Annotated in this window: 46 protein-coding genes and 1 pseudogene (2 of these 47 running past the window's edge); 17 read left to right on the forward strand and 30 right to left on the reverse strand. The window is 72.8% G+C overall.

Annotated elements, in window-relative coordinates; translation table 11 throughout:
• Positions 1 to 750, reverse strand: the 5' portion of a protein-coding gene (locus HEP81_RS15560; RefSeq protein ID WP_051850173.1) for a LysR family transcriptional regulator. Its footprint begins 219 nt before the window's first position; the window shows 750 of its 969 coding nt (coding positions 1–750); its start codon is at positions 748 to 750; the stop codon falls past the left edge of the window.
• Positions 751 to 845: 95 nt separating this feature from the next.
• Here HEP81_RS15560 and HEP81_RS15565 point away from each other — a divergent pair, with 95 nt between their 5' ends.
• Positions 846 to 2228, forward strand: a complete 1383-nt coding sequence (locus tag HEP81_RS15565) for an MFS transporter (RefSeq protein WP_037655994.1) — start codon at positions 846 to 848, stop codon at positions 2226 to 2228.
• Positions 2229 to 2324: 96 nt separating this feature from the next.
• Here the strand turns inward: HEP81_RS15565 and HEP81_RS15570 are convergent, their stop codons facing one another.
• The 4 genes from HEP81_RS15570 to HEP81_RS15585 form a co-directional block, all read right to left on the reverse strand.
• Positions 2325 to 3314 carry a malate dehydrogenase gene (locus tag HEP81_RS15570; RefSeq protein WP_037655990.1) on the reverse strand — a complete coding sequence of 330 codons (990 nt, stop codon included), beginning with the start codon at positions 3312 to 3314 and terminating at the stop codon, positions 2325 to 2327.
• A gap of 306 nt (positions 3315 to 3620) precedes the next feature.
• The gene (locus HEP81_RS15575; RefSeq protein ID WP_037655988.1) at positions 3621 to 4820 is read right to left on the reverse strand and encodes a DUF2690 domain-containing protein; all 1200 of its coding nucleotides are present in this window, start codon (positions 4818 to 4820) and stop codon (positions 3621 to 3623) included.
• 175 nt (positions 4821 to 4995) lie between these two features.
• Positions 4996 to 5466, reverse strand: a complete 471-nt coding sequence (locus HEP81_RS15580) for a DUF3017 domain-containing protein (RefSeq protein ID WP_037655987.1) — start codon at positions 5464 to 5466, stop codon at positions 4996 to 4998.
• Entirely contained in the window at positions 5456 to 6310 is an 855-nt protein-coding gene (locus HEP81_RS15585; protein ID WP_037655986.1) for a bifunctional methylenetetrahydrofolate dehydrogenase/methenyltetrahydrofolate cyclohydrolase, read from the reverse strand. Before HEP81_RS15585 ends, HEP81_RS15580 begins: the two co-directional genes overlap by 11 nt.
• 277 nt (positions 6311 to 6587) lie before the next feature.
• Here HEP81_RS15585 and HEP81_RS15590 point away from each other — a divergent pair, with 277 nt between their 5' ends.
• The 4 genes and pseudogenes from HEP81_RS15590 (at position 6588) to HEP81_RS15610 (ending at position 10123) form a co-directional block, all read left to right on the forward strand.
• Positions 6588 to 7112, forward strand: coding sequence for a membrane protein (locus tag HEP81_RS15590; RefSeq protein WP_037655984.1), 525 nt, complete (start codon positions 6588 to 6590; stop codon positions 7110 to 7112).
• Positions 7113 to 7259: 147 nt separating this feature from the next.
• A complete protein-coding gene (locus HEP81_RS15595; RefSeq protein ID WP_051850171.1) occupies positions 7260 to 8045 on the forward strand; it encodes an FHA domain-containing protein in 786 nt (261 codons plus the stop codon).
• A pseudogene (locus tag HEP81_RS15605) lies at positions 8042 to 9558 on the forward strand (protein kinase domain-containing protein). Before HEP81_RS15595 ends, HEP81_RS15605 begins: the two are co-directional and overlap by 4 nt.
• A gap of 94 nt (positions 9559 to 9652) precedes the next feature.
• Positions 9653 to 10123 (forward strand): hypothetical protein, encoded by a 471-nt coding sequence (locus HEP81_RS15610; protein ID WP_037655977.1) that lies wholly within the window; start codon positions 9653 to 9655, stop codon positions 10121 to 10123.
• Positions 10124 to 10240: 117 nt separating this feature from the next.
• Here the strand turns inward: HEP81_RS15610 and purH are convergent, their stop codons facing one another.
• On the reverse strand, positions 10241 to 11803 hold the full coding sequence (purH, locus tag HEP81_RS15615; protein ID WP_037655975.1) for a bifunctional phosphoribosylaminoimidazolecarboxamide formyltransferase/IMP cyclohydrolase: 1563 nt from the start codon (positions 11801 to 11803) through the stop codon (positions 10241 to 10243).
• A complete protein-coding gene (gene purN / locus HEP81_RS15620; protein ID WP_037655972.1) occupies positions 11800 to 12429 on the reverse strand; it encodes a phosphoribosylglycinamide formyltransferase in 630 nt (209 codons plus the stop codon). The genes purH and purN overlap by 4 nt, the downstream gene beginning before the upstream one ends.
• A gap of 281 nt (positions 12430 to 12710) precedes the next feature.
• Between purN and HEP81_RS15625 the strand changes: the two genes are divergently transcribed.
• On the forward strand, positions 12711 to 13583 hold the full coding sequence (locus tag HEP81_RS15625) for a hypothetical protein (RefSeq protein WP_037655971.1): 873 nt from the start codon (positions 12711 to 12713) through the stop codon (positions 13581 to 13583).
• Positions 13584 to 13596: 13 nt separating this feature from the next.
• Here the strand turns inward: HEP81_RS15625 and HEP81_RS15630 are convergent, their stop codons facing one another.
• A complete protein-coding gene (locus HEP81_RS15630) occupies positions 13597 to 15246 on the reverse strand; it encodes a cell division protein PerM (protein ID WP_220512198.1) in 1650 nt (549 codons plus the stop codon).
• 113 nt (positions 15247 to 15359) lie between these two features.
• Between HEP81_RS15630 and HEP81_RS15635 the strand changes: the two genes are divergently transcribed.
• The gene (locus HEP81_RS15635) at positions 15360 to 16412 is read left to right on the forward strand and encodes a helix-turn-helix domain-containing protein (RefSeq protein ID WP_037655970.1); all 1053 of its coding nucleotides are present in this window, start codon (positions 15360 to 15362) and stop codon (positions 16410 to 16412) included.
• A gap of 124 nt (positions 16413 to 16536) precedes the next feature.
• Here the strand turns inward: HEP81_RS15635 and sucD are convergent, their stop codons facing one another.
• From sucD to HEP81_RS15665, 5 genes are all read right to left on the reverse strand, one after another.
• Positions 16537 to 17421 (reverse strand): succinate--CoA ligase subunit alpha, encoded by an 885-nt coding sequence (gene sucD / locus HEP81_RS15640; RefSeq protein ID WP_037655968.1) that lies wholly within the window; start codon positions 17419 to 17421, stop codon positions 16537 to 16539.
• 27 nt (positions 17422 to 17448) lie between these two features.
• Positions 17449 to 18627 carry an ADP-forming succinate--CoA ligase subunit beta gene (sucC, locus tag HEP81_RS15645; RefSeq protein ID WP_037655967.1) on the reverse strand — a complete coding sequence of 393 codons (1179 nt, stop codon included), beginning with the start codon at positions 18625 to 18627 and terminating at the stop codon, positions 17449 to 17451.
• A gap of 512 nt (positions 18628 to 19139) precedes the next feature.
• Positions 19140 to 20297: a VWA domain-containing protein gene (locus tag HEP81_RS15650; RefSeq protein WP_037655965.1), complete on the reverse strand. Its 1158-nt coding sequence runs from the start codon at positions 20295 to 20297 to the stop codon at positions 19140 to 19142.
• On the reverse strand, positions 20294 to 23125 hold the full coding sequence (locus tag HEP81_RS41505) for a DUF5682 family protein (RefSeq protein WP_037655963.1): 2832 nt from the start codon (positions 23123 to 23125) through the stop codon (positions 20294 to 20296). The genes HEP81_RS15650 and HEP81_RS41505 overlap by 4 nt, the downstream gene beginning before the upstream one ends.
• Positions 23122 to 24261 (reverse strand): ATP-binding protein, encoded by a 1140-nt coding sequence (locus HEP81_RS15665; RefSeq protein ID WP_037655961.1) that lies wholly within the window; start codon positions 24259 to 24261, stop codon positions 23122 to 23124. Before HEP81_RS15665 ends, HEP81_RS41505 begins: the two co-directional genes overlap by 4 nt.
• Before the next feature lie 132 nt (positions 24262 to 24393).
• Here HEP81_RS15665 and HEP81_RS15670 point away from each other — a divergent pair, with 132 nt between their 5' ends.
• Both HEP81_RS15670 and HEP81_RS15675 read left to right on the forward strand, forming a co-directional pair.
• Entirely contained in the window at positions 24394 to 25728 is a 1335-nt protein-coding gene (locus HEP81_RS15670) for an SWIM zinc finger family protein (protein ID WP_037655959.1), read from the forward strand.
• 61 nt (positions 25729 to 25789) lie between these two features.
• Positions 25790 to 27424: a DUF5691 domain-containing protein gene (locus HEP81_RS15675; protein ID WP_037655957.1), complete on the forward strand. Its 1635-nt coding sequence runs from the start codon at positions 25790 to 25792 to the stop codon at positions 27422 to 27424.
• Between the two features lie 712 nt (positions 27425 to 28136).
• Here HEP81_RS15675 and HEP81_RS15680 read toward each other — a convergent pair.
• The gene (locus HEP81_RS15680) at positions 28137 to 28559 is read right to left on the reverse strand and encodes a coenzyme B12-dependent isobutyryl CoA mutase small subunit (RefSeq protein ID WP_037655955.1); all 423 of its coding nucleotides are present in this window, start codon (positions 28557 to 28559) and stop codon (positions 28137 to 28139) included.
• 275 nt (positions 28560 to 28834) lie between these two features.
• On the opposite strand from HEP81_RS15680, the gene HEP81_RS15685 reads away from it, so the two are divergent.
• Together HEP81_RS15685 and HEP81_RS15690 are read left to right on the forward strand one after the other, a co-directional pair.
• Positions 28835 to 29692: an esterase/lipase family protein gene (locus tag HEP81_RS15685; RefSeq protein WP_037655953.1), complete on the forward strand. Its 858-nt coding sequence runs from the start codon at positions 28835 to 28837 to the stop codon at positions 29690 to 29692.
• Between the two features lie 228 nt (positions 29693 to 29920).
• Positions 29921 to 31435 carry a M23 family metallopeptidase gene (locus HEP81_RS15690; RefSeq protein ID WP_037655951.1) on the forward strand — a complete coding sequence of 505 codons (1515 nt, stop codon included), beginning with the start codon at positions 29921 to 29923 and terminating at the stop codon, positions 31433 to 31435.
• 60 nt (positions 31436 to 31495) lie between these two features.
• Here HEP81_RS15690 and pcrA read toward each other — a convergent pair whose 3' ends face one another.
• A complete protein-coding gene (gene pcrA, locus HEP81_RS15695) occupies positions 31496 to 34000 on the reverse strand; it encodes a DNA helicase PcrA (RefSeq protein ID WP_037655950.1) in 2505 nt (834 codons plus the stop codon).
• Positions 34001 to 34286: 286 nt separating this feature from the next.
• On the opposite strand from pcrA, the gene HEP81_RS15700 reads away from it, so the two are divergent.
• Positions 34287 to 35276, forward strand: coding sequence for a tellurite resistance/C4-dicarboxylate transporter family protein (locus tag HEP81_RS15700; RefSeq protein ID WP_037655948.1), 990 nt, complete (start codon positions 34287 to 34289; stop codon positions 35274 to 35276).
• Here HEP81_RS15700 and HEP81_RS15705 read toward each other — a convergent pair.
• A complete protein-coding gene (locus HEP81_RS15705) occupies positions 35254 to 35607 on the reverse strand; it encodes a hypothetical protein (protein ID WP_037655947.1) in 354 nt (117 codons plus the stop codon). The two genes, HEP81_RS15700 and HEP81_RS15705, sit on opposite strands and share 23 nt — an antisense overlap.
• A gap of 343 nt (positions 35608 to 35950) precedes the next feature.
• On the opposite strand from HEP81_RS15705, the gene HEP81_RS15710 reads away from it, so the two are divergent.
• The gene (locus tag HEP81_RS15710) at positions 35951 to 37027 is read left to right on the forward strand and encodes a C40 family peptidase (RefSeq protein WP_037656152.1); all 1077 of its coding nucleotides are present in this window, start codon (positions 35951 to 35953) and stop codon (positions 37025 to 37027) included.
• A 48-nt stretch (positions 37028 to 37075) separates the two neighbouring features.
• Here HEP81_RS15710 and HEP81_RS15715 read toward each other — a convergent pair whose 3' ends face one another.
• The gene (locus HEP81_RS15715; RefSeq protein WP_037655946.1) at positions 37076 to 37822 is read right to left on the reverse strand and encodes a LuxR C-terminal-related transcriptional regulator; all 747 of its coding nucleotides are present in this window, start codon (positions 37820 to 37822) and stop codon (positions 37076 to 37078) included.
• On the reverse strand, positions 37819 to 39108 hold the full coding sequence (locus tag HEP81_RS15720) for an ATP-binding protein (protein WP_037656151.1): 1290 nt from the start codon (positions 39106 to 39108) through the stop codon (positions 37819 to 37821). The genes HEP81_RS15715 and HEP81_RS15720 overlap by 4 nt, the downstream gene beginning before the upstream one ends.
• Before the next feature lie 222 nt (positions 39109 to 39330).
• Here HEP81_RS15720 and HEP81_RS15725 point away from each other — a divergent pair, with 222 nt between their 5' ends.
• Both HEP81_RS15725 and HEP81_RS15730 read left to right on the forward strand, forming a co-directional pair.
• Entirely contained in the window at positions 39331 to 40875 is a 1545-nt protein-coding gene (locus HEP81_RS15725; RefSeq protein WP_037655944.1) for a PspC domain-containing protein, read from the forward strand.
• A complete protein-coding gene (locus HEP81_RS15730) occupies positions 40862 to 41071 on the forward strand; it encodes a hypothetical protein (protein ID WP_037655943.1) in 210 nt (69 codons plus the stop codon). The genes HEP81_RS15725 and HEP81_RS15730 overlap by 14 nt, the downstream gene beginning before the upstream one ends.
• Positions 41072 to 41092: 21 nt before the next feature.
• Here the strand turns inward: HEP81_RS15730 and HEP81_RS15735 are convergent.
• The 4 genes from HEP81_RS15735 to HEP81_RS15750 form a co-directional block, all read right to left on the reverse strand.
• Positions 41093 to 41967 (reverse strand): IS5 family transposase gene (locus HEP81_RS15735; protein ID WP_207748323.1). Its coding sequence is split into 2 segments (ribosomal slippage): positions 41093 to 41574 and positions 41574 to 41967, totalling 876 coding nucleotides; the frame shifts between segments, so codons are not numbered across the junction.
• A gap of 409 nt (positions 41968 to 42376) precedes the next feature.
• Positions 42377 to 42895: a DoxX family membrane protein gene (locus tag HEP81_RS15740; RefSeq protein WP_375139847.1), complete on the reverse strand. Its 519-nt coding sequence runs from the start codon at positions 42893 to 42895 to the stop codon at positions 42377 to 42379.
• A gap of 159 nt (positions 42896 to 43054) precedes the next feature.
• Positions 43055 to 44335: a hypothetical protein gene (locus tag HEP81_RS15745; RefSeq protein ID WP_037657668.1), complete on the reverse strand. Its 1281-nt coding sequence runs from the start codon at positions 44333 to 44335 to the stop codon at positions 43055 to 43057.
• Between the two features lie 192 nt (positions 44336 to 44527).
• Complete coding sequence (locus HEP81_RS15750; RefSeq protein ID WP_037657664.1) at positions 44528 to 45322, reverse strand: class II aldolase/adducin family protein; 795 nt, start codon at positions 45320 to 45322, stop codon at positions 44528 to 44530.
• Between the two features lie 151 nt (positions 45323 to 45473).
• Between HEP81_RS15750 and HEP81_RS15755 the strand changes: the two genes are divergently transcribed.
• Entirely contained in the window at positions 45474 to 45941 is a 468-nt protein-coding gene (locus HEP81_RS15755; RefSeq protein ID WP_037657662.1) for a pyridoxamine 5'-phosphate oxidase family protein, read from the forward strand.
• A gap of 20 nt (positions 45942 to 45961) precedes the next feature.
• On the opposite strand, the gene guaA is transcribed toward HEP81_RS15755, so the two are convergent.
• Positions 45962 to 47536: a glutamine-hydrolyzing GMP synthase gene (guaA, locus tag HEP81_RS15760; RefSeq protein ID WP_037657661.1), complete on the reverse strand. Its 1575-nt coding sequence runs from the start codon at positions 47534 to 47536 to the stop codon at positions 45962 to 45964.
• A 398-nt stretch (positions 47537 to 47934) separates the two neighbouring features.
• Here guaA and HEP81_RS15765 point away from each other — a divergent pair, with 398 nt between their 5' ends.
• A complete protein-coding gene (locus HEP81_RS15765; protein WP_037657660.1) occupies positions 47935 to 48213 on the forward strand; it encodes a chorismate mutase in 279 nt (92 codons plus the stop codon).
• 461 nt (positions 48214 to 48674) lie between these two features.
• Here HEP81_RS15765 and HEP81_RS15770 read toward each other — a convergent pair whose 3' ends face one another.
• From HEP81_RS15770 to HEP81_RS15800, 7 genes are all read right to left on the reverse strand, one after another.
• Positions 48675 to 50456, reverse strand: coding sequence for a GMC family oxidoreductase (locus tag HEP81_RS15770; RefSeq protein WP_037657683.1), 1782 nt, complete (start codon positions 50454 to 50456; stop codon positions 48675 to 48677).
• 89 nt (positions 50457 to 50545) lie between these two features.
• The gene (locus HEP81_RS15775) at positions 50546 to 52174 is read right to left on the reverse strand and encodes a succinic semialdehyde dehydrogenase (protein ID WP_037657659.1); all 1629 of its coding nucleotides are present in this window, start codon (positions 52172 to 52174) and stop codon (positions 50546 to 50548) included.
• 136 nt (positions 52175 to 52310) lie between these two features.
• Positions 52311 to 53378 carry a serine/threonine-protein kinase gene (locus tag HEP81_RS15780; protein ID WP_037657658.1) on the reverse strand — a complete coding sequence of 356 codons (1068 nt, stop codon included), beginning with the start codon at positions 53376 to 53378 and terminating at the stop codon, positions 52311 to 52313.
• The gene (locus tag HEP81_RS15785; RefSeq protein ID WP_157854469.1) at positions 53371 to 53514 is read right to left on the reverse strand and encodes a hypothetical protein; all 144 of its coding nucleotides are present in this window, start codon (positions 53512 to 53514) and stop codon (positions 53371 to 53373) included. The genes HEP81_RS15780 and HEP81_RS15785 overlap by 8 nt, the downstream gene beginning before the upstream one ends.
• 40 nt (positions 53515 to 53554) lie before the next feature.
• Entirely contained in the window at positions 53555 to 55171 is a 1617-nt protein-coding gene (locus HEP81_RS15790) for a serine/threonine-protein kinase (RefSeq protein ID WP_037657657.1), read from the reverse strand.
• Positions 55172 to 55275: 104 nt separating this feature from the next.
• Entirely contained in the window at positions 55276 to 56946 is a 1671-nt protein-coding gene (locus HEP81_RS15795; RefSeq protein WP_037657655.1) for a serine/threonine-protein kinase, read from the reverse strand.
• A gap of 121 nt (positions 56947 to 57067) precedes the next feature.
• Positions 57068 to 57671, reverse strand: the 3' end of a protein-coding gene (locus tag HEP81_RS15800; protein ID WP_037657654.1) for a serine/threonine-protein kinase. The gene runs 1097 nt beyond the window's last position; only the last 604 of its 1701 coding nucleotides appear in the window; its start codon lies beyond the right edge, outside the window — the gene reads right to left on this strand; the stop codon is at positions 57068 to 57070.

Genomic DNA, 57671 nt, shown 5'->3' on the forward strand with positions numbered 1-57671 from the left:
GGGGCTGATCAGGCCGATGAGATCGGTCTCGCGCAGCACGAACAGCGATGCCGGGTAGGTGCCGACGCTGGCCACCACCCGTCGGCTCAAGCCCAGCTCGGCCAGTGCCTCGTCGACCGGTCCGCGCAGCCGGCCGCGCCGGGACACGATGAGGTGACCGGCCGCAGAAGCGAATCGCTCGGGGGTCAACTCGCCGTCCAGCAGGGGGTGCCCGCAGCGTACGACGCCGAGCATGCGGTCCTCGTAGACCGTCTCCCGGCGCACCTCGGGGGCGGTGGTGTCGATCACCCCGATCTCCAGGTCGGCGGTGCCCTGGCGCAGGAACGGGGCGTCGATGTGGCTCTCGGACAAGAAGCGCAGCCGGATGCCGGGGGCCTCGCGCGCGGCGCGGGCGAGGAGGGCGGCGCCATGGGTGGCGACGATCGCGTCGTGGCCGAGGATCGTGAAGGTACGGCTCACCGTGCGCAGGTCGGTGTCCCGGCCGGGCGCGAACAGGGCGCGGGCCCGCTCCACCACGGCGCTCACCTCGGCGCGCACGGCCAGGGCGTGCGGGGTCGGCACCATCTGCCGGCCGGCCCGCACCAGGACGGGATCGCCGAGCGCCTTGCGGATACGGCCGAGGGTGCGGCTCATGGCCGGCTCGGACAGATGCAGCCGCCGCGCGGCGCCCCGCACGCTCTGCTCCTCCAGGAGGACGTCCAGCGCGACCAGCAGATTCAGGTCGAGGCCCGTGGATTGCGTCATACGCATTTATTCCTTGCATAAGTTGCACTGGAGTGCAGGTCAACGGTGAGCCTACGGTGAGCGGGCATCCCCGAACACCCGTCAAGCTCCCGGGAGGAGCCGTGCCCTCGCACGCCCTGAAACGCCCCGCCCTGCTCGCCCTGTGCGCCTGTGTCCTGGTCGCGCAGAGCATGGTGGCGGCGATCAACCTGCTGATACCGCAGCTGAGTTCGTCCGCGCTGCGTCCCTCGCACGCCGAGATCCTGTGGACGGTCGACGCCTATGTCATCGTCTTCGCCGGACTGCTGATCCCCGCCGGGGCGCTCGGTGACCGGCACGGCCGCAAGGGCGCGCTGCTCGCCGGGCTCACGCTGTTCGCGGCGGGCGCCGCGACCAGCGCGCTGGCGGGGGCGCCGCTGATGCTGATCGTGGGCCGGGGGCTGTCCGGCGCGGGCGCCGCGCTGATCACTCCGGCCACGCTGTCCCTGCTGATGCAGCTGGCGGCGCCCGCGCGGCGGCTCGGCGCGATGGCCGCGTGGACGCTGTCGATCGGTCTCGGCGGGGCCGCGGGCAATCTCGGCGGCGGGCTCGCGGGTCAGTTCCTCGGCTGGCGGGCGCTGTTCTGGGCCATGGTGCCGCTCGCGGCGCTGCTGATCGCGGTGGTGGCACGCGTCGTCCCCCGCACGGAGCGCTCGGCCCAGGGACACACCGATCCGCTCGGCGCGGTGTTGCTGATCGCGGGTCTGGTGGCCGTGCTGTTCGGGATCATCGAGGGGCCGTCATACGGCTGGCTGTCGGCGCGGATCGCCGGCGCGTTCGGGGCGGGGGCGGTGCTGGTGGCGGCGTTCACGGTGCACGCGCTGCGGGCCCAAGGTCCGCTGTTCGATCCGCGGGTCTTCGCCTCGCCCCGGCTGCGGGCGGCGTCCCTCGGCACCGCCACGAGTTTCTTCGGCCTCTTCTCCCTCTTCTACGTCAACTCGCAGTACCTCCAGGAGGTCAAGGGGTACGGTCCCGCCGTCACCGGGATGGCGATCATGCCGCTGGTGGCCGGTATGTCCGCCGCGCAGCTCCTGGCCAAACGCTGGTCCGAGCACCCCCGCACCCTCGTCGGCACCGGGCTCGCGCTCATCGGCCTCGGTCTGCTCGGCGCGTCCACGGCGTCCGGGTCCACCCCGTACGGGCTCTTCGTCTGCTGGCTGCTGGTCATCTCCACCGGCGCGGGCCTGTCCATGCCGCCGCTCACCCTGGGCGTCGTCACCTCGCTCCCGCCGCACCAGGCGGGCCTGGGCTCGGGCCTCGGCACCACGGCCCGCGAGACGGGCGCGGCCCTCGGCGTCGCCGTGACCGGCACGGTGCTCTCGGGACACGCCGACCTGATCCAGGGAATGGGACCGGCGCTGCGGGTGGTGGGGGTGGTGGTGCTGGTGGCCACGGGGTTGGTGGTGAGGGGGTACGGCAGGCGCGCGGCGACGACCGCGCGGCCGATGCCGGCGGCAACCCCCTGAGGGGCGCGGGGAACCGCGCGACAAGCCACGACGCACCCGGACATGCGCCGGCCCCGCTCCCAGGGATCGGAGCGGGGCCGGCGCCAAGGACTACCGTCAGATCAGGCCGAGCGCGCGAACCGCCTCGCGCTCCTCCGAGAGCTCCTTGACGGAGGCGTCGATACGGGCGCGGGAGAACTCGTTGATCTCCAGGCCCTGCACGATCTCGTACTTGCCGTCCTTCGTGGTGACGGGGAAGGAGGAGATCAGACCCTCCGGCACACCGTACGAACCGTCGGACGGGATACCCATGGACGTCCAGTTGCCCTCGGCCGTGCCGTTGACCCAGGTGTGCACGTGGTCGATCGCGGCGTTCGCGGCGGAGGCCGCCGACGACGCGCCACGCGCCTCGATGATCGCCGCACCGCGCTTGGCGACGGTCGGGATGAAGTCCTCGGCCAGCCACTTCTCGTCGGCCACGACCTCCGCCGCGTTCTTGCCGCCGACCGTCGCGTGGAAGATGTCCGGGTACTGCGTGGCGGAGTGGTTGCCCCAGATCGTCAGCCGCTTGATGTCGGCGACGGTCGAGCCCGTCTTCTTCGCCAGCTGCGTCAGCGCCCGGTTGTGGTCCAGGCGGGTCATCGCGGTGAACCGCTCGGCCGGTACGTCCGGCGCCGCCGCCTGCGCGATCAGCGCGTTCGTGTTGGCCGGGTTGCCGACGACCAGGACCTTGATGTCGTCCGCGGCGTGGTCGTTGATGGCCTTGCCCTGCGGCTTGAAGATGCCGCCGTTGGCCTCCAGCAGGTCACCGCGCTCCATGCCCTTGGTGCGCGGGCGAGCGCCGACCAGCAGAGCCACGTTGGCACCGTCGAAGGCGACGTTCGGGTCGTCGGAGATGTCGATGCCCTGGAGCAGCGGGAAGGCGCAGTCGTCCAGCTCCATGGCCGTACCCTCGGCGGCCTTGAGCGCCGGGGTGATCTCCAGGAGGCGCAGGCGGACCGGCACGTCCGCGCCGAGCAGCTGGCCGGAGGCGATGCGGAAGAGCAGGGCGTAACCGATCTGGCCGGCCGCGCCGGTGACGGTGACGTTCACGGGAGTGCGGGTCATGGCGTTCTCCGTATGACAGCTGGCGGTGGGGCGTCCCTGCCCCGGGCGGATGATCGATCTCTTGGCATCAAGAGAGATCCAGCGGTCAGGCTATCGCGCATCCGGCATGCGAGACGTGCGGGGCCCTGTGGCTCACCCCACAGAAGATCACGGGAGACGGAAAAGGCGGCCGTCCGTCCGGAGGGGGTGGACGGAAACGGCCGCCGGTGGGGGTACCGGCGCACCGGTCTCCCGTGGGGGGTAACAGTTCGCGTGCCCAGGATCCGCGCGGGCATGCCTGCCGATCCCGAATTCATTCGTTCGGCTTCACCGCGTGCATCCCGTACGGCCCGACGCGAGCGTGGCGCACGCCGTCGCCCGTGCCGGATCCGGCACGGCGATCATCGGGGTGTAGGCGATGGTGTCGCCCGCCTCGGTGGCCTCCCCGGACTCGCGGACCTTGCCGCGCGCCTCGGTGACCTGGACCTTGTCGCCGGGCACCGCACCGGTGATACGGCCCCACGCGGTGCCGCAGACCTTGCTGTAGCGGACCTCCAGGGTGGTGGTGCCGAGGGTGACGGTCTGGGCCGTGGTCACCTGGTCGCCGCTGCACCCCATCGACTCGGCGTCCTTGCCCACGCAGTCCGCGCCGGAGCATCTCACCCCGGGCGGCAGGCTCGCCCTCGGACTCGCGCTCCGGGCCGGCTTCTCGGGCGCGGCCTCGTGCCTGCCGCCGCCGTGGCCCCCGGTGAGGTAGAAGACGCCGAGGATGATCAGCAGCACCGTGACGAACCCGCCGAGGAACATCAGCACCGGCTGCCGGTATCCGGGCTCGGCGTCCGGGGCGGGCGGGGAGGCGGGGGCGGCCATGGCGGCGGTAGCGGCGGTGGCGGGCGCGGGGGGCCGTACGGCAGCGGAACCCTGAGGACCCTGAAGGGTCTCGGGCCCCTGAAGGCTCCCGGGGCTCTGCGGCTCCGGCTCATCGGGGATCCGCACCGGCTCCGGCCACGCCCCCGGCCGGCCGCTCGCCCGCGAGGGCCCCTGATATCCGGCCAGCCCCCAGGAGTTGCCGCCGGACGAGTCCGCCGTATCCCCGGCGCCCCCGGTGCCCTCCGTGCTTCCGCGCTCCTCCGTGCCCCCGCTTCGCTCCGCCGCCGCGGCCGTCGGCTGCGCGGGGATCCTCGGGACGCCGGGCGCACCGCCCTCGGTCCCGCTCGCGGTACGGCGTCCCGGCGCCGCGTGCTCGTGCCCCAACTCCGCCCGGCTCCAGGCCCGTTCGGCCAGCTCCCACATCGTGATGATCGGCACCGGACTGGTCCCCGCCGCCTCGGCCAGCGCGACGGCCGCGCCCTTGGGGGCGAGCAGCCGGCCGGCGAGGTAGCTCTCCCAGGACGCCCTGCCGTAGCCCGTGCGGTCGGCCAGGGCCGCGCCGCCGAGCCCGCCGAGGTCCACGAGCCACCGCAGCTGGCTGACGAACTCCTTGATCTCCGGGTCGAGTTCGTTCGGCAAGGTCTGCCAACGAGACATCGTCTCCCCCCTCATCCCCATTTTCGTACCGGACGGTCACCGTTCAGCGGAACGGTCACTTCCGTGCCACAGCGCGAAGACAGCCGTTGATCAGGCCCTCGGCCAGACGCCAGGGTGTGTCGGGCGGCGGTTCGTCCCTCATCGGGGGTGGGGACGAACCGCCGTACCACCGGCCCTATTTGGTCATCGTGAAATGCAGCGTGTTGCTCAGGAACGGGATCTCCAGCAGGGGATGCGGCTGGGCCATCAGGGCCAGCAGGACGATCGCCAGGCCGAGGACGCCGTAGGTGCTGATGTCGGTGAAGCGGGAGCGGACCGCGAGCATGCCGACGCCGGGCAGCATCCAGCGCAGCACCGCGCCGGCCAGCAGCGCGGCGCCGATCAGCAGGGTGCCGACCCGGAACGCGTCGAACGCGGTCAGCAGCAGGCCGAGCGCGACCGTGCCGAGCACCACCAGCAGGGGCCACTGCCGGGCGGGCGCGGGCGCGCCGCCGGACGCGGCCCGGCCACCGCCCTCCGGCCGTGCGGTGTCCCGTGTGAACAACGGGAAGCGGCGGGTGACCCGCCGCGGGCGCCCCTCGGCGTCGGGGGCGCTGATCGCGTCGCGGACGGTCTCCTCACCGTCCCGCGTGTCCTCAGCCGGCACTGCGCTCCGCCGCCTCGACCACGTTGACCAGCAGCTGGGCCCGGGTCATCGGGCCGACACCGCCGGGGTTGGGGGAGATGAAGCCGGCCACCTCGGTCACGTCCGGGTGGACGTCGCCGACGATCTTGCCCTCGGCGTTGCGGGAGACGCCCACGTCCAGGACGGCCGCGCCCGGCTTGATGTCCTCGGCGCGGATCAGGTGCGGGGAGCCGGCCGCCGCGATCACGATGTCGGCCCGCTTGAGGTGGGCGGACAGATCACGGGTGCCGGTGTGGCACTGGGTCACGGTGGCGTTCTCGCTGCGCCGGGTGAGCAGCAGCGGCATCGGGCGTCCGATGGTGACGCCCCGGCCGACGACCACGACCTCGGCGCCCTTGATCTCCACGCCGTAGCGGCGCAGCAGGGTGAGGATGCCGTTGGGGGTGCAGGGCAGCGGGGCGGGCTCGTTGAGGACCAGGCGCCCGAGGTTCATCGGGTGCAGGCCGTCCGCGTCCTTGGCCGGGTCCATCAGCTCCAGGATGCGGTTCTCGTCGATGCCCTTGGGCAGCGGCAGCTGGACGATGTAGCCGGTGCAGGCCGGGTCCTCGTTCAGCTCGCGGACGACCGCCTCGATCTCCTCCTGGCCGGCCGTGGCCGGCAGCTCCCGCTGGATCGAGGCGAGGCCCACCTCGGCGCAGTCGCGGTGCTTGCCCGCGACGTACTTGCGGCTGCCGGGGTCCTCCCCGACCAGGATCGTGCCGAGGCCGGGCGTGATGCCCTTCTCCTTCAGCGCCGCCACGCGGGCGGTCAGATCGGACTTGATCGCGGCTGCGGTGGCCTTGCCATCGAGAATCTGGGCGGTCATACCCCCATCCTCCAGGATGACCGCCCCAGGGTTCCAATCCGGGGCCGTATCCGGGTCCCGACCAGGGTCCGGGCAGGTGTCCGGGTGATCACTGATGTTGCACTTGCACAACACCCGGTGATTACGGCTGGACAAGTCAGTATCCGGTCAAGAACCATGAACAGCACAGTGCAGCGGGCAGCTCATCGGGGGGACGGACCGCATCTGTAGAAACTCTCCTCCGTGCAGTGCCGCGCCTCGTCCCCGCACTCGTTCGAACAACGGAGGAACACCAACCATGAGCTACGGCGATCCGAACAACCCCTACGGCGCTCCCCAGGGACAGCCGCAGCAGCCCGGGTACGGCTACCCGGCCGCGCCGCCGGTCCAGCAGTCGTACGGCGCCGCCCCGATGACCACCATGCCGGGCAAGGTCAACGCGGCCCGGGTGATGCTGTGGGTGATCGTCGCCCTCCAGGTCATCGGCGTGGGTCTCTTCGTCTTCTCCGCCGTGGCCATCAACAAGGCGAAGAACGACAACTCCGTGCCGGGCCTCGCCGACTACCCGGTGGGCGTGCTGTGGGCCTTCGTGGTGCTCGCGCTCGCCTGGCTGGTGTGGGCGATCGTGCTGGCCACGAAGTTCTCCTCCGGCGGCAACAACCTGCGGGTCACCACGCTGGTGTTCGGCATCCTGACCGCGGTGCTCGGCGTCTACCCGTTCCTCGTCGTCGTGGGCATCTTCCACATCGTGCTGGGCATCCTGATCGCCTGCTTCGTCGGCGGTGCCGACGGCAAGGCCTGGTTCGGCCGCCCGCGCTACTGAGCCGTCCGCGTCGCCGAGCCGCCCGCGCGGCAAGGAACACTTCGCGCCATTCGGCATCCGGGGCCGTGTCTCACCCTTGAAGGGGGGACACGGCCCCGCTGCGTCGCCCTACTCTGGGAGCAGCCGTCAGGCACGGGGAGACGCACCTTGTACAGCATCATCGTCGTACCTCCGCCGACCGCGGAGGACCGGCAGCAGCACGGGCAGATCCGCCTCGCCCCCGGCGAGCGCCTCCGCTTCGGGCGGGCGCCCGGGAACGATCTGCCGATCCCGCACGAGGGAGTCTCGCGCCGGGCCGGTGAACTCGGCGCCCAGGGCGCGTTCTGGACACTGAGCAATCTGTCCGCGCACCAGACGTACGTCGTGGAGAACCCGGAGGGCGCGGGCGAGCACATCAAGGTCGGGCCGGGCAGACTCGACGCGCCGGTGCCCTTCGAGTTCTCCCGGATCGTGCTGCCCGCGGGCGGCGACCTGCTCGCCGTCGAGGTGTGGGCGCCGCGCCACGACTATCTGCGCGACGGCTGCGGAACCGACGGCGACACCACCGCCCCGGCCTTCTCCGTCGACCGCACCAAGCGCTACTTCGCCGTGCTGGCCGCCCTGTGCGAGCCCCGGCTGCGCGGGGATCCGCACGCCCCGCTGCCCACCGTCGACCAGGTCGTGGCCCGGCTGGCGCCCTGCTGGCCGGCCGCCTCGCGCACCTCGGTGCAGTGGAACATCGACTATCTCGCGGTGAAGCTGCGCCTCAAACCCGGCCCGGACACGGCGGATCCGGGCCCTCGGCTGAACGGCAAGAAGGAGTCCCTGGTCTCGCTGGCGCTCCGCTTCGACCTGGTGCGCGAGGACGATCTGATCGTGCTGTCCGGCACCGGATCGGGGACCGGCACCGAGCCCGGATCCGGATCCGGGTCCGCGCGCCGGACCGGCCGGTGACCGAGCCGTACGCCGTCCCGGTGCCCAGGGGCTACCGGGTCGGCGACTGGGAGGTCCGCGAACCCCTCGCGACCGGCGCCTTCGGGAGCGTGTACGCCGCCCGGCGGGTCGGCGGGCCGGACGGCCGGCTCCCCGCAGCGCCGCCCTGAAGTTCCTGCCCACCGGCACCGGTACCCCCCGTCACCTTGCCCACCTGCGCGAACTGATCGAGCGCGAGGTGGCGTTGTTACGGCGGCTGCGGCAGCCGCGGCTGATCCGGATGTACGAGACCCTCGTGGTCGACGACCCCGGGCGCCCCGCCCTCGACGGCGCCACCGTCCTCGTACTGGAACGCGCGCGGGCCTCCCTGTCCGCGCTGCTCGCCGCCGAGCCCCGGCCGGCCGCCGGACCCGCGCTGCTGGCCCAGATCGCCGAAGGGCTCGGCCAGTTGCACCGGGCGGGCTGGGTGCACGGCGATCTCAAGCCGGCCAATGTGCTGCTGATGGCGGACGGTTCGGCGCGCCTCGCCGACTTCAACATGGCCGCCGAACTGGAGGGCACCCACGGCTACACGACCGCCTTCTCCACCCCCGACTACACCCCGCCCGAGCTGCTGTGGGCGGAGATCGGCGAACGCGGCCGCCCGATCCGCCCGTCGGCCGACATCTGGGCCTTCGGCGTGCTCGCCCACCTCCTGCTCACCGGCTCCTTCCCGCTGCCCGGCGGCACCCCCTCGGCCCGCCGGGACGCCGCCGTCGCCTATGCGCGCGGCACCGAGGAACTGCGTCTTTCGGCCGAACTCCCGGACGTCTGGCGGGAGATCGTGCGGGACTGCCTGGCCCGTACGCACGCCGACCGGATCGGCACCGGGGCACTGCTGCGCCGTGTCACGGCCGCCGCGGGCACCGGCCGCGCACCCCGGCTGCCCCGCCTCGCGCGCCCCGGCCGCCGTCGTCGTCGTACGGCGGTCCTGGCGCTCGCGGCCGCCGCCCTCGCCGCCCTCCTCGGGTACGGCCTCGACCACCGGTACTCCGGCGACGACGGCAAGGCCCTGGCCCGCTACGGCGCCGCCGAACTGCGCACCGACCGGGACGTTCCGGTGCGCTACCGGCGGCTGATCGTGGACGCCGCCCACCGCTGTCCCCGCCCGGATGTCAGCCCGGCGCTGATCGCGGCCATGCTGAAGGCCGAGAGCGGCTTCGACGCGGACCTCGCCGACCCGGGCACCCGTGAGTACGGCATCGCCCGCTGGACCCCGGCCGTGCTGCGCTGGTGGATGCGGGACGACGGCATCCCCGCCGCCGCGACCCCCACGCCCCCGCTGACCCCGGCGGTGTCCATCCCGGCGATGGGCCGCTATCTGTGCTTCATCGACGCCCACTTGAGGGCGGACCTGCCCGGTGACCGGCGGCTGCTGGACGCGGCCGCGTACCGGACGTCGTACAGGAAGGTCGACGCCGCGGGCGGGATCCCGGCGGAGTACCTCGCGTACTGCGCGAAGGTCGCCCGCGGGCTCGCGCAGTACACACCCTGAGACATCCGAGGTACCGGCCCCGGGGACCGGCTGGGACGGTGGAACCACTCCGCCACGGCGGAGCGACCACCTCGCTCGTTCACATGGGGGAACAGTGAATATCGCCAAGCCCGCCGCGCTGCTCGTCGCGGCCACCGCCCTGCTCGCCGGCTCCACGGCCGCGGCCACCGCCGCCGCCCCGGACGGCACCCGGGTCACCGCCATCGAGCGCACCGCCGACCAGGTGCTGCCGGGTCACCCGGCCGCGCTGAAGGTGACGAGGGACCAGGTCCGCTACGACGGCCTCACCCTCACCAAGGCCCCGCGGGGCAAGCTCGCCGCCCAGGACCTGTCCTGCGCGTACGGCCATCTCTGCATGGTCGTCAAGGGCACCAAGTTCGACTTCTACAAGTGCCAGACCTGGACGGTGAACAACTGGACCGGTGACGGCCCGTTCACCAACAACCAGACGCCCGGCACGGTCGCCCGGTTCTTCAACCAGGACGGCAGCGTCCGCTGGACCTCGACCGCGTACCAGGCCGGCACCGCCACCTGGAACCCGATCTTCTCCCTGCGTCCCTGCTGACCTGGCGAACGGCGCGGCGGCCTCCGGCCCCCTCGGGGGAGGGCCGGAGGCCGCCGTACGCGTGCCCGCTCGGTGCGAGGAGGCTCAGACGCGGCTCAGACGCATCGCGGACGCGGCTCAGTGGAAGAAGTGGCGCGTGCCCGTGAAGTACATGGTCACGCCCGCCTTCTGGGCCGCCTCGACGGCCAGCTCGTCACGGACGGAGCCGCCGGGCTGGACGATCGCGCGGACACCGGCGTCGATCAGGATCTGCGGGCCGTCGGGGAAGGGGAAGAAGGCGTCGGAGGCCGCGTAGGAGCCCCGGGCGCGCTCCTCGCCGGCCCGCTCGACCGCGAGCTTGCAGGAGTCGACGCGGTTGACCTGGCCCATGCCGACACCGACCGAGGCGCCGTCCTTGGCGAGCAGGATCGCGTTGGACTTCACCGCGCGGCACGCCTTCCAGGCGAACGCGAGATCCTTCAGCTCCTCGGCGGACAGCGCCTCGCCGCTGGCCAGCGTCCAGTTGGCGGGGTCGTCGCCCTCGGCCTGGAGCCGGTCGGCGACCTGGAGCAGCAGACCGCCGTCGACCGGCTTGGCCTCGACCGCGTTCGCGGGGCCGCCCTGGGCCTTCAGCACACGGATGTTCTTCTTCTTGGTGAGGGCCTCCAGGGCCCCCTCCTCGTAGTCCGGGGCGACGATGACCTCGGTGAAGATCTCCGCGACCTGCTCGGCCATCTCCTTGCTGACCGGCCGGTTCACGGCGATGACACCGCCGAACGCGGACAGCGGGTCGCAGGCGTGCGCCTTGCGGTGCGCCTCGGCCACGTCCGCGCCGACCGCGATACCACAGGGGTTGGCGTGCTTGATGATCGCGACGCAGGGCTCGGCGTGGTCGTACGCGGCACGGCGCGCGGCGTCCGTGTCCGTGTAGTTGTTGTACGACATCTCCTTGCCGTGCAGCTGCTCCGCCTCCGCCAGGCCGCCGGTGCCGTCGACGTACAGCGCGGCGCCCTGGTGCGGGTTCTCGCCGTAGCGCAGGGTGTTCTTGCGCTCGTAGGTGGCGCCGGTGAAGTCCGGGAAGGCCGAGTCGTCCACGGGGGCGTAGTCGGCGGCGAACCAGGAGGCGACGGCCACGTCGTAGGCGGCGGTGTGCTTGAACGCCTCGGCGGCCAGCCGCTTGCGGGCGGCCAGGTCGAAGCCGCCGTCCTTGACGGCCGCGAGGACGTCCGCGTACCGGTCGGGGCTGGTGACCACGGCGACCGAGGGGTGGTTCTTGGCGGCGGCGCGGACCATCGAGGGGCCGCCGATGTCGATCTGCTCCACGCACTCGTCGGCCGAGGCGCCGGAGGCGACGGTCTCGCGGAACGGGTAGAGGTTCACCACGACCAGGTCGAACGGCGCCACGCCCAGCTCGTCGAGCTGCGCGCGGTGGCTGTCCAGGCGCAGGTCGGCGAGGATGCCCGCGTGCACCTTCGGGTGCAGGGTCTTGACCCGGCCGTCCAGGCACTCGGGGAAGCCGGTCAGCTCCTCGACCTTGGTGACCGGGACGCCGGCGGCGGCGATACGGGAGGCGGTGGAACCGGTCGACACCAGCTCGACACCGGCCTCGTGCAGCCCGCGCGCCAGCTCTTCCAGGCCGGTCTTGTCGTAGACGCTGACGAGCGCCCTGCGAAGGGGCCGCTTGTTGCTCTCGGCGGTCACTGGATAACTACCTTTCGTCCCTCAATGCGATAGCCGTTGCGGGCGAGCCGCCCCACGACCTCGACGAGCAGCCTTCGCTCGACTTCCTTGATGCGCTCGTGCAGCGCGCTCTCGTCGTCCTCGTCCCGGATCTCCACCACGCCCTGCGCGATGATCGGCCCGGTGTCGACACCGTCGTCGACGAAGTGGACGGTGCAGCCGGTGACCCGGGCGCCGTACGCGAGCGCGTCGCGGACCCCGTGGGCGCCGGGAAAGCTGGGCAGCAGGGCCGGGTGGGTGTTGACGAACCGCCCGCCGAAGCGCGCGAGGAACTCCTTGCCCACGATCTTCATGAACCCTGCGGAGATCACCAGGTCGGGCTCGTACGCCGCGACCGCCGCGGCGAGGGCCGCGTCCCACTCCTCGCGGCTCGCGTGGTCCTTCACCCGGCACACGAAGGTCGGCAGCCCGGCGCGCTCGGCGCGGGCGAGCCCCTCGATGCCGTCGCGGTCGGCCCCGACGGCGACGATCCGCGCGCCGTACGCCTCGGCTCCGGCGCTCTCGATCCCGTCAAGGAGCGCCTGGAGATTGGTGCCGGATCCGGAGACCAGCACGACGAGGCGCTTGGCCACGGGGTTGGCGGCCACGGTGGGGCCCTTTCTCAAGAAACGGTCTGTACCGTCGGCGGTTTGTACATTCGTACGAATGCTTCGCGCCCCGGGATACGGGGAAGTCTACGAAGCGGCCGACCGCCAGCAACGATACCGGCACCGCGGACGGCCCCCACGGGACGGGTGCGTGGCCGGGAGGTAGCGTTCGCAGGGAATCGACAGGAGCAGCCCCGGGAACGCGGTCGTCGTGCGGCACGTTGACGGGGTGGAAGCTCACGACGACCAGCCGTGTTGATCTAGGGGAAGACGCTCTTTTGATGCCCGTCCGCAGCCTGCGACTCCTCACGTTCCCGCCAGCACCGGCCCGGGGAGGGGAGCGCGACGGAGTGCTGCTGCGCGAGCGGCCTTCGACGCCGCCCGACGCCCCGCGGGGCGGCTCCGGAAGCTCCGGCGAGGGGCAGAACGGCGACCCCGGGCGGGACGGCCGCGGTGACGAGGGCGGACGGCAGCAGGACAATCCGTTCGCGCCGCCGCCGGAGGGCACCCCGGACCGGCCGTGGCAGCCGCGGCACCCGGGCGGTGCCTCGGGTTCTTCCGGTCCTTCCGGTTCCGGTGGTGGCCAGGGCGGTCACGGTGGCCAGGGCGGTCAGGGCGGCGGCTCGTGGGGCAGCCAGTGGAGCGACCGGCAGCCCGGCCGGTCCCCCGGTGGCTTCGGCGAGCGCCCCGGCGCGGGTCCCCAGGGGCCCGGCGGCCAGGGCGGCGGTCAGGGCGGCCCCGGTGCGGGCATGCGCTGGGACCCCACGGACCCGGTCCAGCGCCGGGCGCGCTTCGCGCTGCTGTCCGGGATGTGGGCCATCTTCTTCGCGCTGTTCAGCTGGCCGTACGTGTCGCTGCTGCTGGGCGCGCTGGCGCTGTACTGGGGCGTCAGCGCGCTGCGCGCCGAGCCCCGCGCCGCCGACCCGGACAAGCCGGCCCCGCCCCCCGGCCGCTCCCAGACGACGGCGGCCGTCGCCGGCCTGGTCACGGCGTCCCTGGCCCTGGTACTGGTCGCCTCGACCTTCACCGTCCAGTTCGTCTACCGCGACTACTTCACCTGCGTGGACGACGCGCTCACACACGAGGCGAAGCAGTCGTGCCAGACACTGCTGCCGGAGCAGTTGAGGGGCGTGCTCGGGACGGCGAACGAGTAGCACGGGGGCGGTGTCAGGGGGTTCCGGGGGGCTCGGAGGTCTCGGGGGTTTCCTTGGCCGGGGCGGGGTCCGTGGGGTCGGCGGAGTCCGTGGGTTCCCTGGCCTCCATGGTTTCCGTGGCCTTGCTGGTTTCCGTGCTGGGGGCCTCGGCGGGGAGTTCGATGCGTTCGATGCGGAGTTCCGCCGGAGGCTCGGCCGGGAGGATGTCGTAGGCGTCCTCGTCGGAGAGGTTGTCCTCGCGCTTGGCCTTGCCGTCGGCCTTTCCGGATTCCTTGGCCTTCGCCGAGTCCTTCGCTTTTCCGGAGTCCTTGGGCTTCTGCTCACCCCTCGGCTTCTCCCCATCCGCCGCTGCCCTCAGGGCCCCCGCGCCCCGCAGCCGCCAGGCCCGTACGACCAGGGCGGTCGGCAGGCCGAGCAGCGCGGTCCAGGCGCCGGCCGCCGGGCCGGTCTGCCACCACAGGGGGCCGAAGCGGGAGAGCGCGCCGACACCCAGCGGGCCCCCGGAGAGGGTGGCGAGCAGGGCCAGCAGCAGGGTGCAGACCACGGCCGTCAGCAGGGTCACGCCGGTGGTACGGACCGCCGACCAGCGCACCCGGGGCGGTTCCCGGTGCCCCCGGCGCCGTACCGCCGCGCGGGCCACGAACCATCCGGCCACCACCCCGGCCGCCACCGGCACCAGCGCGGCCGCCCAGTTCAGCCGGGTGCCGGGGCCCGCGTCCGGGACCGCCGCGAGCAGCGGGAACGGCGGCAGCAGCGGGGCCGGGTCGGAGGCCAGCGGGTGCACCGGGTGCCCGGCGCCGAGGACGAAGCCGGGGCCGAGGGCGTAGGAGGCGGCCCACACGGAGGCGTTGGGGACCAGCGCCATGCCGAGCAGCAGCACCGCGAACCGTCCCGTCCACCCCTCCGTCAGCTGGAGGAACGACGCCCGCGCCGCCTCCCCGTGCCACACCGTCGAGGCGGCCACGAGCAGCGCACCGCCGCCGACCAGCACGGCGGTCGACGCCCCGGCGGCCCGTACGGCCGTGTCCACCCGGGCCCGCGCGTCCGCGCCGAACACCAGCCGCCGTAGCGGACCCGGCACCGCCTTCAGCACGATGAGCAGCGGCTCGGGCGGGCAGCCGTGCGCCGACCAGACCCCGGCGCCCGCCCCGGCCACCGCGACCAGGGGCAGGGACACCGTCAACCAGCCCCAGGACGGCCGCAGTTCACCGCCGGAGCAGTACGCCGCGACGGCGGTGCCGACGGTGAGGTAGCCGAGTACCACGCCGAGCCAGGCCGTGCGTACGGGTACCGGGGGCGGTCCGTCGGGCTCGCCGGAGGCGTCCGTGGCGTACCGGCCCGCCCGGTACAGCAGCCAGGCGGGCAGCGCGAGCAGCAGCAACGGGGTGACGCCGACCGGGAGGGGCGCGCCCGAGAGGGTGTCGGTGCGGACCAGTTCGACGCCGTGCGCCAGCAGCCACAGCGCGGCGGCGATGTGCAGAACGCCGCCCGGCCCGCTGTCGGGGTACGGCGAGCTGATCCACAGGGCGAGGACCAGCACGGTGAGCACGCCGAGGCCGAGCCCGGCCGCGACCACGCCGTTCAGCAGGCTCGCGGACAGGCCGGGCGAGCGGTCGCGCAGCCGGGTGGACAGGGGGGTGAGCGACGGTCGGCGCGCGGTCATGTGGGTCACCCGGCCATGGTCCCAACGACACGCGCTTTCCCGGCGTAACAGGTTAAGCACCGTAGTGTCGCTCAATATATGTTTATGTCACTTATCGTACGAAAGGGTGCACGGTGAGCACGCAGATCTCCGCAAGCCCGTTGCCGCCGCCGAAGGAACGCCGACGCCTGCGCCAGTCCCGCTCCCTGACCCGGGCTCAGCTGGCCAGACGCCTCGGAGTGGCCCGCGCCACGGTGCGCGCGTGGGAGTCGGGGCGCCGGGCGCCGACCGGCGCCGAGGGGCGGGCGTACACCGAGTTCCTCGGTGCGTTCGCCCCGCCGACGGGACCTGACGCACCATCCGCGAAGCCGGTCCCGGGAAAGCCCGAGCCGCTGACGCCCGCTCAGGCCTTCGACGCGCTCTACGCCTTCTGCGCCCCGGCCCTCGTACGCCAGACCTATCTGCTGTGCGGGCGCCGCGAGCTGGCCCGGGAGGCGGTGGAGCGCGCCTTCCAGCTGGCCTGGCAGCGCTGGCCCGAGGTGGCCAGGGACCGGGACCCGGCCGGGTGGGTCAGGGCGGTGGCGTACGACTGCGCGCTCTCGCCCTGGCACCGGTTCCGCCCCTGCTACCGGCATCCGGAGCCGCCACCGGCCGACCCGGCGGACCGGGATCTGCTGGGCGCGCTGCTCAAGCTGCCGCCGTCGTACCGGCGCACGCTGGTGCTGTACGACGGGGTCGGCCTCGATCTCCCGGAGACGGCGGCGGAGACGGAGGCGAGCACCCCAGCGGCGGCGAACCGGCTGACGCACGCGCGGGAGGCGATGGCCGCGCGGGTCCCCGAGCTGGCGGACACGGCACTGCTGCACCGCCGGCTGACGGAACTGTCCTCCCGCGAACGCCTGCGCGCGTCCCGCCCCCCGACCGTCCGCACGCTCGGCGAACGCCGCAATGTCTTCTGGACCCGGGCGGCGATCGCCTTCACGGTGACGATCATCGGCGCGACGACGCTCACCCTGCGCACGGCACCGACCCACTACGAACCCCCGATCGCCCCCGCCCAGGCCGTCCAGGGCGTCCCCCGCGCGGTCCCGATGGGCCCCCTGTCCCGCGACGAACTGGCCCTGCGGTCCAAACTCCACGGGGAGGCGTCCTCGGGCAGCGAACGCGTCGAACCGACGCCTCGGTGACCTGCGGAACCCACCTGCGTGGCGAGCGAAAACGCCGGTAGGCCCGCCCCGGGAAACGGGACGGGCCTACCGGCGTTCAGGTCAGAGGCTCAGCTCGTCGAAAAGCCCAGCTCTGCCGTATTGATCACGCGCCCAGGATCTCGCGGGCGAGCTTGGCCGTCTCGGTCGGGGTCTTGCCGACCTTGACGCCCGCGGCCTCCAGGGCCTCCTTCTTCGCCTGCGCGGTGCCGGAGGAACCGGAGACGATCGCGCCGGCGTGACCCATGGTCTTGCCCTCCGGCGCGGTGAAGCCCGCGACGTAACCGACGACCGGCTTCGTCACGTTCTCCTTGATGAACGCGGCGGCACGCTCCTCGGCGTCACCACCGATCTCACCGATCATCACGATGAGCTCGGTCTCGGGGTCCTCCTGGAACGCCGCGAGCGCGTCGATGTGCGTGGTGCCGATGATCGGGTCGCCACCGATGCCGACGGCGGTCGAGAAGCCGATGTCACGCAGCTCGTACATCATCTGGTACGTCAGCGTGCCGGACTTCGAGACCAGGCCGATGCGGCCCGGCTTGGTGATGTCGCCCGGGATGATGCCGACGTTCGACTGACCCGGGGTGATGATGCCGGGGCAGTTCGGGCCGATGATCCGGGTCTTGTTGCCCTTCTTACCGGCGTACGCCCAGAACGACGCCGAGTCGTGCACGGCGATGCCCTCGGTGATCACGACGGCCAGCTCGATCTCGGCGTCGATGGCCTCGACGACCGCGTCCTTCGTGAACTTCTCCGGCACGAAGATGACGGAGACGTTGGCGCCGGTCTTCTCGATGGCCTCCTTGACGGTGCCGAAGACGGGTACCTCGGTGCCGTCGAAGTCCACGGTCTGACCCGCCTTGCGCGGGTTCACGCCGCCCACGACGTTCGTGCCGTCACCGAGCATGAGCTTGGTGTGCTTCATGCCGGTGGCGCCGGTCATGCCCTGGACGATGACCTTGCTGTCCTTGTTGAGCCAGATAGCCATGGTGTGTCGGTGTCCTCGTCCTCGTGCTTACTTGGCGGCGGCCAGCTCGGCGGCCTTGGCGGCCGCGCCGTCCATGGTGTCGACGCGCTGCACCAGCGGGTGGTTGGCGTCCGTGAGGATCTTCCGGCCCAGCTCGGCGTTGTTGCCGTCGAGGCGGACGACGAGCGGCTTCTCGACCTTCTCGCCGCGGTCCTCCAGAAGCTTCAGGGCCTGCACGATGCCGTTGGCGACCTCGTCACAGGCGGTGATGCCACCGAAGACGTTCACGAAGACGGACTTGACGTCCGGGTCGCCCAGGATGATCTCCAGGCCGTTCGCCATCACCTGGGCGGAGGCGCCGCCACCGATGTCCAGGAAGTTGGCGGGCTTCACGCCACCGTGGTTCTCACCGGCGTACGCGACGACGTCCAGGGTGCTCATGACGAGACCCGCGCCGTTGCCGATGATGCCGACCTCACCGTCGAGCTTGACGTAGTTGAGGTTCTTCTCCTTGGCGGCGGCCTCCAGCGGGTTGGCCGCGGCCTTGTCGTGCAGCGCCTCGAAGTCCGGGTGACGGAACTCGGCGTTGTCGTCCAGGGAGACCTTGCCGTCCAGGGCGATGACATCACCCGAGGCGACCTTGGCCAGCGGGTTGACCTCGACCAGGAGGGCGTCCTCCTTGATGAAGGTGTCCCACAGCTTGACCAGGACGTTGGCGACCTGGTCGGCCACCTCGGCCGGGAACTTGGCGGCCGCGACGATCTCGCGGGCCTTCTCCGGGGTCACGCCGTCGATCGCGTCGATCGGCGTCTTGGCGACGGCCTCGGGGCGGGTGGCCGCCACCTCCTCGATCTCCATGCCGCCCTCGACGGAGGCGATGGAGAGGAAGGTGCGGTTCGCACGGTCGAGGAGGAAGGAGACGTAGTACTCCTCGACGATCTCCGGGGCGGTCTCGGCGATCATCACCTTGTGGACCGTGTGGCCCTTGATGTCCATGCCGAGGATGTCCGTCGCACGCGCGACGGCCTCGTCCGCGGAGGCGGCCAGCTTGACGCCGCCGGCCTTGCCACGACCACCGACCTTCACCTGCGCCTTGACGACAGACTTGCCGCCCAGACGCTCGGTGATCTCGCGCGCCGCCTCAGGCGTGTCGATGACTTCACCGGCCAGCACCGGTACATCGTGCTTGGCGAAGAGGTCCCTCGCCTGGTACTCGAACAGGTCCACGCGCTTCCGTCCCTATCAGTGATCTCGCGGTTCGTTGGATGCGTGGGCGTGCCGCGAAGGGCAACGTGACGTCCGCTTGTCACTAGGGGGGCGCACACGGTGTCCGAGCGCGCGGCATGTCCGTCTCGCAGGTTATCGCCGCTTGCGGGGGGTCCCTAAATCGAGGGTCACACGTGAGCGGTGATACCTGTCACATGATGCCGGGTTCCCTGGCACGCCGTGCCGCACCATCCCCACCCTACCGGCGGGTACGAGGCCTCACCGGGCTGGGGTTGACCCGGTGAGGCCCCCGGACGACCCCGATGGCGCCGGGGCCGGAACGGTTGATCCCCACCCCAATGGGGACCACCCGCCCCACCCGCGAGGCTCCGTCCGGTCGGTCCGACGGCATTCGGCCGACCGGGTGCGGCCGCCCCACGGAGCGAGGTGGCCGGGCGACGGGCGGATGTGCCAGCTACCCGATGCCCCCTCCGACGCCCCGTACGCCACACGGGTTCCCGGCCCCTCCTCCGCTACGCCGTCTCCGGTATCGGCAGCGGCCGCTTCTCCAGCGCCGCCGCCATCACCTCGGGGAACAGGTCGGGGGTGCAGGCGAAGGCCGGGGCGCCGAGGGCGGCGAGCGCGGCCGCGTGCTCCCGGTCGTAGGCCGGCGCTCCCTCGTCCGACAGCGCGAGCAGCGTCACGAACTGCACCCCGGACGCCTTCATGGCCGCCACCCGCTTGAGCATCTCGTCGCGGATGCCGCCCTCGTAGAGGTCGCTGATCAGCACGACGACGGTCTCGGCGGGCCGGGTGAGGTGCGCCTGGCAGTGGGCGAGCGCCCGGTTGATGTCCGTGCCGCCGCCGAGCTGGGTGCCGAAGAGGACGTCCACCGGGTCGTCCAGCTGGTCGGTGAGGTCGACCACCGCCGTGTCGAAGACGACCAGGCGGGTGCTGATCGAGCGCATGGAGGCGAGGACGGCGCCGAAGACGGAGGCGTAGACCACGGACGCCGCCATCGAGCCGGACTGGTCGATGCAGAGGATCACCTCCTTCTTCACCGACCGCGCGGCGCGGCCGTAGCCGATGAGCCGCTCCGGTACGACCGTGCGGTGCTCGGGCAGGTAGTGCTTGAGGTTGGCCGCGATGGTGCGGTTCCAGTCGATGTCGTGGTGGCGCGGCCGGGTGACACGCGCGCTGCGGTCCAGGGCGCCGGTCAGGGTGGCACGGGTGCGGGTCGCGAGCCGCTTCTCCAGGTCGTCCACCACCTTGCGCACGACCGCCCGCGCCGTCTCCTTCGTGGTCTCCGGCATCGCCTTGTTGAGCGAGAGCAGCGTGCCGACCAGGTGCACATCGGCCTCCACCGCCTCCAGCATCTCCGGCTCCAGGAGCAGAGCGGAGAGTCCGAGCCGGTCGATGGCGTCGCGCTGCATGATCTGGACGACGGAGGACGGGAAGTACGTGCGGATGTCGCCGAGCCAGCGGGCCACGGACGGCGCCGAGGCGCCGAGCCCGGCGGCGCGCTCCCGGCCGGTCTGCGGTCTGTCCCCCTTGCCGTAGAGCGCGGCGAGCGCCCCGTCCATGCCCGCGTCCCGCCCGGACAGCGCGCATCCGGTGCCGTCCGCCTGCTCCCCGCCGAGCACGAGGCGCCAGCGCCGCAGCCGCTCCGTCGGTTCCGTCCCGGTCGTCATACGCCCACCCCCGTGAGGTTCTTCTCCTCGGTCGCGATCCCGAGCAGCAGCCGCAGCAGGGGACGTACGGCATCGGCGCGCCCGGCATCCGGCTCGACGCCGAAGCCCGGTGCGGTGAGTCCCCGCGCCCCGGGATCGCTCTGCTCCCCCGGTCCGCGCCGCACCAGTTCGCCGAGGGTTCTGCGCACCCCCGGGTCGTACGCCGCGAAGGTGCGCCGCAGCAGCGGCAGTACGTCCGTGAACGCCTCCGCCGGCACCCCGGTCAGCCAGCTGTCGACCAGGCCGAGCAGCCGCTCGTCGTGCACCAGCAGCAGGCCGCCCCCGCCGCCGACGAACCCCTCGATCCACGCGGCGGCCTCCACGGGCGGCGTCCCCCGCGACAACGCGACCCCCATCAACCGCGCCGCCTCACCGGCCCCCAGCTCCCCCTCGTCCATCAACAACCGCACCGCCCGCCCCCGAACCACCCCGGCGACGGCGTCCCGCCCGGCGAGCCCCCGCAACACCCCCCGCCAACGCCGCCGCAGCCCCCGAAGTCTCCGGACGCGGTCGGGACCTTCGGGGCCGGGGGGCATGCTTTCGCCGATACCGGGGGCCGGCCCCTCGGGAACGGAGGGCACCGTTCCGCCGATGCCGGGAGCCGGGGCCGTCGTCACGCTCGCACCGGCGCCGGGGTCCGGGGGCGACACCGTGCCGCCATCGGCCGCTGGGGCCGGGGCCGAAACCGGGCTCCCACTGACACCAGGTACCGACGCTGCCGCGGCGCCCCCACCGGCGTGCGAGGGCGCGGCGGCACTCGCACTCCGATCGGCGCCGACCGCCGGGGACGATGCCACGCCTGCACCGGCGCTCGGGGCCGGGATGGCCGGGGCGCTCTCGCCGGTCGCGGTGGGCGCCGTACCCATGTCGGCGGCGGCACCCACGCCGGCCGCCTCCCCCGAACCGGTCCCCTCGGCGCCGTCCGAGCCCGCCCCATCCGCATCGGTGCCCCCGGCCGCGTGCCCGGCGGCCCCGCCCGCGCCGCCGGTGCCGCTCGCCGCCCCGGGATCCGTGCCGGTCGCACTGCCCAGTGCCTCTCCCAGCAGCCCCACCGACGTATGCACGGCGTCCACATGCCCCCTCATCTGCTCCGCCGCGTCGCTGTCGAGGGCGGTGCAGGCCGGGGGCAGGCCCACGAAGATCCGTTCGGCGAGGGCGGCGGCGACGTCGGACAGGGCGTGGGTGTCGGTGCCGCGGACGTCGCCGTAGCGCAGGGAGCGGACCAGGGCGGGCAGCGCCTGGGCGAGGTGGCCGACGTCGGTGTCCAGGGCCGCGCGGTCGCCGAGCGCCCGCATGACCGCGGGCAGGGCGTCGGGCAGTCCGGCGAGCAGGCACCGCTCGGCGAGCGCCGTGACATCGGCGAGGGTCCCCGCGTCCGCCGCGTCCGCCTCCGCCTTGGCCCGCGCCGCCGCGGCCACGGTCGTCCCCCACACTCCCGCCTCCGCGACCCGCACCGACAGCTCCGGCTCCCAGCGCAGCCGCCAGGTCTCCCGGAACGTGCCCGTGCTCCCCCGCGAGGGGCCCGGCTCCCCCCAGCCGATCCCCAGCAGCCGCAGCCGGTGCAGCAGTCTGCTGCGGCCCGCGTCCGTGTCCCCCCGAAGATCCAGCTCCAGCTCGCGCTCCAGCGCCTCCGGCCTGAGCCGCAGCGAACGCTGCTGCCGCCCCAGGTCGCGCTGCAACGGCACGGCGGGAGCCGACTCCGGCACCTCCCCGAGGACGTCCCCGACCACCAGCCGGTCGTGCACCAGCGCGAGCGGCACGTCCGAGCCGTCGCACATCACCGCGCGCACCGCGTCGGTGGTCTCGCCCAGGCCCGGCAGCGGGCGCCCGCGCATGGCCGCGAGGGTGTCGGCGAGCCGTACGGCCTCGATGACATGCGCGGAGGACACGATCCGGTCCTCCTCCCGCAGCAGCCCGGCCACCTTGGTCAGCCACCGTTCCACCGGCCGGTCGGGGGCGTGGAAGAGATGGCCGTACCAGCCGGGCGAGTCGATGCCCGCGCCGTAGCCGCTCGACCGGGCCAGCCTGCGGTGCGTCCAGGGCACCCAGGTCAGCTCGGTCTTCACCTTGGGCAGCCCCTTCAGCAGCGCCCGGTCGGCGGTGACCGTCGTCCGCTGCCGCAGCGCGGGTACGTGCCAGGCCCCGCACACCACCGCCACCGTGTCCCCGAACTCCCGGCGCGCGGCGCGCAGTCGGAGCCGCATCTGGGCCTCGCGCACCAGGTCCCGGGGGCGCCCGCCCGCGCCGTACCGCTCGCGCAGCGCGCCCATGGCCTCGGCCAGCGCCTCGAACGGGGCGAAGGGGTCGCGCTCCCCCGCCCCCCGGTGTTCCACGGCGTCCTCCCACCAGCGCTCGGGGTCGTCGTACCCGGCGGCCCCGGCGAGCGCGGCGAGCGGGTCGACACGGACCTGCTCACCCTCGGCGACCTCCGACTCCCCTTCCGCAGGCGGGAGTTCGGCACCCCAGGCGAGGGTGTGGGCGGCCGGCAGGTCGATGAAGCGGGCCGGGACGCCGTGCTCCAGCGCCCAGCGCACGGCCACCCACTCCGGACTGAAGGCGGCGAACGGCCAGAACGCGGACCGGCCGGGCTCGTCCACCGCATGGGCGAGCAGGGCGACCGGCGGCCGCAGCTCGGGGTCGGCGGCCAGCGGGATCAGCGCGTCGGCCTCGGGCGGCCCCTCGATCAGGACGGCGGCGGGCCGGGCGGCGTCCAGCGCGGCGCGCACCGCGCGGGCGGAGCCGGGTCCGTGGTGCCGCACCCCGAGCAGGAGCGGGCCGGCGCCGGTCATGCGCTCACCTCCCGGCACGCGCGGTAGAAGTCCGTCCAGCCCTCGCGCTCGCGCACGACCGTCTCCAGGTACTCCTGCCAGACGACCCGGTCGGCCGCCGGATCGCGGACGACGGCACCGAGGATGCCGGCCGCGACATCGGCCGGGCGCAGTACGCCGTCACCGAAGTGGGCGGCCAGCGCGAGGCCGCCCGTGACGACGGAGATCGCCTCGGCCGTGGACAGGGTGCCGCTGGGCGACTTCACCTTCGTACGCCCGTCGTCGGTCAGGCCGTCGCGCAGTTCGCGGAAGACGGTCACGACCCGGCGGATCTCCGCCGTCCCGTCCGGCACGGCCGGCAGGTCGAGGGAGCGGCCGATCTGTTCGACGCGGCGGCTGACGATGTCCACCTCGGCCTCGGCGCTCTCCGGCAGCGGCAGCACGACGGTGTTGAAGCGGCGGCGCAGCGCGCTGGAGAGTTCGTTGACCCCGCGGTCGCGGTCGTTGGCGGTGGCGATCAGGTTGAAGCCGCGGACCGCCTGGACCTCCTCGCCCAGCTCCGGGATGGGCAGGGTCTTCTCGGACAGGATGGTGATCAGGGTGTCCTGCACATCGGCCGGGATCCGGGTCAGCTCCTCGACCCGGGCGGTCATGCCCTCGGCCATGGCCCGCATGACGGGGCTGGGCACGAGGGCGTCGCGGCTGGGGCCGTGGGCGAGCAGCCGCGCGTAGTTCCAGCCGTAGCGGATGGCCTCCTCGGGGGTTCCTGCGGTGCCCTGGACCAGCAGGGTCGAGTCGCCGCTGACGGCGGCGGCCAGATGCTCCGACACCCAGGTCTTGGCGGTGCCGGGCACCCCGAGCAGCAGCAGGGCGCGATCGGTGGCGAGCGTGGTGACGGCGACCTCGACGATCCGGCGCGGGCCCACGTACTTCGGCGAGATCACCGTGCCGTCCGGCAGGGTGCCCCCGAGCAGGTACGTGGCCACCGCCCACGGCGACAGTTTCCAGCGGGCCGGGCGCGGCCGGTCGTCCTGCGCGGCCAGCGCGGCGAGTTCGGCCGCGAACGCGTCCTCGGCGTGCGGCCGCAGGGCCGTCGTGCTCTCGCCCGGGTGCGGTGCGGCGGTCTTCGATGGCGTGGACGCAAGGTTGGCTGACATGGCTGAGGCCCCCTCCAGCTCGGCCGGTTCGGATCTGCCACCAACGATGAACCACCCCACTGACAATCGCCCTGACCAGCGCAAACGCCCGCTCGGAGCCGATTGTCAGTGGGGGGATCTACCGTCGGAGACATGACTGAGCAGGGGGTGCGCTGGACCGCGGACCAGGTGCTGGCACTGGCGCCTGACGCCGCGTCACGCAAGGCGGGCGGCAGGCTCGGCACGGCCGGTCCGTGGTCCGAGGCGGGGAGCGGGAAGGAGTCGGTGTGGGGGCTGTGCAAGGGCAGCGGCAGCAGGCCGTACCAGACGGTGGTCGACCTCATCGGGCCCGCGTACAAGTGCAGTTGCCCGAGCCGTAAGTTCCCGTGCAAGCACGCGCTCGGGCTGCTTCTGCTGTGGGCGGGGGACGACGGCTCGGTGCCGGCCCGTACCGAGCCGCCGGACTGGGCCGAGCAGTGGCTCGCGGGCAGGCGTGAGCGCGCGGAGGACAAGCGGCCGGGCAGCGGTGGTGGGGCCGCCGATCCGGAGGCGGCCCGGCGCCGTGCGGAGCGCCGGGCCGAGCGGGTCACCGCGGGCGCGAGCGAGCTGGAGCAGCGCCTGGCCGACCTGCTGCGCGGCGGCCTGGCCGCGGCCGAACAGGCGGGGTACGGACTGTGGGAGGAGACCGCGGCCCGCATGGTCGACGCCCAGGCACCCGGACTGGCCGCGCGGGTGCGGGAGTTGGGGGCGATACCGGCGTCCGGCGCGGGCTGGCCGGCCCGGTTGCTGGAGGAGTGCGCGCTGGTGCATCTGCTCGACCAGGGCTGGCTGCGCCGCGACCGGCTGCCTGAGCCCCTCGCGGCCACGGTCCGCTCCCGGCTCGGCCTGCCCGCCCCGGCGGACGGCCCGCCCGAGCGCGACCGCTGGCTGGTCCTCGCCCAGTACGACACGGCGGACGCGAAACTGACGACGCGCCGGGCATGGCTGTACGGCACCGCGTCGCACCGCATCCGGCTGCTGCTCTCCTACGGCGCGGGCGGCCGGGCCCCGGAGCTGTCCCTACCGGTGGGACTCGCCCTGGACGCCGAGTTGTCCGCGTATCCGGGCGGCGGTCAGTTCCGGGCGGCGCTGGGCGAGCGGTTCGCGGCGCCCGCTCCGGCCGGTTCGCGTCCTCCGGGTGTCACCACGGGCGAGGCGGTGGCCCGGTACGGCACCGCTCTGCGCGAGGACCCCTGGCTGGAGTCGGTCCCGGCGGTCCTGGAGCGGGTCGTCCCGGTCCCGGACGGCGAGCAGTGGCAACTGGCCGACGCCGAAGCGGACTCGGCCCTGCCCCTCACCCGCGCCGCCCGCTCCCGTCCCGGCCTGTGGCGTCTGCTCGCGCTGTCCGGTGGCGCCCCGGTCACGGTCTTCGGCGAGTGCGGCCACCGGGGCTTCACCCCGCTGACGGCGTGGCCCGAGGGCGGCGGGGAGGCGGTGCCGCTGTGCTGACCGCCCCGCCCCACTCCACCCGAAGGGAAGGCAACGCCCCATCCGAAGGGAAGGCAACGCGATGAACGGCAGCGCACCCAGCCCGGACGCCGTGGGCGACTGGGAGGACCTGGTCACCACCGCCCTCCTCGGCACCGACCGGCGCCCGCCCGCGCGGCTCGCGCCCGGCCGCCCCGCCCCCGTCGCCCTGCTGGACGCGGCCGCCGAGGCGACCGTACGACGACGGGCCGGACTGCGGCCCGCACCGGCCGGGCGGCGGCCGGAGCGGGCGCCCGAGGATCCCCGCCCGGCACTGCCCACGGCCGCGGCCGGGCGGCTCGCGGCACTGCTGGCCGAGCGTTCCGGCGGCACCGGCGGTGGGCGGCGGGGCAGTTCCCCGGATCTGATGGAGCTGCTCCCGCAGTGGCTCGCGGCGGCCAACGGACATGGGTACGCGGCCCCCGCGCAGGCGCTCCCCGCGCTGCTGGACGCGGCCCGTGGCCGTACGGACCTGCGCCCGGCCGCACTGGCCTTCGCGGGGCCCCGGGCGCTGTGGCTGGCCCGGTTCAACCCGGACTGGCGGTTCGCCCTGCGCTCGGCGCCCGGCGGTGACGCGGCGCTCCCGGATCCCGGGGACGCGCAGGCGATACGGCGGCTGTGGGAGGAGGGTCTGTTCGCCGAGCGGGTGGCCCTGCTGGGCGCGCTGCGGGCCCGATCTCCCGAGTTCGCCCGTGAGTTGCTGGCCGGGACCTGGCCGACGGAGCGGGCGGAGGACCGGCTGATGTTCCTGGACTCGCTGCGCGCGGGCCTGTCCGCGGCGGACGAGCCGTTCCTGGAGAAGGCGCTGGGCGACCGCAGCCGCAACGTCCGGGCCACGGCGGCGGAACTGCTGTCCGCGCTGCCGGGCTCGGCGCTGGCCGCGCGGATGGCCGTACGGGCCACGGCGTGTGTGGCCCTGGACCGTTCGGGAGACGGGCCGGTGATCGTGGTGGAGGCGCCGCACGAGTGTGACTCCGGCATGGAGCGCGACGGCGTGGTGGCCACCCCGCCCGTCGGCCGGGGTGAACGCTCCTGGTGGCTTGGGCAGTTGGTGGAGGCCGCGCCGCTCGGCACCTGGCCGGGCCGGCTCGGCGGGCGCGACCCGCGGGAGATCGTGGCACTGCCGGTGACGGACGGCTGGCAGGGCGAGCTGCACGCGGCCTGGTGCCGGGCGGCGGTGCGGCAGCGGGACGCGCGCTGGTCGCGGGCGCTGCTCGGCGCGCCGTCGGCCCCCGAGGCGGGCGGCCCGGGGGCGGTGTCCCTGGCGGAGCGCGCCAAGCTGCTGGCCACGCTGGATCCGGCGGAACGGGCCGAGTGGGTCGCCGGGTTCATCGCGACCCACGGCCTGTCGGAGGCGTTCCAGCTGCTCGGCGTGTGCGCGGTGCCATGGTCCGCACCGCTGGGCCGGGCCGTCGTGGACGCCCTCAACATCGCGCGGGACGCGGGGAGTTACCCCTGGAGCTTCAGCGGCGTGATGGGCCTCGCGGAACGCTGCCTGGACCCGGCCGAGGTGGCCCGGCTCCAGTCCCTGCTGGCGATCCCCGACGAACACGAGGACGCCGCACCGGGCGCCGGAGGCTACTGGGCGGAGGCCTTCCAACGACTCGTCACCACGCTGCGACTACGGGCGGCAATGGCGGAGGAGCTGAGCCCGACCGGGGCTGCGGGCGTGGGGTGACAGCGGTCGTGGTCGAGGGGCCACCGGTGCGGGGGGACTGGCGGGCGGGGGCGGGACAGGTGCGCGGATGCCCGGAGCGGAACCGGCACAAGGGGCGGGACGGCACGAGGGGGGCGGGCTGGCACGAGGGGGCGGGACGGCACGAGGGGGCGGGACGGAGGCCGGGCACCACGGCCGCGCGGCCTCACATGCATGCGGGCCCATGGGCACCCGGCGGGACCTGCACGCGGGGTCGGACCGGCACCGGGCGGCCCTGAGGCCGGGCAGCATGGGCCCACGAGCACGCGGACCACGAGCACCCGGCAGAACCGGCACGCGAGGTCGGACCGGCACCGGGCGGCCCTGAGGCCGGGCAGCATGGGCCCACGAGCACGCGGACCACGAGCACCCGGCAGGACCGGCACGCGAGGTCGGACCGGCACGGGGGCGGCCCGGAGGCCAGGCGACACGGCCCCAACGGCACTCGGGGGCACCCGGCGACACCGGCACGCAGGGTGGGACCGGCAGGCGGGGGGCGGCGGGCCGGAGGCCGGGGAGCATGGGCCGACGGGCATGCGGACACGCGGACCCACGGGCACGCGGACCCCCGGACACGCGGATCCACCGGCACCCGGCCCCACGGGCGCGCGGCCCCAGCGGCACCCGGCGACACCAGCCGTCCCGCCCGGCAGCGTGACGGCCCGGCCCGGCCCGGCCCGGTCCCCGCGCCGCGTCAGCCCCCGGACGCCGCCGGTTGCCGCACGTTCTCCCTGACCCACTCCACGATCGACGCGGTCGTCGCGCCCGGGGTGAAGATCTCCGCGACGCCCTTCTCCTTGAGCGGCGGGATGTCCTCCTCCGGGATGATGCCGCCGCCGAAGACGAGGATGTCCTCGGCGTCACGCTCCCTGAGCAGGTCGATGACCGCGGCGAACAGGGTGTTGTGCGCGCCGGAGAGGATGGACAGGCCGATCGCGTCCGCGTCCTCCTGGAGCGCGGTGTCCACGATCTGCTCGGGCGTCTGGTGCAGCCCGGTGTAGATGACCTCCATCCCGGCGTCCCGCAGGGCGCGCGCGATGACCTTGGCCCCCCGGTCGTGGCCGTCGAGACCCGGCTTGGCGACCACCACCCGGATCGGACCGGTTGCCACACCCATCACTGCCTCCCTCACACGACCACATCGCCCGGGCACCTCGCACGGCCACCGCACACGGCCGCGGCGCACGACCGGCGGAGGCGCTCGCCGCCGCCTTCCGACAAGTACCGCACCTTCGGCACGCCCCGCCACCCGTCGCGGGGTGAAAGGACGTTGTCTCCAGCATCCCGCGCCCGACGGTTTTACGGTGCGCGACGACGGGGAATTCATTGAGTGGGACATGCAGGCACACGGGGGATGGAGCCGTCCTCCGGTGTGCCGACGGGAGGTCGGCCATGAAGGTCACCGGAGTAGTGCCACTCTTCTCCCCGTACACGTACTGCCGTCGCCTGTGGCCCGGCAAACTGGCCGGGCTGTCGGTGACGCTGCTGAAGGCGACCGCCCTGGACGCCGCGATCCTGGCCGGACACGTGCTGCTGTATCCGACCGGCCTCTTCCAGGAGCGGCTCGCCCCCGCCGCGGCCGTGCCCGACAGCACCGCCCGGCTGCCCGTCCGCCCCGGCCTCCCGGTCGTGCTGCTGCACGGCTTCATCGACAACCGCTCGGTGTTCGTACTGCTGCGCCGCAGCCTGGCCCAGCACGGCGGGCAGCGCGTGGAATCGCTCAACTACTCCCCGCTGACCTGCGACATCCGCACCGCCGCCGAGCTGTTCGGCCGGCATATGGAGGAGATCTGCGAGCGCACCGGCAGCGACCGGGTGGACATCGTGGGGCACAGCCTGGGCGGCCTGATCGCCCGGTACTACGTGCAATGCATGGGCGGTGACCTGCGCGTACGCACACTGATCACCCTCGGCACCCCGCACTCCGGCACCCGGGTCGCGCCGCTGGCCGACGCTCATCCCATCGTGCGCCAGATGCGGCCCGGTTCACAGGTCATCGCGGAACTGGGCGGCCCCGCGCCCGGCTGCCGCACCCGGTTCGTCAGTTTCTGGAGCGACCTGGACCCGTTGATGGACCCGCTGGAGACGGCCTGTCTTGAGCACCCCGACCTCGACGCGCACAACATCCGGGTGACCGGCATCGGCCATCTCGCCCTGCCGGTGCACCCCGCCGTGGCGGCCGGGATACGCGAGGCGCTGGACTTCGCCGACACCAAGGAGGGGCCCGCGAACGGTCTGACGGTGGCGTGAGGCCGTCCGAGCGCGCCGTGCGGGCCGTACGACGCCGCCGCACAGCCGTCTGACATCGAACACACATCGAACAGAAAGCCAAACTCGGGTCGAGCGCCCCCCGAAACAGCGCCGAATGCCCTTTTCCGGCCCAGCGAAACCGGCCGAAGATTGTCGCGCCCGCATACCGCCGGGTACAGTCGCCGCACTGCTCTGGCAGCCCCTGTTGTCGAGGCGAAAGAGAAGTTGGTGAACGACCGTCACCCGTCGGGGACCCTGACCACCCCGGCCCCGGCTTCCGACGCCTCCGCGGCGCCCCCGGCGTCGTACGGCACTCCGGAAGTCCCCTACGACGACTTCACCACGTACGGCGGCTATGACGCCACCGGTTTCACCAGTGGTTCCACTCCGGGCTTCGACCCGGACCCGCTCTTCGGGCACATCCACAGCGATACCCATGCCACGAGTGAATATGCCACCGGCCCATGGCATTCCGACACCGTCCAGACCCCGGCCTACGGCGCCTACGCGCCCCAGCACCAGGGCGGTTACGACACGGGTGCCTACGACAGCACCGCCTGGACCGTCCCCGCGCAGGCCACCGGCAACGAGGTGAGCGGCCAGTGGGACACCGGTGCCTGGCTGCACCCCGACCGGCCCGGCACGCCCGACGCCACCCAGCAGTGGGAGTGGGGCACCCAGACCTTCGACACGGGCGCGTACGACGCCACGCAGTGGAACTCCGGCGGACCGGCCGACCCGACGGGTGTCGAGCAGGAGGCGGCGCCGTACGAGCAGGACGGCATGCCGTACCAGCGGGACAATGTTTCGTACGAGCAGGAGAGCGCGTCGTACGAGCCGGACGCCGTGCCGTTCGACCAGCAGGAGACCGCGACCTTCGAGGGGTTCGCCGAGCTGGACGGCACCGGCGAACTCACCGCCGTACCGCATCTGTTGGAGGAGCAGCAGGAGCCCGCGCCGGCTCCGGCTCCTTCGGGTGGGCGCGCCGGAGCACGGGCCGGGGCGCGTTCCCGGCGCCGTACGCCCGCGAAGCGCTCCGCGCTGCTGACCGTCGCCGTTCCCTCGGCCTGTGTGGTGGGGGTCGCCGGGATCGCCGCGGCCTCCGTCGGCGCCCTGCACGACCACGGTTCCACCGAGACCACCGCCTCCGCCTCGGACGCGCACGCGGTCCAGCCGTCGGCTGCCAACAGCAAGCTGGACACCCAGCTCAGGGGGCTGTCGGCCGGCGCCGACGACTTCGCCGACCGGGCGAGCCGCACCCAGGAGCGGATCGACCTCAAGCAGCAGCAGGACCAGGAGAAGAAGAAGGCGGCCGCGGAGGCCGCGCTGAAGGAACGGCTGCGGCCCAAGTTCGTGCTGCCGGTCCTCCAGAAGGGCCTCAGCGCCTACTTCGGCCAAGCCGGTGTCAACTGGATGTCCGTGCACACCGGCATCGACTTCCCCGTCGCCTACGGCACCACGGTGATGGCCGCGACCGACGGCACCGTCGCCACCAAGTGGAACAGCGCCTACGGCAACATGCTGATCCTGACCGCGAAGGACGGCACGGAGACCTGGTACTGCCACCTCTCCCGCTATGTCGTCGCGCCCGGTACGACCGTCAAGGCCGGCCAGCCGATCGCCGACTCGGGCAACTCCGGCAACTCCACCGGCCCGCATCTGCACTTCGAGGTGCGGCCGGGCGGCGGGGCGGCGGTCGATCCGCTGCCCTGGCTGCGCAGCCACGGTCTCGACCCCACGTAGTGAAGCCTTGAACGAAAAGGGGCCCCGCCGGTCGGCGAGGGCCCCTTTTCGTGTGTCTGCCTAGAGCTTTTCCACCGGCGCGTACCGCAGCAGCAGCCGCTTCGGCTTGGTGTCGCCGAAGTCGATCGTCGCCTCCGCGTTCGCTCCCGTGCCCTTGACCCCGACGACCGTGCCGAGCCCGAACTGGTCGTGGGTGACCCGGTCCCCGACGGACAGCCCGACCACCGGCTTCTCCGCGGTGCGCCGCGTGGCGAAGCCGGACGCGCCCGAGGCCGAGGAACGCGAACGCGACGAGGACAGCGAGGCCGCCACCCCGGACGCGGGCCCGGAGGACAGCGGCGCCGTCGCGCCGGTGCGCTTCCAGTCCACATGCGTGGCCGGGATCTCCTCCAGGAAGCGGGAGGGCGGGTTGTACGACGGCTGCCCCCAGGCGCTGCGCATCGCGGCCCGCGTGAGGTACAGCCGCTCCCGCGCGCGGGTGATGCCCACGTACGCCAGGCGCCGCTCCTCCTCCAGCTCCTTGACCTGCCCGAGGGCGCGCATGTGCGGGAAGACGCCGTCCTCCATGCCGGTCAGGAAGACGACCGGGAACTCCAGTCCCTTGGCGGTGTGCAGGGTCATCAGGGTGATGACGCCGTCGCCGTCCTCCTCGTCGGGGATCTGGTCGGAGTCGGCGACCAGGGCGACCTGCTCCAGGAAGTCGGCCAGCGTGCCGCCCGCCGCGGGGGCATCGGGTGCCGCCTCGCCCTCGCCGCGCTCCTGTTCGAACTCCAGCGCGACGGCGGCGAGTTCCTGGAGGTTCTCGATACGGGTCTCGTCCTGCGGGTCGGTGGAGTTCTGCAACTCGGCGAGATAGCCGGTGCGTTCGAGTATGGCCTCCAGGACCGTGGCCGGTCCGGCGCCGGACTCCACGATGGTGCGCAGGTCCTCCATCAGCGTGTTGAAGCGCTTGACCGCGTTGGTGGAGCGCGCGGCCATGCCGTACGCCTCGTCCACCCGCTTAAGCGCCTGCGGGAAGCTGATCTTCTCGCGCTGGGCGAGGGCGTCGATCATCGCCTCGGCGCGCTCGCCGATGCCCCGCTTGGGCACGTTGAGGATGCGGCGCAGCGGCACCGAGTCCTCGGGGTTGGCGAGAACGCGCAGGTAGGCGAGGACGTCCCGGACCTCCTTGCGCTCGTAGAAGCGGACCCCGCCGACGACCTTGTAGGGCAGGCCGACGCGGATGAAGATCTCTTCGAAGACACGGGACTGGGCGTTGGTCCGGTAGAAGACCGCGACGTCACCGGCGCGCGCCTTGCCCGCGTCCGTGAGGCGGTCTATCTCCTCGGCGACGAACTGGGCCTCGTCGTGCTCGGTGTCGGCGACATAGCCGGTGATCCGCGCGCCCTGCCCGGCATTGGTCCACAGGTTCTTCGGGCGGCGGGACTCATTGCGCTCGATGACCGCGTTGGCGGCGGACAGGATGGTCTGCGTGGAGCGGTAGTTCTGCTCCAGCAGGATCGTCGTCGCGTTCGGGTAGTCCTCCTCGAACTGGAGGATGTTGCGGATGGTCGCGCCGCGGAAGGCGTAGATCGACTGGTCCGCGTCACCCACGACGCACAGCTCGGCGGGCGGGAGGTCGGAATCGCTCGGCGGTACGTCCGCGTCGTGCGTGCCGGTGCCGACCAGCTCGCGGACCAGCGCGTACTGGGCGTGGTTGGTGTCCTGGTACTCGTCCACCAGGACATGCCGGAAGCGGCGGCGGTAGTGCTCGGCGACGTCCGGGAAGGCGCGCAGCAGGTTGACCGTGGTCATGATCAGGTCGTCGAAGTCGAGCGCGTTGGCTTCGCGCAGCCGCGACTGGTAGAGCGCGTACGCCTGGGCGAGGGTCTTCTCGAACCCGTCGGCCGCCTGGGCCGCGAAGTCCTCCTCGTCGATCAGCTCGTTCTTCAGATTGCTGATCTTGGCGCTGAAGGACTTGGGCGGGAAGCGCTTGGGGTCGAGGTCCAGGTCGCGGCAGACCAGGGCCATCAGGCGCTTGCTGTCGGCGGCGTCGTAGATCGAGAACGACGAGGTGAAGCCGAGCTTCTTGCTCTCCCGGCGCAGGATGCGCACGCACGCGCTGTGGAAGGTCATCACCCACATCGCGGCCGCGCGCGGGCCGACGAGCTGCTCGACGCGCTCCTTCATCTCGCCCGCGGCCTTGTTGGTGAAGGTGATCGCGAGGATCTGGCCCGGGTGCACATGGCGCTCGGCGAGCAGGTGGGCGATCCGGTGGGTGAGCACCCGGGTCTTGCCGGAGCCGGCGCCGGCCACGATGAGCAGCGGAGAGCCGGCGTGCGCGACCGCGGCGCGCTGGTTCTCGTTCAGCCCCTCCAGCAGAGCCGCCGCGTCGAGCGGGGGGCGCGGGGCGCCGTCGCGGTAGTGGGTGTCCCGGTCCGGCGGCACGTCGAACTTCCCGCCGAACAGATCGTCCGGGATCGGCTCCGGAGCATGATCGTCCTCGGGGGGCGGCGCATGTCCCTCCTCGTGCCCACGCGGGGCCTGGAGATCCGCCAGGAAGCTGTCGTCAAAGAGGCTGCTCATCGCCTTCCGAGTCTAGGGCGCCCCACCGACAACCGGCCCCGCTCCCGGAAACCCGAGGGTAAAGCCGGGGACATCACAGAGGGGTAGCCCTTGGGAATCCCGGGGAATCGGCGGGAATCAGGGGGGACGGGAGACCGACGGGCTGCCGGACGGGAGGCAAGAGAAGCGGCGAGTGACCGACCGGACGGCTCGCCATCACTGCCCTTCCCGTCCTGTCGGGGTGTCTTCGCGCCCCCGCGCGCGTGCCCGTGGCGCTCGGCTCGGGACGCTGCCTAGCATCGAGCGCATGTCCGGTCTGCGTACGTGGTGGGCGGGCCGGTCACCGGCCGCCGGGACCGCCGTGATGGCGACCGGCATCGTGTCCATGGGGCTGCACCTGATCGGCGCCGAGGTGCTCTCCCTGGCGGCACTGGCACTGGCGAGCGCCGCCTGGGTGCTGCTGGGCATCGGTTTCGTACGGCGGCTGGTTCTCGGCCGGGGACGCTGGGCGGCCGAGGCACGGAGCCCCGCGGCGCTGACGGCCGCCGCCGCGACCGCCGTACTGGCCTCCCGGCTCGCCACACTGGGCCCGCACCCCCTGGCCGAGGCGCTGCTGGCCCTCGCGGCGGTGCTCTGGGCGGTGCTGCTGCCGATCGTCGTACGGCACTGGCGGTCGCGTATGCCCGGCGTGGTGTTCCTGTGCTGTGTGGCCACCCAGGGGCTGGTGGTGTCCGCGGCGGCGCTGGCGGCGGCCGAGCACAGGGCGTGGCTCGCGCACACCGCGCCGGTGCTGTTCTGGCTCGGCCTGCTGCTCTACGCTTTCGCCCTGCCCCGCTTCGATACCCGGCAGGTGCTGGAGGGGCCCGGGGACCACTGGATCGCGGGCGGGGCGCTCGCGATCTCGGCGCTGGCCGGGGCGGGTCTGCTCGCCGCCGGGGACACGGGCGGGCCGTATCTGTGGAACGACGACGACCGCGACGCCCTGCGCACCATGACGGTCCTGCTGCTCGCCCTGTGCCTGGCGGCCTATGTCGCCCTGCTGGTCGCCGAGGTGGTCCGTCCCCGGCTCCGCTACGACCAGCGCCGGTGGGCGACGATCTTCCCGCTGGGCATGACGGCCGCGGCGGCCCTGTCCGTCGGGACCGCGGTGGGCGTCCCCTGGCTCAGGGGGCCGGGGCATGTGCTGGTCTGGGTGGCGGTGGCGGGGTGGCTCTGGGTGGCCGCCGGCACGGTCACCGACGCGGTGCGCACGGCCCGCGCCGGATCCGGCGGGGTCAGGTCCAGAGCACCGCGATGAAGATGTTCGTCGCGGTCAGCGCGCCGACCAGCCCGAACTGCGCCTTGTCGATCCGCTCCTCGTCCCGCTTCACGTACACGAGGCCGAGGATCACGATCAGCAGCGCCAGCTTGATCCCGATCTTGATGGTGTTGATCTGGGCACCCTGCGCCTGATTGAGCCCGACCAGGGCAACACCGGTGACCAGCATGGTCAGCGCCCCGTGCAGCATCCCGGGCACGAACCGCGCCGTGCCCTGGCCCATCGCCTTCATCTGGGTGAGGAAACCACCGAGCAACGCGGCGATGCCGATGATGTGCAGGCCGACGAAGAGGTGGATGAGTACGTCCATGGAGCGGGAGCCTAGCCAGCGCCCCGCGGCCTCCCGTCACCGCCCCCGGTCACGCGCGCATCCCCCACCAATGCGCCCATAGCACCCCACCGCCCTCTCCTTCATCGGTTCTCACCCTTCGATCACCACGCCACCCGAAGGCGACGCTCCGAACCTTCCGGCTCGGTCACATACAGACACGTACCGCCCCATCGAAACCATTTCCGCACACTGCGTTACCAACTCGTCACCGTCCGGCTTAGCGTCCTCCCCCAGGCACCCGGCCCCCAGCCGCCGGGTCCGGCATCGGACGTATCGGTCGCATCGGCCGGCATCAGTCGTACGGAAGGACGTGACGGCACAGGTGGCAGCGCACCGCAGGCCACGGCAGCACCCGTTCAGGGGTCGTACGGCCCGGACGGCGGCCCTCCTCGCGATGGCGGGGGCGGCCACCACGACGGGCTTCGACGGCATCGCACAGGCCGAACCCCGGCTGACGCCGACGCAGGTGAAGACCGAGGTGGACACCTTGTACCGGGAGGCGGAGAGCGCCACGCAGAAGTACGACGGCGCCAAGGAGCAGGCGGACGCGGGCGAACGCCGGCTGACCTCACTGCGCGACGAGGCCGCCCGCAAGACGCAGAAGCTCAACTCCGCCCGCGACGCGCTGGGCACCTTCGCCGCCGCGCAGTACCGCTCCGGTGACATCGCCCCCGCCTGGCAGCTCGCCCTGTCCAGCGACCCGAACCGCTACCTGGACGACGCCGCCCTCGCCGAACGCGCCGGCGACCGGCAGGCCGCCGCCGTGTCCCAGGTGCGCCGACAGCTCCAGGAGATCGAGCGGTTGCGCGGTGCCGCCCGCGTCGAGCTGAAGTCGCTGAAGTCCCACCAGGACGAACTACGGCGGCAGAAGGCGTCCGTCACCGGCAAACTGACCGAGGCCCGACGGCTGCTGGCCGAGCTGAGCCCGTCGCAACGCGACCACGTGACCGGCGCCGACGCCACCGACGGCGCCGCCCCGGCAGCCGCCTCCCGGTCGGCCGACGGCGCCCGGCAAGCGCTGGAACAGGCCGGCGCCGTCGCCGCCCCCGACTCCCGCGCCGCGGCAGCCGTCGCCTACGCCTTCGCCAAACTCGGCAGCCCCTATGTGTGGGGCGCGACCGGCCCCCACTCCTTCGACTGCTCGGGCCTGGTCCAGGCCGCCTACCGCGCCGCCGGGGTGTCCCTCCCCCGCACCACCTACGCCCAGATCGACGCCGGCCGCCGCGTCTCCCGTTCCGAACTGCGCCCCGGCGACCTGGTGTTCTTCTACTCCGGCGTCAGCCACGTCGGCCTCTACATCGGCAACGGCCGCATGATCCACGCCCCCAACCCCTCGGCCCCGGTCCGCGTGGCCCCGATCGACCAGATGCCGTTCGCGGGGGCGACGCGGGTGGTGTGAGGGGCCCCGCAAGTGGGCCCGGACCGGCGGGGATCCGCTCCGCCGGGATCAGACCAGTCGCCGCGCCGTCGCCCACCGCGTCAGCTCGTGCCGGTTGGACAGCTGGAGCTTGCGCAGGACCGCCGAGACATGGGACTCGACCGTCTTCACCGAGATGAAGAGCTGCTTGGCGATCTCCTTGTAGGCGTAGCCACGGGCGATCAGGCGCAGCACCTCCCGTTCGCGCTGGGTGAGGCGGTCCAGGTCCTCGTCCACGGGCGGGGCGTCGGTGGAGGCGAAGGCGTCCAGGACGAACCCGGCCAGCCGCGGGGAGAAGACCGCGTCGCCTTCCTGGACCCGGAAGATCGAGTCCACCAGGTCGGTGCCGGTGATGGTCTTGGTGACATAGCCGCGGGCGCCGCCGCGGATCACGCCGATGACATCCTCCGCCGCGTCCGACACGGACAGGGCGAGGAAGCGCACCGGCTGCTCGGCGTCCGCCATCAGCGCCGCGCACCGGCGCAGCACCTCGACCCCGCCGCCGCCCGGCAGATGGACATCGAGGAGGACCACCTCGGGCCGGGTCGCGGTGATCACGGTGACCGCCTGGTCGACGTCCGCGGCCTCCCCCACCACCTCGACACCGGTCGTGGCGGTCTGGCCGATCTCCGCCTGTACGCCGGTGCGGAACATCCGGTGGTCGTCCACCAGCACCACCCGTACATGCCGCCCGCCCGCACCGCCGCCGGCGCGCCCGCCGATCGCGGCGGCCTCCGCCGTCTCCGCCGTGCCGTTCGCCTCGGTCGCGTCGCTCATGCCGTCTTCTCCGCCCTCTCCATCTCCAGCTCGACCTCCGTGCCGCCCCCCGGTACCGCCCGTAGCCGGGCCGTGCCGCCGTTGCGCTCCATGCGTCCGATGATCGATTCCCTGACGCCCATGCGGTCGGCGGGTATCGAGTCGAAATCGAACCCCGGGCCGCGGTCGCGCACGGACACGAACACCGTTCTGCCCTCGACCTCGGCGTAGACCTGCACGGCGCCGCCGTCGCCACCGTACTTGGCGGCGTTCACCATCGCTTCCCGCGCGGCCTGCATCTGCGCACCGATCCGCTCGTCCAACGGGCAATCACCGACGACGACCACCTCAATGGGCACCCCGTGCTTGTCCTCCACCTCGGCCGCGTTGCGCCGCACCGCCTCCGCGACCGTGTCCGGCTCCTCGGCCTCCTCCTTGCCGGTGCCCTCCGGCTTGTAGAGCCAGGTGCGCAGGTCGCGCTCCTGGGCGCGGGCGAGGCGGCGGACCTCACCCGCGTTGTCCGCGTTGCGCTGGATCAGGGTGAGGGTGTGCAGCACGGAGTCATGGACATGGGCGGCGACCTCCGCACGCTCCTGGGCGCGGATGCGCATCAGCCGCTCCTCGGAGAGGTCCTGGGTCATCCGGACCAGATACGGACCGGCGAGCAGGGTGATCCCGACGAGGACGGCGAGCGCGGCCTGGAGGACGGCCCCGAGATGCGCGGCCGAACCCTGGAGGACGAAGATCGCCGAGACGCCGGCCGTGACCAGCAGGACACCGGCGGCCGCGCGCACCAGGGTCAGGGTGCGGCGGTGCCGGCCGACCTCGACCCAGCGGGCCCGGCGGGCGTTGTCCGCCTGCCGCCAGACGAGGGCGACGCCGGCCGCGACGAGCACGGCGGGCACCAGATACGCCTTGGCCGCGCCGGTCGGATTGACGCTGCCCACGAACACCATGGACACGATGACCATGAGGAGCAGCGCGACCATCTGACCGCGGTCCGGCTTGCGGGCCACGAGTCTTCTGCGGCCGCCGGGCGTGGTCTCGGCGGTGACCGGGGACGTCTTCTGTCCGCCGACGCCACCGACACCGAGCGGTACGAAGAACCAGAAGGCCGCGTACAGCAGCGCGCCCAGACCGTTGGCCATGAACAGGCCGACGAACGCGAGCCGGACCCAGACGACGGGCAGCCCGAGATGCCCGGCGAGGCCCCGCGCCACTCCGCCGAGCCAGCGTCCGTCGCCGCTGCGGTAGAGCTTGCGCGGCGGCCGCGGGTCGTCGAGTGGCAGGCTTGCGGCTTCCGGCATGGCATCGATGGTCACACGGCCGGCCGGGGCGGGGCATCAGGGTCGGTCCCCGAGACGCCCCTGATCTTCCCCGGGGCCGGGTCGGGGGCCTCGCTCCCGCACCGGATCCGGCCGCTCCGCGCAGCTCGAACGCTTCCCCCGGCCCGCCTCAGGGCCGATTTCAGGGTTCGCCCAGGGTTGTCCCGACTGCCGCCGCGCCGTCCCGGCCGTCACCATGGACTCATGACGGATCACGAGCACGCCGCGACGGGTCCGGGACCCGGCGGCCCACGCCCGGCCCCGGGCACCGGGCCGACGGATGCCGCGCGCGCCGCGACGGAAGGGACGGGCGCGGCCACCGGCGGCTCCGCCCCTCGCGCGGAGGGGACAGAGAAGACGGACCACGCGAAGAAGACGGACAGCACGGGCTCCGGATCGGGCCAGGCCCGGGGCGAGGGACGGCCGCAGGGGCCCACGCGGCAGCCCGGCCCCGCCGAGGACGCACCCGAGCGGTTCCGGCGCGGGCGCCGGTACAAGATGATCGCGGGCGTGTGCGCGGGGCTCGGCCGGCAGGCCGACATGGACCCGGTGATATTCCGGATCGCCCTGGCCGTCCTGTCCGCGACCGGCGGTATCGGTCTCATCTTCTACGGCTTCGTGTGGCTGCTGGTGCCGTACGAGGACGAGGAGGAGAACGAACTGCGCAAGCTGCTGACCGGTCGGGTCGACGGCCAGGCGCTGGCCGCGGTGCTCTTCGCCCTGGTCGGCTGCGGGACCTTCCTGACCATGCTGAGAAACGGCGCGGCGCTGGCCTTCGCCGCGGTGCTCTCGCTGATGCTCGCGGGCGCCGGGTACTGGTCGCGGCGCCGTGGCGCCCCCGACCCCGACCCGCTCGCCGCGCAGGCCGCCGCCGACGCGCCGCCGGAGGCGCAGGCACCGCCGGTCGCCATCAACTTCCCGTCGTGGTGGCGGGACCCGATCGTCAAGGACGGCACCCATGTCGGCGGCACCGGCTATCTGTGGGGGCCCGGCGACGCCCGGATCCGGGACGGAGACCTGCTCTCGGTCGTCGACGTCCGCCTCGCCACCCCCTGGACCCACCCCGGCGCCGCGCAGCAGAAGCCACCGCCCCCCGCGCCGCCGAAGCCGCGCGGACCGCGCTGGATAGGCGGCCCGGTGTTCCTGCTGGCACTGCTGGCGGGCGGCCTGGGCTCCGGGCTGACGTGGCACACCCACACCCTGGGCGCCAGCCTTCAGACCGGATTCGCCTGTGCGCTGGCCGTCTTCGGCCTGGGCATCGCGGTCAGCTCGTTCCTGGGCCGCACCGGCGCCGGGACGGTGTTCCTGGCGATCGTCACGGCGGCTCTGCTCGGCGGCGCGGCGGCGATGCCCCGGGACATCACCACGCACTGGCGGGAGACGTCCTGGATACCCGGCACCTCGGCGCAGGTCCAGCCGGCGTACGAGCTGGGCACGGGCCGGGGCACCCTCGACCTGACCCGGGTACGCACGGCCAAGGGGCAGACCGTCAGCACGGACGCGCACATCGGGGCCGGGCAGCTGAAGGTGATCGTGCCGGCCGACGCGACCGTGCGGATGAACATCGATGTGGGCGTGGGCGACATCAAGTTGCCGGGAGAGAGGAACGGAAAGGACGTGGACGTGCTGCCGCAACGGCACCGGGAAGTGACCCTGCCACCGGCCAAGGGCGGCAAGGACAGCGGCACCCTGGACCTCACCCTCGAAGTCGGGGCCGGAGAGGTGGAGGTGGACCGTGCTGCGCCATGAGTTCCGGCCGGGGAAGCTGGTCGCCGGATTGTTCCTCGTCGCCACCGGGGTGGTGTACGCCGGGGACGCGGGCGGCCTGTGGAAGACCCCCTGGTTCGCGATCGTCCCGCTGGTGGTGGGCGGCCTGTGCCTGGCCGGTGCCACGGCGACACTCAACCGGGCGATACGCGGACGGGGCGGGGCCGAAGGGGGCTAGGGCGTGTTGTGAAAGTGCTGGTCAAAGCCACTCGTTGATGGCTGCGACCAGCACTGTCGCTTCGTAGCGGACGGCGAGTTTGTCGTACCGAGTGGCGACGGCCCGGTGGCGTTTGAGCCGGTTGATCCCGCACTCGACCGCGTGCCGCTGCCTGTAGTCGTCCTTGTCGAACGCCGGTGGACGCCCGCCGCGCGAGCCGCGCTTGAGGCGGTTGCGGACGCGGTCCGCAGGGACTGGGATGGTGGCTTTGATGCCGCGTCTGCGCAGGTAGGAGCGGTTGCTGCGGGAGTCGTACGCCTTGTCGGCCCGCACCCGGTCCGGCCTCTTGCGCGGCCTGCCGAGTCCCAGCCTCGGAACCCGGATGGCTTCCAGGACCGCTTCGAACTGCGGGGAATCGCCCCGCTGTCCAGCCGTGATCACGACGGACAAGGGCTTCTGCCCCTGCTCGACCGCGAGGTGGATTTTGCTGGTCAGCCCGCCGCGGGATCGTCCGAGACCGTGGTCGGCCGGCTCGACGAAGATCCCGCCGGGCGGTTCCTTCTGGAGATCCCCCTTTTCACCGCGCCGGCAGCGTGCTGGTGAGCCCGGCAGACGGTGGAGTCGACGTTCACGTCCCAGGTGACCAGGCCCTCCGCATCGGCCTCGGCCTGGAGCTGGGTGAGGATCCTCGCCCAGGTGCCGTCCCGCTGCCAGCGCCGGAACAGGTCATAAACCCGGTCCCAGGGCCCGTAGCGTTCGGGCACGTCACGCCATGGGGCACCGGTCCGGGTCCGCCACCGTATGCCGTCTATCAGCTGCCGCCGCGTCCACACCTGCGGACGACCCGGCTTGATGCCTTGCGGCAGCAACGGCTCAAGCCGGGCCCACTGGCCGTTCGTCAGATCCCCACGTCCCACGAAAGGTGATCATCAACGAACAAGATCCACTTTCGCAACAGACCCTAGGCGGACGGCGGTCCCTCGGGGCCGGGGCCACGCATCGGCCGAGGTCACGCGCGAGGTCACACGAGGCGAGCCGCCACCGTCCCCAACGGCTCCGGCAGCGCTGCGGCGCGACGGCACGGACGCACGCACGGAGGCACGGCGGGGACGCAACGCAGCGATACCGGTCGGCCGCCCCAGGTACCCGGCCCCTTCCCACAGACCGGGAGCCGCCCCACGGACAGCAGACCGGCGAGCCGACCTCGCACCCCAACTCCGCACCCTCGATCCCCGCCCTGGCCTCAGCCCCGACCCTGACCCCAGCACCAACCCGCAGCCCGCAGCCCGCGACCGCGACCCCAGCCGCCCTACCCCCTCAACCGCCCTACAGATAACCGAGCGTCCGCTGCCGTCCCCGTGCGCGCCATGCCGCGTCCAGCGAGAGATACGGGGCTCCGGCGAGGATCAGGGGCAGCCAGGCCATCAGGTAGGCGAGGTCGTTGCCGTAGTAGTACGGGGTCGTCGCCCAGCTCATGGTCAGCCACAGGCTGAGGGAGATCAGTGCGCCGCCCAGGGCGGCGAGGCGGCCGAGCAGTCCGAGGAGGGTGGCGACGCCGACGGCCAGTTCGCCGAGGGCGATGGCGTAGCCGAAGCCGACCGGGCTCTTCAGGGCGAGGTCGATCAGGGCGGGGAGGGCGGCGGTGCCGCGGGCCGCGTGCATGGTGTCGCCGATCGAGCCGGCGCCGGCGGCCCTCATGAAGGCGCTGTCGGTGAGCTTGTCCAGACCCGCGTAGAGGAAGGTGACGCCGAGGAAGACGCGCAGGGGCAGCAGGGCGTAGTGGGCGGCGGTGTCCCGCCAGCCGTTGCGGCTGTTCAGCCGGGGGGTGCGCGTGTCCATCCGCATACCGGTCATCCTGCCTGCCGCCTCTCGCCCGCTGTCCCTGCCGTACCTGCCCGCTCTCCCGACCATATGTATGACAAGGAGGGGACGCTCAATCATCGCCCAGGGGTTGTTCCGGATTTCAGGCGTTCGTATGAGAGGAGGATCGCGAGTGGCGGAAGCTCACTCGGTGATCTGGACCGTGTAGCGGTTGGTCGGCACTCCGGCCGCGGTCACCACCTGGACATCCACCGAGCCGGGCTCGACGTCGGCCGGGACGGGGACGGTCAGGACGGTGTCCGTGGGGTTGCGGAAGCCGCCGGTGACCGGGACCAGCGGGACATGGACATCGACTGCGCCGATGCGGACGACCATGCGGGAGAGCCGTTCGGCGGTCCGGGCGCCTGGTGGGACGAAGCCGGTGCCGCGGATCTCGATATCGTCGCCGGTGCGGATCGGGCCGTCCAGGTCGCCGGGTTCGCGGGCGCGGACCACGGAGAGGATGACCGCGCGGCCGCCCTCCGCGTACTTGCCCGCCAGATAGGTGGCGGCCGAGATCAGGACGACGACCGCGAGCCCCCAGGGCAGGTCGGGCAGTTGGTCGGGGCGGCGGGAGAGCCGGACGGCGGCGAAGGCCAGGGCGACGGCGCTGACGGCGACGTACTGGATGTCGGCGAAGGCGCCCCGGCCGGAGTCGTCGGTGAGCAGGTCGGCGGCGCGCGGGCGGTGGGCCGGGACCTTCTGTAGCCGCTGGGCGAGGATGCGCAGGCCCACCACCCGGCGGACCAGGACGGCGATCCCGCACACCACGGCGAGGACGGTCACCACGCCGGCGCCGCGGGCGAGGTCGAGGCCCGAGATGAGCGCGTCGCGTTCGGCGTGGTCGGAGGCGGCGGCCAGGCGGGCGGCGAGCAGCAGGACGGCGTAGCCGATGAACAGGACCCAGCACACAGCGACGGCACGAGAGGTGGACATGCGATGGTCCTCGCCGATCACCGGGGCGAGAGCACCGCCCCGCGCCCGGTGGAACCAGCAGGCGGCGGTCAACGCGCCGGCCACGACGACGGCGGCGAGCAGGGCCGCGGTGCGGGCGGTGGTCCAGCCGGCGCCGATCGCGGTCAGCGCCTCGCCGAGCAGCAGGGCGAACACCGCGCCCCACACCGTGCACAGGGTGCGCAGCCACAGACGGGTGAGCCACATCTCGCCCTCGGCGCGGCCGCGTTCGGCGACGGCCTCCGCGCGCTGGGTGAGCTCCTCGGAGACCCACTGGCGGGAGGCCGAGGGAGAGTGGGCCACGGCGGCGGGCAGGCCCTGGCCGGCGGCGAACTCGTCGCGGCGTCGCAGGAACGCGGCGACGGCCCGCCGGTGTCCCTCGCGGGCGCCGTGCGGACAGTCCCCGCAGCCGCAGCCGCCCTCATGGACACCCTCGGCGTCCGCGCCCTCTCTGGCCTCCTGCACCGCCACGTCCGACGCCCGCCTTCCCCGCGACCTCGCGGCACGGCCGACGGCCTCTCGGTGAGCCGTCCCGCCGTGCAACTCCCGTATGTCAACAGCGAATTGTGCCCTACCGGGACCCGCCGGGGCCCACCGACATGATCCTGGAGGGTGAACTGTCGAGCAGCGTATTGACGGGGCTGCTCCCCGCCGCCCCGCGGCTCAGCCGAGCAGATCGGGTTCGCTGCGGGTGACCTCCCGCCAGAGGGGCTGGTAGTTGATCCAGGCCACGAGGTCGCCGCCGAGTTGTTCGCGGGTGGCGACGGCGAGTTTGTGCTCGATGAGGACCGGCCGGCCGGCCGCGCGGGCCAGCAGCTGCACCTGGCAGGAGCGGTCCATCGACAGGAACCACCAGGCGGCGGCGTCCACGGAGCCGCCGACGGTGAGCAGCCCGTGGTTGCGCAGCACCAGCGCCTTGCGGGAGCCGAGCGCGGCGGCGATGCGGCGGCCCTCCTCGGCGTCGACGGTGACACCGGTGTAGGCGTCGTAGAGGGCGGCGTCCTCGTAGAAGGCGCAGCTCTCCTGGGTGAGGGGGTCGATGAGGTCGCCGAGGGCGGCGAGGGCGCGGCCGTGCACGGAGTGGCAGTGGGCGACGGCGACGACGTCCGGGCGGGCGGCGTGGACCTGGGCGTGCACGGTGAAGGCGGCCTGGTTGACGTGGTAGCGGCCCTCGATGACCTGTCCGTCCTGGTTGACGAGGACGAGGTCGCTGACGGTGACGTGCCGGAAGGGCATGCCGAAGGGGTTGACCCAGAAGCAGTCGCTGAACTCCGGGTCCCGGGCGGTGATGTGGCCGGAGACGCCGTCCTCGAAACCGTTCCGCCCGAAGATCCGCAGGGCTCCGGCGAGCCGTTCCTTGCGGTGCCGGCGCTCGTCCTCGACCGAGTCGTGCATCGGCGGCATGGCGAACTGCAGCTGGTCGGTGGACAGCGGCAGCGGCGGGGTGGGCCCGGACATAGGTCCTCCAGCGCTGGTAGGCGGTACGGGCCGGAAGTTACCGCCGGTCAGCCCAAAAGGGCAGGGCTGTGCCGTAAAGATGGCGCGCAGATGGAGATCGGAAGAGAAAGGCGACAGGAGATGTCGGGTTGGGCGAGCACACTCGGCCGGTATGAACTGGGCAGACTTCACCGCGGCCGAGCCGGACTTCGCGGCGGCCGTCGAGCGGCGCCTCGGCGCCTTCCGGCACCACGTCCTCGTCACCCTCCGCCGGGACGGCTCGCCCCGTCCCTCCGGGCTGGAGGTGCGCTTCCTCGGCGGCGAGCTGTGGCTCGGCATGATGCCGGGTTCGTTGAAGGCCCGCGATCTGCTGCGCGATCCGCGGTTCGCGCTCCAGGCCAATCCGGGCGAGGGCACCACGATGGCCGGCGGGGACGTACGGATCGGCGGGCGGGCCTACGAGGTCGGGCAGGGGGCGGCGAAGGCCGGGTATGTGAAAGAGGTGGAACCGCCGGAGCCGTTCCACCTCTTTCGCACCGAGTTGACGGAGGTCGTGCGGACCTGTGTCGAGGACGACCGCTATCTGGTCGTCCGGGTCTGGAAGCCGGGAGAGCCGGTGCGGACTCTCAGGCGGACCTGAGCCTCAGGCGAGGGCGAGGCCTACTCCCACTCGATGGTGCCCGGCGGCTTCGAGGTGACGTCGACGACGACGCGGTTGACGTCCCGGACCTCGTTGGTGATGCGGGTGGAGATGCGGGCGAGGACGTCGTAGGGCAGCCGGGACCAGTCGGCGGTCATGGCGTCCTCGGAGGAGACGGGACGCAGCACGATCGGGTGACCGTAGGTGCGGCCGTCGCCCTGGACGCCCACGCTGCGGACATCGGCGAGCAGGACCACCGGGCACTGCCAGATCTCGCGGTCGAGGCCGGCCGCGGTCAGCTCCTCGCGGGCGATGGCGTCGGCGTCGCGCAGCAGGTCCAGGCGCTCCTTGGTGACCTCGCCGACGATGCGGATGCCGAGGCCCGGACCCGGGAACGGCTGGCGCTGGACGATCTCGTCCGGCAGGCCCAGCTCCTGGCCGACCATCCGGACCTCGTCCTTGAACAGCTTGCGCAGCGGCTCGATCAGCTTGAACTCGAGGTCCTCGGGCAGGCCGCCGACGTTGTGGTGCGACTTGATGTTGGCGGTGCCGGTGCCGCCGCCGGACTCGACCACGTCCGGGTAGAGGGTGCCCTGGACCAGGAACTCCACGGCCGGGCCCGCGTCGGCGATGATCTCGGCCTGCGCCTGCTCGAAGACGCGGATGAACTCCCGGCCGATGACCTTGCGCTTCTCCTCGGGGTCGCTGACCCCGGCGAGGGCGTTCAGGAAGCGCTCCTCGGCGTCGACGACCTTCAGCTGGACGCCGGTGGCCGCGACGAAGTCCTTCTCGACCTGCTCGGTCTCGCCCTTGCGCATCAGACCGTGGTCGACGTAGACGCAGGTCAGCTGGGAGCCGATGGCCTTCTGCACCAGGGCGGCGGCCACGGCGGAGTCCACGCCGCCGGACAGGCCGCAGATGGCGCGCTTGTCGCCGACCAGCTCGCGGATGGCCTCGACCTGCTCCTCGATCACATTGCCCGTGGTCCAGGTCGGCTCCAGGCCCGCGCCGCGGTACAGGAAGTGTTCGAGCACCTGCTGGCCGTGCGTGGAGTGCATGACCTCGGGGTGGTGCTGGACGCCGTAGAGCTTCTTCTCGTCGTTCTCGAACGCGGCGACCGGGACCAGGTCGGTGGACGCGGTGACCGAGAAGCCCTCGGGGGCGGCGGAGCAGGCGTCGCCGTGAGACATCCAGACCTGCTGCTCGTCCGGGGTGCCCTCGAAGAGGGTGGAGGAGGACTTGGAGACGTGCAGGTCGGTACGGCCGTACTCACGGGCGCCGTTGTTGTCGACGGAGCCGCCGAGGGTGAGCGCCATCAGCTGGAAGCCGTAGCACATGCCGAAGACGGGGACGCCGGCCTCGAAGATCTCGCGGTCGAGGCGGGGCGCGCCCTCCTCGTACACCGACGAGGGGCCGCCGGAGAGGATGATCGCCGCGGGCTTCTTGGCGAGCATCTCCTGGACCGGCATGGTGCTCGGCACGATCTCGCTGTAGACCCGCGCCTCGCGGACGCGTCGGGCGATGAGCTGGGCGTACTGCGCACCGAAGTCGACGACCAGGACGGTGTCGGGGGCAGTGGGAGTCGCTGATGACACGGGGTGCCTTCTGGTGGTCCGGGCGGGGGTCTGTACTACGAGTCTAACGGTGCGGGCGCAAAGCCCTCCGCCGAGCCGAAGGCCCTCGCGGACGGGCCACCGCACCTGACCCGGACCGGCCGCCGTGCCGGACGAGCCGACCGCGGGCGGGACCGCCGTACCGGACGAGGGCCCCGCCGTACCGGCGCCGTGGCATACTGGCCCCATGCTTCAGCACGCGACCTTCGTCTTTACCTATGGCATCCGGCCCGCCGGTTGCCATGGTCGTGCTGCTTAGCCGAACGCTTAAGCGACATCCCAGGCGCCCCGGGCCGACAAGGCCCGGGGCGCCTGTCGTTTCTCCGGGTCACACCGTTCCAGGGCATCCGCGTCAGTACGAACGATCAGGAGCCCCCGCCATGAGCACCACCACCCCCGAAGAGACCGCCGCGACGCCGGAGGCGACCATCGCCGCCGCGCGGGAGCGCATCGACGCGATCGACGACCGGATCATCGGCCTCATCCAGGAGCGGACGGCCGTCTCCGCCGTGGTCCAGCAGACCCGTATCTCCTCCGGCGGGCGGCGGGTCAGCCTCTCCCGCGAGATGGAGATCCTCGGCCACTACCGCGAGGCGCTGGGCAAGCCCGGCACCTCGCTCGCCATGACCCTGCTGGAGCTGTGCCGGGGCCGTATCTGACTCGGCTGATTATCCGACGTGAGTTCGGCCCCCGTCTCACCCGTACGGCGCGTGACCGCCGCACGGAAGCCTTCGTTAGCGGGGTGTCCGTGCCAGCCAGGGGCGGGCCCGACAGAACCACGCGTGGCTCGCTGGGGCGATGAGGTGTACGGGTCGTGCCGTACGCCGTGGGACCTCGCTCCAGGGAAGTGACCGGACGGCAGGGGACAGCAGCCCGGTCACCAAGAGAACGGTCGGCTCCGGGGACGCCCGGAGCCGACCGACGGAACACCGGTCCCCGTCCCCACATGACCAAGGCATGAGAAGAGGGACCTGCATCCCCCTCCGAAGGCAGGTCCCTCTCCACCGTCTTCTTGATCCGGTAGCAGGTTTGATCGGCGACGGCGGAGGAGGGTTGTGCCGGGATCCGGGATTTTCGAGTGATCCGGGTCACACCACCCGGGTCGTATAGCCGCGCGGGGCTACTCGGCCTTCGGCGGCACCGTCGGCATCCCCAGGAACGGCAGCCGCAGCGCGCCGAACGCCTCCGCCGGGACCGCGGGCGACTGCGGCTCCACCGGCTTCAGCCGCTCGTACGACGCCCCCGGCGCCGGCCGCGGATCCGCCTCGCCCTTGTTCGGCCAGAACGACATGGCCCGCTCGGCCTGCGCGGTGATCGTCAGCGAGGGATTGACGCCCAGGTTCGCCGAGACCGCCGCGCCGTCCACGACCGAGATACCGGGGTGGCCGTACAGCCGGTGGTACGGGTCGATCACCCCGGTCTCCGCAGAGTCGCCGATGGGGCAGCCGCCCAGGAAGTGCGCGGTGAGCGGGGTGCCCATCAGCTCGCCGACATTGCTGCCAGGGAAGCCGTTGATCTCGGCGGCGAGCGCGGCGGCCGCCTCCGAAGCCGCCCTGATCTGCTTGGGGTTGGGCGCGCCGTGCCCCTGCCGCGCGGTGAGCAGGCCCTTGCCGATGCCGTCCGGCTTCAGATACGTCGTCAGCGAGTTGTCCAGGGACTGCATCACCAGGCCGATGATGCTCCGCTCCGACCAACGACGGTTGGACAGGGAGCGCAGCACCAGGGTGGGGTGCCGGGCCGCGTTCGCCAGCCAGGCCAGCGCCCGCGAGGAGCCCTCGGTGTACGGCACCTGGAGGATGGACAGACCGCCCATCGCGTTGGAGCCCTTGCCGTAGCGGACCGGCTCGATGTGGGTGTTCTCGTCCGGGTGGATCGAGGAGGTGATCGCGACGCCCCGGGTGAAGTCGGCCCGCGGGGTGCCGTGCGCCTTGCGGTAGCGGTGGTTGTCGGTCTGCGCGCCGACCAGCGCCTCCGAGTTGGTCCGGGTCAGCACGCCCAACCGGGGCGAGAGGTACGGCAGTTGGCCGTTCGCCTTCATACGGTGCAGCAGGGTCTGGGTGCCGTACGTACCGGCCGCGATCACGACCCGGCGCGCGGTGAACAGCCGTCCCGCGCCCTTCTTCTTGCGGTCCGTCGGCAGGGTGGCCACCGCGTAGCCGCCGCGCGAGTCGTCGGTGACGGAGACCACCGTGGTCATGGGGTGGACCACCGCGCCCGCCTTCTCGGCGAGATGGAGGTAGTTCTCGTTCAGCGTGTTCTTGGCGCCGTGCCGGCAGCCGGTCATGCACTCGCCGCACTCGGTGCAGGCGTTGCGCTCGGGACCGGCACCGCCGAAGTACGGGTCGGGCACCGGCTGTCCGGGGGACGCCTCGGCCGTGCCGTCCGCGTCCTTGCCGTCCCCGAAGAAGACGCCGACCGGCGCGAAGTGGAAGGTGTCGCCGACACCCATCCGCTCGGCGGCCGCCTTCAGATGGACGTCCGAGGGGGTCATCGTCGGGTTGAGCCGCACGCCGAGCATGCGCTTGGCCTGGTCGTAGTACGGCTTCAACTCCTCCTGCCAGTCGGTGATGTCCTTCCACTGGGGGTCCTCGAAGAACGCCTTCGGCGGTACGTAGAGGGTGTTGGCGTAGTTGAGCGACCCGCCGCCGACGCCCGCGCCGGCCAGCACCATCACATTGCCCAGCAGATGGATGCGCTGGATGCCGTACATGCCGAGCTTGGGGGCCCAGAGGTAGTTCTTCAGGTCCCAGGAGTTCTTCGGCAGGGACTGACGGGTGAAGCGGCGCCCGGCTTCGAGGACGCCGACCCGGTAGCCCTTCTCGGTCAGGCGCAGGGCGGACACGGAGCCGCCGAAGCCGGAGCCGACCACGAGGACGTCGTAGTCGTAGGAGTCCTGGGGCACGGAGTCCTGGGGCACGGGTCTCTCCTCGTTGTGTTTCGGGTGCGGGCCGTCCGTGGTCTCTCGCGCGGTTCCCCGCGCCCCCAAGCGGCTTACTTGAACCGGAGCGCCTTCAGCACGCGCAGGCTCGTGGTCATGAAGCGGGCGTAGCCCTCCTCCGACATGCCCAGCGAGGGCGCCATCGGCAGCAGCCGCTGCTGGGCGACCGTCTGGGCCTCGGTGTACTTGAGGATGCCCTCGGAGCCGTGGCGGCGGCCGAGACCGGAGTCCTTCATGCCGCCCATCGGCGACTGGACGCTGCCGTAGGCGGGGGCGTAGCCCTCGTTGATGTTGACCGTGCCGGTGCGCAGCCGGGCGGCGACCTCCCGGCCACGGCTCGAACTGGTCGTCCAGACGGAGGCGTTGAGGCCGTACGGGGTGGCGTTGGCGCGCTCGACGGCGTCGTCCACGTCCGAGAAGCGGTAGACGGAGACGACCGGGCCGAAGGTCTCCTCCTCGCAGACCGCCATGGAGCCCTCGACGCCGTCGAGGATGGTGGGCTCGAAGAAGTAGGGGCCGATGTCGGGCCGGGCCGCGCCGCCCGCGAGCACCGTGGCGCCCTTGTCGACGGCCTCGCGCACATGCCGTTCCACGGTCTTCAGCTGGCGTTCGCCGACCAGGGAGCCCATCTCGGCGCCGTAGGCGAGGGAGTTGCCGAGCCGCATGGCCCTGGTGCGGGCGGCGAAGCGCTCCAGGAAGGCGTCGGCGATCGACTCGTGGACGTACAACCGCTCGATGGAGATGCAGAGTTGCCCGGCGGAGGAGAAGCAGGCGCGTACGGCACCGGCGGCTGCCTTCTCGATGTCGGCATCGTCCAGCACCAACATGGCGTTCTTGCCGCCGAGTTCGAGGGAGACGCCGATCAGCCGGGCGGCGGCGCCCTGGGCGACCTCGCGGCCGGTGCGGGTGGAGCCGGTGAAGGAGACGTAGTCGGCGTGCTTGACCAACTCGGGCCCCACGACCGGGCCTTCGCCGAGGACGACCTGGAAGACGCCCTCGGGCAGCCCGGCCTCGATCAGCAGGTCGCGGGCCCACAGGGCGGTCAGGCAGGTCTCGGTGTCCGGCTTCATCACGACCGCGTTGCCCGCGACGAAGGCGGGCAACGCGTCGCCGACGGACAGCTCCAGGGGGTAGTTCCAGGGCGCGATCTGGCCCACCACCCCACGCGGGTGGCGCAGTTCGGTGACCTTCGTCAGGGTCGGCACGGCGCCGGTGTGCCGCTTCGCGCGCAGATAGGCGGGGGCCTTGCGGCCGTAGTGGCGGGCGGCGATGGCGACGGCCAGCACCTCCTCGTGCGCGTGCAGCCGGGCCTTGCCGGTCTCCAGCTGCACCAGGTCGAGGACCTCGGCCTGGCGTTCGAGGATCAGGTCATGGAAGCGGAGCAGGACGCCGGCGCGCTGCCGTACCGGGGTGCGCTCCCAGACGGCCTGCGCGGCACGGGCCGCCTCGAAGGCCTTGAGCACGTCCTCGGGGCTGGACTCGGGCAGGTCGGCCAGCTTCTCGCCGGTGAACGGCGTGTGGTTGGCGGTCCGGCCGGAACCGGTGACGCCCTTGGTCAGCCGGGCCACCAGCTCCGGGGTGACCACGTCGGCAGCGGTGCGGACGCCCTCGGGGGAGGGCGCGAGGGGGTTGGTACCGGCGATGTCCGGCGCCTGCGTGTCCGGGGCCTGCGTGTCCGTCATGAGGCGCAGGGTATGCCGCGGCGAACGCTTTGTGTACCCGTCGGTAACGGGGATTCACGGACTACTCACACCACGCCAGTGATCACTGGCAACGAACGGCCTGATCAGCGGGTTGCCGGTTCGAACACCCGCCCGATCAGTCGCCCGCGGGTTTTTTCGCCAGGAAGAGGGTGAGGGTGGTGAAGGGAGTGCGGCGACGGGGTGCGGGCCGGGACTCGGGGTCCGCCTGCGGCCGCGCGTCCGGCCGTGGCCGCTCGTCCGGTACGACGCCGGGGCCACGCTCTTCCGGTACGTCGCCGAGCGCGTCCCCGTCCCGTACGTCGCCGAGCCCGTGCCCGTCCCGTGCGGCGGCCGGTTCCGGTACGTCCGTCACGCCCAGGTACCCGCGCAGCTCCGCCGCCACCCGCTCCGCATCCGGCCGGGCCTCGGGCCGCTCGGCGTTCAGCCGGTCCAGGAGGGGGCCGAGCGGGCCGGGGTCCGTGTCGCCGAGGGCGGCGCGCAGCAGAGCGCCGAGTGACCACAGATCGGAGGCGGGCCCGGCCCCGGGCCCGGCCGCCCGCTCGGGAGCGACGAAGGGACCGCCCCCACCGAATCCGCCCGTGCCGAACCCGCCGCCACCGGCCCCGGCACCAGCCCCGCGGCCACCGGCCCCGGCACCACCAACCCCCGCGCCCCCTCCCCCGCCCGGCCCGTCCCCGATGCCGAAGTCGGTGAGGACGACCCGGCCCGTGCCCGATTCCAGCAGCACGTTGGCCGGTTTGAGGTCGCGGTGGACGATGCCGACGGCGTGCGCGGCGCGCAGGGCGCCGAGGACGGCGAGGCCGATGCGCGCGGCCTCGGCGGGCGGCAGCGGCCCGCGGCGCAGCGCCTCGCCCAGGGACTCGCCCTCCACCAGCTCCATCACGATCCAGGGGACGCCCGCCTCGGTGACGACGTCGTACACCGTGACGGCGGACGGATGCCGTACCCGGGTCGCGGCGCGGGCCTCCCGGTACAGCCGGTGGGCGAGCCGCCGGCTCTCCTCGTCCGTGACCGGATCGCCGGGCAGCGACGGCTCCTTGACGGCGAGCCGGGCGCGCCCCTCGCCGCCCTCGTCCTCGGCCCGCCAGACGGTTCCGGTGGGTCCGGTGCCGAGGCGGTCGGTCAGCCGGTAGCGCCCGCCGATCAGACGTGCGCCGAGCGGGTGTTCGCCGTCGTCAGCCATGTCCCATCAGTACCGTGCGCACCGCGCCGTTGTCGAAGCGGGCGGTGCGGGCACCCCACCGGCGCGGCCCGAACCCGCCGCCCGACAGCCGAACTTCGACGACACCGATACCCGAGAAGCGTGCCGAGATCACCAACACGCGTTCATACCAAGCCTGTCGAAGAAGGCTCCGGGCGTCAGAGCTTCTGCACCTCCAGGTTGGCGATCGCCGCCTTCGCGACCTGCCGTCCCCGCTCGGTGAAGTCGCCCTTGCCCGGGTACTCGACCAACAGCTGGTACATGTCGCCGGAGTGGGTGCGGTAGTAGAAGACCTGGAGTTCGCGCGGGCGGGGGTCCTGGCTGTCGTCGGTCGTGTAGACGACCGTGTTGCGCGCGGCCTCCCGGCCCTTGTACGTCGCGGTGTCGTCCGGTCGCGTCTTCGCGCCCTTGGGCATGTCGAGGGAGGACTCGCCCTGGGCGCGGAACTCCTCGTCGTCCGCGTACATCTGCGACCGCGCCGAGTTCTTGATCTCCCCGGAGTCGTCCTCCGACTTCCTGGCCAGGTCGAGCGTGATCGAGACCGCGCCGCTCCAGTCGGAGTACTCCACCCAGTTCTTGTCGGAGTCGTCCGAGCTCGGCCGGGACACCTGGTACCCGGCGGGCACGGCCAGGGTCGCGCCCAGCCTGCCCTCGGGCCGCATCGACCACCCGTCGGGCAGCGGGCCCGCGAAGGGATCGGCCAGCACGAGGTACGCCACCGCCGCGAGCGCCACCAGCGCCGCGCCCGCCCCCAGCCAGGCGGTACGACCGGGCCGCCGGCGACGGGCGGGTGGCGGGGCGGCCTGCGCCGACGGGACCGGGGACGGGGTGAGTTGCGACCGCGGCGCCGGCGGCTCGACCGCCTCCGTGAGCAGCGCGCGCACCCGCCGCGCGGACGGCCGTCGCGCCGGGTCCTTGTGCAGCAGCCCGTCGATGACCTCGGCCAGCGGGCCCCTGGCCGCCGTGGGCGGGGCCGGGGTCGCGTTGAGGACGGACTGGAGGGTCGCCGGGGTGTTGCTGCGCCGGAACGGCGAGACGCCCTCGGTCGCGGTGTACAGCAGCACGCCCAGGGACCACAGGTCGCTCGCGGGGCCGGGAAGCTGTCCCAGCACCCGTTCCGGCGCGACGTACTCGGGCGAGCCGACGAACCCGCCGGTGTCCGTGAGCCGGGTGTCGCCCTCGATCCGCGCGATGCCGAAGTCGGTGAGAACGACCCGGCCGTGCCGCCCCAGCAGCACGTTGTCGGGCTTCACATCCCGGTGCAGGACGCCCGCCGCGTGCGCCGCCTCCAGCGCGCCGAGCACCTCCAGGCCGATCCGGGCGGCCTCGCGCGCGTCCAGGGTGCCCTCGTCGAGCACATCGCCCAGTGTGCGGCCGTGCACCAGCTCCATCACCAGCCAGGGGCGGCCGTCGACCACCGCGACGTCGTACACGTTCACCACGGCCGGATGGTCGAGGCGGGCCGCGGCGCGGGCCTCGCGGCGCATCCGCTCGAAGGCGTTGGCGCGTTCCCGTTCGGGAAGGTGGTCCGGTATCCGGGGCTCCTTGACGGCGACCTCGCGGTCCACCGTCTCGTCCCTGGCCCGCCACACCGTGCCCATCCCGCCCCGGCCCAGTCTGGCCGTCAGCCGGTAACGGCCCGCGATCAGGGGTCCCTCGCCGGTGGCCGGGCCGGGGACCGTGAGCGGATCCTGTCGTGTGTGCGGCCTCGGCGGCTGAAGGACGAAGCTCGTCGTGTCGTCGGCCGCCCGGCCCGTTCCCCCGTCACTGCTCATGCACCATCCATATCGCGCCATCGCGCCCCCGATCCACCCGGAAGCGTTACCGGTCACGAACCCGTGACGCGGCGCACCGACCGGATCGCACCGACGGGATACGGTCAGTGCGCCGACGGCGAGAACGTGTCCAGCGCGACGTCGAAGTACTCCCGTGCCTCGCGCACCTTCCCGACCGGCGCCGACACCCATACGTCGTACAGCCGCCCGGACTCCTCCCAGCACAGGTCGTACGTGTGCCGCGCCCCCTCCGGGGCGCTGTAGCCGTTCCAGGTGAACTCCCAGAGCGCGGCGGGGTGTCCGGCGTGCGTGGTGCGGGTGACCCGACCGTCGTGGTAACCGGGGTTGGAAACCGACCCGTTGGCCGCCTGCCCCTTCATCACCGCCTGCGGGCCCCCGGGTTGGGGGGCGGCGATCTTGACGCCGAGCCGGTACGTGCCCTCGGGCGAGAGGTAGAACACCCGCTCCCCCTGCGGGCTGCGGGTGAAGTCGTCGGGCACGGCGAGCGAGAACCCGGCCGGGTCGCGGGCGGTGCGGTAGCCGGAGGGCGCGGTGCCGGGGCCCGGGGGCGAGGAGCCCGGCCGGGACGGTCTCGGGGTCGTGGCCGAGGGCGACGGGCCGGGGCTCGTACCGCTCGTGCCTCCGGGCGCCGGTGTCGTCGCCGTACCTCCGGGGCTCCCGCCGCCTCCGCTGTCGCCCCGGTTGATCAGCAGGGTCGCGGCCGAGCCGCCCGCCGCCGCGAGCGCCGCGATCAGCAGGGCCGCCACCAGTACCGAGCGGGACGAGGAACGCCCGGACGGGGACTCCGCCGTGACCCCGGGAGGGCCGGGAAGCGGTTCGGAAAGGCCCGGCTGGGTGGGCGGCTGCGGCACGGTCCGCGGCCGCCCCGCCCCGAGCCGGTGCCCGCGCGCGGTGCCCGGCGCGTCCGGTGTCTCGGGGGTGTGCCCGGTCTCCAGATAGCCGCGCAGCATCCGCTCGGCCTGTGCCGCGCCGAGCCGCCGGTCCGGGTCGCGCTCCAGCAGCCCCCGTACGACGGGTGCCAGCGGCTCGGCCTCGACGGGCGGGCGGATCTCGGCCGCAACGACGGCGTGCAGGATGCCGCCGAGCGAGTCGCGCCGGAACGGCGACTCGCCGCTGAGCACCGTGCACAGCAGCGCGCCCAGCGACCACAGGTCGGACTCCGGGCCGGTGCGCACCCCGGACATCCGCTCGGGCGCTGTGTACTCGGGCGAGCCGACGAAGGACCCGGTCTCGGTGAGCGTGGTGGCGCCCGCGACCTGCGCGATACCGAAGTCGGTGAGCACGACCCGCTCGGTGCCGGACTCGATCAGCACGTTCGCGGGCTTGATGTCCCGGTGCAGCACCCCGGCCTCGTGCGCGGTGTCCAGCGCGCTGAGCAGGGCGATGCCGATCCGCGCGGCCTCGGCAGGGGACACCGGGCCGTGCCGGGCGATCCGGTCGGCCAGCGAGCAGCCGTCGATCAGCTCCATGACCAGGTACGGCCGTTCGTCCTGCTCCACCACGTCGTGCACGACGATGATGTGCGGATGCCGCAGCTGCGCGACCGCGCGCGCCTCCCGGAACGTACGGTCGCGGCGGCGGCGCGCGTCGTCCTCCGGGAGCGAGTCGTCCGCGAGGATCTCCTTGACCGCGACGAGCCGGCCCAGCAGCTCGTCGCTCGCCCGCCATACGACGCCCATGCCGCCGCGCCCGATACGCGCCTGGAGGCGGTAACGGCCGGCGATCACCCGGAAGTCGGCGCCCTCGGTCCCCATGCGCCCATCATGCCGCAACGGACCCATCCGCTCCGGGGCTCCGATCGGCCAAGCCGCACGGTTCAGTGACTCGTTTTCAGCCGTTTCAGTCGCAAAGAGCGCCCGTTCGGCTCAGCGCCGGTCATCTCGTCTGACCCGGCTGCTGCCAGCTCTGGAGCACCCACTTGAACTGCTTGCCGGTCATCGGCCAGTCGGCGGCGGGCCCGGACATGTACAGGGCGTACTCGGTGCCCTCGCGCGAGAAGTACGTCTCCTCGACGGCGTGCCGCGGTCCCGCCACGTACGGCGGGTCCTTCTTCAGCGCGTTCCAGGTGTACTCCCACAGGGAGCCGTTGCGGTCGCGGTAGACGTTCTGCTTGAGGGTCACCCGCTGGTAGCCGACCAGCCGTTGGAGCTGCTGCTCCAGGTCCTTCTGGTGTTCGTAGGCGTCGGCGAAGTCCGGCGAGGTGTCGATGGATATCCGTACGAAGTGCTTGCCGCCGTCGGGGGTGTAGTCGATCTGCTTCAGGGGACCGTTGATGCCGTAGACCTTGCGCTTCCAGCCCTTGGGCAGGGAGATACTGAAGCCCAGCGGGTCGTGGTGGGTCTCCCAGCTGTCCGGGACGGTGCCGGTGTCCGGGTCCTGGTCGCCGCCGGGGCTCGCCGAGGAGGCCGGGCCGGGGTTCGTGCCGTCGTGCGCCGCGCTGTCGTGCCGTGCGTTGTTCCACTCCTGGAAGCCCACCGCC

Origin of the sequence: Streptomyces griseofuscus, assembly GCF_014673495.1 — a bacterium.
Lineage (GTDB): Bacteria > Actinomycetota > Actinomycetes > Streptomycetales > Streptomycetaceae > Streptomyces > Streptomyces murinus.

What these genes read in the sequence shown, in the direction of transcription:
- HEP81_RS15570 (WP_037655990.1), bottom strand. Translation starts at nt 3,314, where the DNA reads ATGACCCGCACTCCCGTGAACGTCACCGTCACCGGCGCGGCCGGCCAG.
- HEP81_RS15575 (WP_037655988.1), bottom strand. Translation starts at nt 4,820, where the DNA reads ATGTCTCGTTGGCAGACCTTGCCGAACGAACTCGACCCGGAGATCAAG.
- HEP81_RS15585 (WP_037655986.1), bottom strand. Translation starts at nt 6,310, where the DNA reads ATGACCGCCCAGATTCTCGATGGCAAGGCCACCGCAGCCGCGATCAAG.
- HEP81_RS15590 (WP_037655984.1), top strand. Translation starts at nt 6,588, where the DNA reads ATGAGCTACGGCGATCCGAACAACCCCTACGGCGCTCCCCAGGGACAG.
- HEP81_RS15625 (WP_037655971.1), top strand. Translation starts at nt 12,711, where the DNA reads ATGCCCGTCCGCAGCCTGCGACTCCTCACGTTCCCGCCAGCACCGGCC.
- HEP81_RS15630 (WP_220512198.1), bottom strand. Translation starts at nt 15,246, where the DNA reads ATGACCGCGCGCCGACCGTCGCTCACCCCCCTGTCCACCCGGCTGCGC.
- sucD (WP_037655968.1), bottom strand. Translation starts at nt 17,421, where the DNA reads ATGGCTATCTGGCTCAACAAGGACAGCAAGGTCATCGTCCAGGGCATG.
- HEP81_RS15650 (WP_037655965.1), bottom strand. Translation starts at nt 20,297, where the DNA reads ATGACGACCGGGACGGAACCGACGGAGCGGCTGCGGCGCTGGCGCCTC.
- HEP81_RS41505 (WP_037655963.1), bottom strand. Translation starts at nt 23,125, where the DNA reads ATGACCGGCGCCGGCCCGCTCCTGCTCGGGGTGCGGCACCACGGACCC.
- HEP81_RS15665 (WP_037655961.1), bottom strand. Translation starts at nt 24,261, where the DNA reads ATGTCAGCCAACCTTGCGTCCACGCCATCGAAGACCGCCGCACCGCAC.
- HEP81_RS15670 (WP_037655959.1), top strand. Translation starts at nt 24,394, where the DNA reads ATGACTGAGCAGGGGGTGCGCTGGACCGCGGACCAGGTGCTGGCACTG.
- HEP81_RS15675 (WP_037655957.1), top strand. Translation starts at nt 25,790, where the DNA reads ATGAACGGCAGCGCACCCAGCCCGGACGCCGTGGGCGACTGGGAGGAC.
- HEP81_RS15680 (WP_037655955.1), bottom strand. Translation starts at nt 28,559, where the DNA reads ATGGGTGTGGCAACCGGTCCGATCCGGGTGGTGGTCGCCAAGCCGGGT.
- HEP81_RS15685 (WP_037655953.1), top strand. Translation starts at nt 28,835, where the DNA reads ATGAAGGTCACCGGAGTAGTGCCACTCTTCTCCCCGTACACGTACTGC.
- pcrA (WP_037655950.1), bottom strand. Translation starts at nt 34,000, where the DNA reads ATGAGCAGCCTCTTTGACGACAGCTTCCTGGCGGATCTCCAGGCCCCG.
- HEP81_RS15700 (WP_037655948.1), top strand. Translation starts at nt 34,287, where the DNA reads ATGTCCGGTCTGCGTACGTGGTGGGCGGGCCGGTCACCGGCCGCCGGG.
- HEP81_RS15705 (WP_037655947.1), bottom strand. Translation starts at nt 35,607, where the DNA reads ATGGACGTACTCATCCACCTCTTCGTCGGCCTGCACATCATCGGCATC.
- HEP81_RS15715 (WP_037655946.1), bottom strand. Translation starts at nt 37,822, where the DNA reads ATGAGCGACGCGACCGAGGCGAACGGCACGGCGGAGACGGCGGAGGCC.
- HEP81_RS15720 (WP_037656151.1), bottom strand. Translation starts at nt 39,108, where the DNA reads ATGCCGGAAGCCGCAAGCCTGCCACTCGACGACCCGCGGCCGCCGCGC.
- HEP81_RS15725 (WP_037655944.1), top strand. Translation starts at nt 39,331, where the DNA reads ATGACGGATCACGAGCACGCCGCGACGGGTCCGGGACCCGGCGGCCCA.
- HEP81_RS15740 (WP_375139847.1), bottom strand. Translation starts at nt 42,895, where the DNA reads ATGCGGATGGACACGCGCACCCCCCGGCTGAACAGCCGCAACGGCTGG.
- HEP81_RS15750 (WP_037657664.1), bottom strand. Translation starts at nt 45,322, where the DNA reads ATGTCCGGGCCCACCCCGCCGCTGCCGCTGTCCACCGACCAGCTGCAG.
- HEP81_RS15755 (WP_037657662.1), top strand. Translation starts at nt 45,474, where the DNA reads ATGAACTGGGCAGACTTCACCGCGGCCGAGCCGGACTTCGCGGCGGCC.
- HEP81_RS15765 (WP_037657660.1), top strand. Translation starts at nt 47,935, where the DNA reads ATGAGCACCACCACCCCCGAAGAGACCGCCGCGACGCCGGAGGCGACC.
- HEP81_RS15775 (WP_037657659.1), bottom strand. Translation starts at nt 52,174, where the DNA reads ATGACGGACACGCAGGCCCCGGACACGCAGGCGCCGGACATCGCCGGT.
- HEP81_RS15780 (WP_037657658.1), bottom strand. Translation starts at nt 53,378, where the DNA reads ATGGCTGACGACGGCGAACACCCGCTCGGCGCACGTCTGATCGGCGGG.
- HEP81_RS15790 (WP_037657657.1), bottom strand. Translation starts at nt 55,171, where the DNA reads ATGAGCAGTGACGGGGGAACGGGCCGGGCGGCCGACGACACGACGAGC.
- HEP81_RS15795 (WP_037657655.1), bottom strand. Translation starts at nt 56,946, where the DNA reads ATGGGGACCGAGGGCGCCGACTTCCGGGTGATCGCCGGCCGTTACCGC.